The sequence below is a fragment of the Phaeobacter sp. genome (genome assembly GCF_022825805.1).
GTDB lineage: Bacteria > Pseudomonadota > Alphaproteobacteria > Rhodobacterales > Rhodobacteraceae > Phaeobacter.
Window position 1 is genome coordinate 1 of sequence record NZ_JAJDWC010000089.1, and the last position, 57,671, is coordinate 57,671.

Consider the following 57,671-nt stretch of genomic DNA (forward strand, 5'->3'; position numbering starts at 1 on the left):
CTCGCCAAACACACACCAAACAAACCAAAACAGCCAAACAAAACAACCTTATCCACAACCAACAACACATTACCCACAACCAAACAAAACGAGTCACTCAAAAATCAAAAAAACCGCGGCCATAAAAGCCGCGGTCAATAAAGGGCAGAACGAGCGGTGAGGTCAGGCGATACGTTCACGCAAAGCGAAGCCGCCAAGATCCTGTGCGCAACACTAGAAGTGTCACGATCACCGCGAGATATACCAACGGTTCGACCTGGAAGCCTTTTGCCACCATCACATAGTGGATCGCACCAAGCACCCCCGCTGGATAGGTAAGCCGATGCAGCTGTCGCCACTTGGGGCCCAGTCGGCGCACTGAGCGGTTATTGGAGGTAAGGGCCAGAGGTAACATCAAGACAAGAGCCACCATCCCGATGGTGATATAAGGTCGTTTTGCAATGTCCCCCAGGATCTGCCCCACAAGCTGAACATCCAGGACAAGCCAAACCAACAGATGGCAGGCCACATAGAAGAAGGACAACAGCCCGATCGACCGGCGAAACCGCAGCAGGTTCAGCCCTGCAAGACGACGCAAAGGTGAAATCGCAAGGGTCGCCACGAAGAGCTGCAGAGCCAGCTCCCCATATCGATGCTCGAGTGCCTTTACGGGGTCCACACCAAGGCTGCCCTGCAGTGCCTGGAAGAACAACCAGACCGCAGGCGCCATACCCGCAACGTAGACCAGCCAAATCGGCACTCTACGCAGGATCCCGTGCAACCCGTCCATCAAAAGAACTTCGCGAGATCCATACCCTCATACAGGGAGGCGACCTCATCAGCGTAGCCATTGAACATGGTAGTCGGCTGCCGACGGGCAAAGAGACCACCACCAATACGGCGCTCGCTGGCCTGACTCCAACGCGGATGAGATACATTGGGATTCACATTGCTGTAGAATCCGTATTCACGCGGATTGGCCACATTCCAGCTGGCGTGAGGTTCCTGATCGGTCAGCGTGATGCGCACCACCGATTTGATGGATTTGAAGCCATACTTCCACGGAACAACCAACCGCAGCGGTGCGCCATTCTGATTTGGGAGCGGTTTATCAAAGATACCTGTGGCCATGATCGTGAGCGGATGACGCGCCTCATCAAGACGCAGCCCCTCCCGGTAGGGCCAATCCAGAACGCGATAGGCCGTACCCGGCATCTCAGAGGGGCGGTAGAGCGTTTCAAAGGCCACGTATTTGGCCTCAGACTGAACCCCTGCCAGATCCAGCAGGTCGGCCAGTTCAAATCCCTGCCACGGGATGACCATGGACCAGGCTTCGACGCAACGGAATCTGTAGATGCGCTCTTCCAGCGTCATCGCCTCCAGGATCTGCTCCATCGAGTAGCTACCAGGGCGATCCACGAGACCGTCAATTTCTACACTCCAAGGCGAGGTGGTCATTTGCCCAGCGTAAGCCGCTGGGTCACCTTTGCCGGTACCGAATTCATAGAAGTTACAGTAGGTGGTCACCTCTTCCCAGGTGTTGGGTTCCAACTCTGCTGTTTCCGATGCGGCCGCGGCACTGCCAACTCCAGACAGGCCAAGACCAATCGCGCCGCCGAGCCCCGCCATGATCTGTCTGCGGTTCAGGAACGCCTCATAAGGGGTCGCATCCGCGCGGGTCAGGTCGTTTTTCCAGCGATTGGCCATCTGCGGCCTCCTTTTCATCTCTCGTCCTATCTGACGTAAGTCAGCCGGGGCGCTATGCCAAAACATATCGACTCACGTCTACGCGATATTATTGTAACGTTAGGCGCAAAAGTGATGAGGAACCCTAAACACCTCAGACGTTCCTTTGGTGCTGCCCGCTCCCACCGTTCCAATCGCCCCCGCCACTCGGACTGTGGGGCCAAAATGGCCCACAGCAAGCCCAGCGGCGGACGCGGGCTTGCTGCAAGAGTAGAAGTGTCAGCTCAGTGGACGACAGCATCCCCAGGCAGCGGCCGTTCAGTGGTGCCCAGCCTGTCGCCGATGATCAACCCATCCGCCCCGGCGCTGACGGGAATTGTATCGCCGTCCTTGATATCGCCAGACAGCAACATCTCCGCCAGTGGGTTTTGCAAAGCACGCTGAATGACCCGTTTCAAGGGGCGCGCACCAAACACCGGATCATAGCCCTCGTCCGCCAGCCAGGTTTTTGCACCATCCTCCAGCGCCAATTCGATCTTTCGGCCTGCGAGTCGCCGTTCAAGCCGTGCCAGCTGCAAAGTGACGATCCCATCCATATCCTTGCGGGCCAGTCGGTCGAAAATGATGGTCTCATCCAAACGATTGAGGAACTCAGGACGGAAATGGGCCCGAACCGCATCCATGACATCTCGTTTGGCGTCTGCAGCGTCCGCCCCATCTGGCAACTGGCTCAGCGCCTGCGCCCCCAGGTTGGAAGTCAGGATGATGAGGGTCTGTTTGAAATCCACAGTTCTGCCCTGGCCATCCGTCAACACACCGTCGTCCAGGACCTGCAACAATACATTGAACACATCTGGATGGGCTTTTTCGACCTCGTCAAACAGCACAACCTGATATGGCTTACGCCGCACCGCTTCGGTCAGCACCCCACCTTCATCGTAGCCAACGTATCCCGGAGGGGCCCCGATCAAGCGAGCGACCGCATGCTTTTCCATGAATTCAGACATATCAACACGCACCATGGCGCTGTCATCGTCAAAGAGAAATTCTGCCACCGCTTTGGTCAATTCGGTTTTGCCGACGCCGGTTGGGCCAAGGAAGAGGAACGACCCAAGTGGGCGGTTTTCATCATTGAGCCCAGCGCGGGCGCGCCGGACCGCATTTGACACTGCAGTCACCGCCGCCTCTTGGCCGATCACGCGCCCATGCAGGTCTGCCTCCATCCGAAGCAGCTTTTCGCGCTCTCCTTCGAGCATTTTGGATGTCGGAATACCTGTCCAGCGCTCTACCACGCCGGCGATCTGCTCGGGTCGCACGGCCTCTTCGACCATCAACCCATCCCTCTCAGACGCCTCGGCGTCGGCCAACTGTTTTTCAAGCCCTGGGATCACGCCATAAGACAGCTCCCCTGCCCGTGCCAGATTGCCCTCTCGCTTGGCCGCATCCAAATCAGCGCGTGCGCGATCCAGTTGTTCTTTCAACTCACGAGCAGACGCCAGTTTGTCACGCTCGGACTGCCATTGCGCGGTCATCTGAGCAGACTGTTCCTGCAGGCCCGACAGCTCGCGTTGCAGGGTCTCAAGACGATCCTTTGAGGCGGCATCATCCTCAAGCTTGAGCGCCTCTTCTTCGATCTGCATCTGCAGGATCTGGCGATCCAAAGCGTCCAGCTCTTCTGGTTTGCTGTCCACTTGCATCCGCAACCGCGCCGCAGCCTCATCGACCAGGTCAATCGCCTTATCTGGCAGGAAACGATCCGTGATGTACCGATGCGACAAGGTCGCGGCAGCAACCAAAGCGGCGTCCGCGATCCGTACACCGTGGTGCAATTCATATTTCTCTTTGATGCCGCGCAGAATGGAGACGGTGTCTTCGACGGTGGGCTCCGTGACCATCACAGGCTGGAAGCGTCGCGCCAGTGCCGCGTCTTTTTCGACATATTTGCGATACTCATCCAGCGTGGTGGCGCCAATGCAATGCAGTTCACCACGCGCCAAAGCTGGCTTGATCAGATTGGCGGCATCCATCGCACCATCAGATTTACCCGCGCCGACAAGGGTGTGCATCTCGTCAATAAACAGGATGATTTCACCGGCAGCTTCGGTGACTTCGGTCAAAACAGACTTCAGCCGCTCTTCAAACTCGCCACGGTATTTAGCCCCCGCGATCAGAGCCCCCATGTCCAGCGATAGAAGCTGTTTGTCTCGCAGGCTTTCTGGAACATCACCATTCACAATCCGCAGGGCCATTCCCTCGGCGATCGCGGTTTTACCGACCCCAGGTTCGCCAATCAGGACCGGATTGTTCTTGGTTCTACGGCTCAACACCTGCATGGCGCGGCGGATTTCTTCGTCGCGGCCAATAATTGGATCAATTTTGCCGTCGCGCACCGCCTCTGTCAGATCGCGCGCATATTTCCGGAGCGCATCATAGCCCTCTTCAACGGTCGCAGAATCCGCCTTGCGGCCTTTTCGAATGTCATTGATCGCTTCGTTCAGGGATTGCGCGGACACATTGCCAGCGGTCAGCGCGTCTTTGGCCCGAGATTTCACCAGGCAGAGCGCCATCAACACACGCTCAACCGGAACAAAACTGTCCCCTGCCTTTTCGGCGATTTTCACCGCCTCATCCAGCACCTTCGCAGTCTGACTGTCGAGATACACATCCGCAGAGGAGCCCTGCACTTTGGGCAGCTTGCCCAGCTCCAGGTCCAGCGCCATCGTAACCTGCGCCGGGGTTCCGCCTGCACGAGAAATGAGGTTGCTTGCCAATCCCTGCTCGTCGTCCAGCAAAGCTTTCAGCAGATGCTCTGGCATCAGACGCTGGTGCTCTTCGCGACGGGCGATCGTTTGCGCGGCCTGCATGAATCCACGGGCCCGCTCTGTGAACTTGCTCAAGTCCATCTTGCTCTCCTTATATAAGCTCCCTGCAATAAAACGCCCGCTTGGCGGCACGTCCCGGTCAGGGCCTTGCATCAAATGTGGGAGATCTTTGCGTCTCTTCAAGATCAGTCTGCCGCAAACATGTGACCAAATCCCTGACCTCGATCAAAGAAATGAGGGCAACCCTGTTCAGCGCGCGGCCGGGAAATTGGGCTTTTCACACAACGGTTCGGCGTTTAATCAGGCTCGAACGACGAAGACATGCCAGCCGAGAGGATTTTCAGATGACCCAGAATGCCGATGACCGCTTGATTGTCGCGATGGATGTTCCCAATGCCATTGCGGGTTTGAAGCTCGCCGAACAACTGGGGGACAGCGTGTCTTTCTACAAGATCGGGCTTGGCATGCTGACAGGTGGCGGGCTGGCCCTGGCCAATGAGCTGAAACAGGAACATGGCAAACGCATTTTTCTGGATATGAAGCTCTTTGACATTGGCGCCACTGTCGAGGCCGCAGTGCGTGGTCTGGCACAGTTTGATCTGGATTTTCTGACGGTCCATGGCGATCCGCATGTCGTGCGCGCAGCAAAAGAAGGCGCCGCTGGCAGCAATCTGAAAATTCTGGCGGTTACCGTTCTGACCTCGCTTGATCGCACTGACCTTGACGAAGCACTGATCAAGCCCGGCGATGTCGCGGATCTGGTACAAGAACGCGCAGGGCTGGCCCTGGCGGCTGGCGCCGATGGTGTCATCGCAAGCCCGCAGGAAGCGCACTCCATCCGCGCCCTGTCCGAAGCAACTGGCAAACTGATTGTGACCCCTGGCGTGCGCCCGGCAGGAGCCGCTCTTGGGGACCAAAAACGCGTCGCCACACCGGAAATGGCATTGAAAAACGGAGCCGATCACATTGTGGTCGGGCGCCCGATCTGGACCGCTGATTCACCGCGGGCTGCGGCGACGGACATCTTGGCATCCCTGCCAGCGTGAACCAAAAGGCCGTCTGCATCTGCCTTGGGTTGCTAAACAGTTGCAATACGGATGAGGTGTTTTGATACCGCTGGCTCTAGTTGCACAAAAAATACGCAGAAATAAAACTCTTGCCCGCCAGAAAGCAGGCAGGAGTTTTTTGTGTTCAGGACATGCGCAACTCCAATCGCAAGCGCCAGTTTTAACAGCAATTTTTGAAGATATTACCTATTTTGAACGCCCTTAACGACTGTGCCTCCAAAAGCACACAGCCCAAAGCAGAATGCCATCAATCACACCGGCAACTTTGCGAAACCACCAAGATATCGGACGATAGGGGTGAGACACTCCCCAGACGACCCTACTCTTCCTGAGGTTCGTCACCTTCCCCCGCTTTCAGCAGCGGGGGATTCTTTGTTGGCAACCTATCGATTGACATACCCACGTTCTGGCGGGGGCCCGGATAGGGAGATGTTGCAGCGGCCCGTCCGCGACACACACAGCCCGACAAGGCACGACAAACTCCCCCACCGTCCGGGATAATGAAGATGTGGAGACAAGGTCGCTGGCGAAGGCTAATGTGATCCCTCTCGCCCAGATGGCGATTCTGACGGCCCACCGATTTAACAGATTGTCCAATGTCTGACCCGGCAACAGATGCAGAGCCTTCTGCGCAAGTCACGGAAAAACCCCTGCAGATTCTCTGCCGGGACTGTCTCTCCTATGGGGTGTTGAAATCCGGGAAAACCACCGCCACCCCGCCAAAACGCTGCCCGAAGTGTAAGAGTTCGCGCATCAAAGCCCATCCAGAACTGTTTTCCTTGTCGATGGCGCATATGGACTGTGATGCATTTTACGCCAGCGTGGAAAAACGCGACAATCCCGATCTTGCGGACAAACCCGTGATTATCGGTGGCGGCCAGCGCGGCGTTGTTTCAACCGCTTGCTACGTTGCCCGTATTCGCGGCGTCAGATCTGCGATGCCAATGTTCCAAGCGCTCAAACTCTGCCCAGATGCAGTCGTCATCAAACCGCGGATGGATGCATATGCAGAGGTCAGCCGTCAGGTGCGCGCCATGATGGACGCGCTGACGCCGGACGTAGAGCCCCTGTCACTGGACGAGGCCTTCATGGACCTGTCCGGAACCCAACGCCTGCATGGCGCGCCGCCCGCCGTCATGCTGGCAGGTCTCGTCAAACGCATGAAAGATGAGTTGGGCATCACAGGCTCCATTGGTCTATCGCACAACAAATTCCTGGCAAAGGTTGCATCTGACCTCGACAAACCGAGGGGGTTCTCCGTGATCGGTGCAGCGGAAACTGCCGATTTCCTTCATGACAAACCCGTACGGCTGATTTGGGGCATCGGCCCATCCGCACAGACAGCGTTGGACAAGGCAGGGATTCGCACTTTTGCTGATCTGCTGCGGTGGGACCTGACCGAACTGAACAGCAGATTCGGTTCAATGGGCGACAGGCTATGGCATCTGGCGCGGGGAAAGGACCGTCGTAAGGTGTCCGCAAATGCCCCAGTCAAATCCATTTCAAAAGAAACAACCTTCAATGCAGACACATTAGATCCAGAGATCTTGGACGGCCACCTGTGGCGTCTGGCAGAACAAGTGTCAGATCGGGCCAAGGCAAAGCAGATGGCAGGCCGTGTGGTGACCTTGAAACTGAAACGGGCCAATCACACCAATCTGACAAGACGACAGTCACTGCGAGACCCAACGCAAATCGCCGATGCGATTTACCGCTGTGCAAGATCCTTGCTGGATCAGGTGCCAAAAACAGAAGGTCCCTACCGCTTGATTGGCTGCGGTATCTCAGATCTCGTTCCGGAAACGCAGGCCGATATCACCACTGATCTTCTCGACCCCCAAGCCGCACAACGCGCCAAAGCCGAGCGCGCAACGGATGCACTGCGCAAAAGATACGGAACCGGGGTGATCAAGAAGGGCCGATCACTGCGCTAGGCCTCGTTATTCGGCGGCCAAAGCCAATGGGTCCAAGCGCAGCTTTGCAATGTCGGCAACAACGTCCGAAAGGACAGTCTGCAACGACTCAAAATTCGCGTTTTTCCTGATCCGCACCTCATCCATGTAGAGGCTGCGATCAATTTCGACTTGGATCGCATGTTGGCCACGCGACGGGCGGCCATAGGCCTGAGTGATATAGGCGCCTGCAAACGGCGCATTTCTCGCGACACGCAACCCGGCATCAACAAACGCCTGCTCGACGCGATCCATAACGTCACTATGCGCCGCCGCTCCGAATCGATCACCCAAGACAACTTCGGGCAAACCCGCTGGCCGCCGACCGGAGGCAGCCAAGGCTTCGTGGGGCATAGAATGGCAATCAATCAAAACCGCCTGACCAAAGGCACTGGCTGCATCGTCCAGCACCTGCTGAAGTGCAGCATGATAAGGGCGCCAATAGGTTTCAATCCGGCGATTCGCCTCCGCTTGGCTGATTTTGCCACGATAAATGGCACGTCCATGCGCCACCACTCGCGGTACAACGCCAAGACCGGATGCCACACGGGGGTTTTGATTCCGCTTGGTGACCCCTTCGATCAAAGCAGGATCCAGTTCTTCGGTTGATCGATTCAGATCCAGATAAGCCCGTGGCGCAAGCGCTCTTAGGAGCGGCATACCGAAGCGCGGCGCTGCAGAGAACAGCTCATGCACGAAGGCATCTTCTGAGCTGCGCAGTTGCAGAGGATCCAGAACGGATCGCGCCAAGAATGCTGCTGAATAGGCAGAACCACTATGGGGGGAGGCAAAAACCACCCCTGCAGACAATTCCTGCGGCATCTCTAGTGAAAATACTGTATCAGACATACGGGTCCCAGCCGGTCATGTTCAATAAACAGCATAGTCTGGAAATTTCTATGGTCAAAAGCTCTTGCACCCCTCTCCGACTCCTTTTATAGACCCCTTCACTGGCGGCGATGACGCACCTCCGAACGCGGAGTTGGTATGAACCGCAGGTATTCATGGGCGATTAGCTCAGTGGTAGAGCACTTCGTTGACATCGAAGGGGTCACAAGTTCGAACCTTGTATCGCCCACCATGAATTCACTGTTTTGGTCTACGGATCGAGGCACCCGCAAACCCAGGCGCTGGTTCGCGCCGCAGAACAGGAGATAGGCCATGAAGGTCAAGAACTCGCTCCGCTCGCTCAAGAACCGGCACCGTGACTGCCGCGTTGTGCGTCGCAAGGGTCGTGTATACGTGATCAACAAGACTCAGCGTCGTTTTAAAGCACGCCAGGGCTGATACAGCATCACAAGCAGATCGTAAGAGACCGCATCATTAGATGCGGTCTTTTTGTTTGTGCGATTTTGTTTTGCCACATGGCACTGAAGAAACCGGGCAAAACGTTGCTCAATATTTTCTGATTGATTTTGTCGGTTTTAGTTTGCATCCTCAGTGAATTCCTATATCTGACAAAACTAGTTGGGTACGGTGCCTTTTGCGCTGCCCCCGCAAAAGTTCTGACAAGATGGGATCTACCATGCTGAAATCGACGACAATCCTTGCTGGCGCATTGACTGCTGCCATTGCAACCACTGCCGCCGCAGAGGGTGAGCTGAACCTCTACTCGTCCCGCCACTACGACACAGACGAGCGCCTTTACTCTGATTTTGAAGCCGCAACAGGCATCAAGATCAACCGTATCGAAGGCAAAGCTGACGAGCTGATCGCCCGCATGGAAGCAGAGGGTGCGAACTCCCCCGCCGACGTCCTGCTGACCGTCGACACTTCCCGTCTGGAGCGCGCAAAAGACGCAGGTGTGCTGCAGGGCATCGAAAGCGCAACCCTGGAAGAGCGCATCCCAGCAAACCTGCAGGACAGCGACAACCAGTGGTTCGGCTTCTCCCAGCGTGCGCGCATCATCTTTGTCGACAAAGACGAAGTGTCTAACCCACCCACCAACTATCTGGATCTGGCAAAGCCTGAGTACAAAGGTATGGTCTGCCACCGTTCTTCCAGCAATGTCTACTCCCAGACTCTGCTGTCTGCGATCATCGAAAACCACGGTGAAGAAGCGGCCCGCGACTGGGCAGCTGGCATGGTTGCGAACTTCGCTCGTGCTCCGCAGGGCGGTGACACCGATCAGCTGCGCGGCATCATTTCCGGCGAATGTGACATCTCGGTTGCGAACTCCTACTACTTTGCACGCGGCCTGCGCAAAGACGTCAAAGGCCTGACCGCAGACATCGATCAGATTCAGGTGATCTTCCCTGCGCAAGACGCGGAAGGTGCGCATATGAACCTCTCCGGTGGTGGTGTTGCAGCCCACGCACCGAACCGTGACAACGCGATCAAGTTCCTGGAGTATCTGGCGTCTGACCAGGCACAGGAATACTTCTCCGGTGGGAACGATGAATTCCCCGCAGTTGCAGGTGTTGCGAAATCCGCAAGCGTTTCCAAACTGGGCGACTTCACCGCGGATGACGTGGATCTGTCCAAAGTTGCGAAAAACGTGCCAACTGCACAGAAAATCTTCAACGACGTTGGTTGGGAATAATCCCACCTACACTGGTTAGAATTGCTGAGGCGCAGGCTTTGTCCTGCGCCTTTTGCGTTTCAGGCCAATGCGATCCTCGCGTGGTTTGATTTGTGGACGACCGTGAACCAAGTGCATATAGCTGTCCCCGAACCATCGGGGGGAAACCAAAATGCGCTGCCCTGTCACCATCGTTAGCGGGTATCTTGGCGCCGGAAAAACCACACTGATCAACCGGCTGCTGCAAGAAGATCACGGCCTGCGGCTGACCGTGTTGGTAAATGATTTCGGTCAGATCAATATCGACAACAAACTGCTGACAGACCAAGGCGCAGAAACCTACGCCTTGGACAATGGCTGCGTCTGTTGCTCACTCGGAGATGATCTTGCGCTATCACTGCACCAGATTCTGTCTTCGGATCCGACGCCTGATCATATCATTGTCGAAGCAAGCGGTGTGTCAGACCCCGCTGCAATTGCCGATATCGTTAGAAACGAGTCTCGGACCAGCTATGGCGGTATCGTCTGCGTCGTGGATGCGGTGAATTTCCCGGATCTCCTCGCGGACCCCATGCTCCGGGATCAGGTCTCTCAACAGGTTCAGGCGGCGGATCTTGTCCTGATCAGCAAGCGCTCGGACGCTACGGACGGCTCTGAACTGGGCTTTGAACATCTGACCCCCCGCAACGTAGCTGTGTTGGATGACGCACCAGTTGCGCCATTGATCTTCGACATCCTCCCGCTGCCAACCAGTGCTGGCACCGCAGCGGCGCATCCTGCGTACACAACTTGGCATCATGACAGCACAGCCATCGTGGATCGGCGCGCTTTGGGCGAGAAACTCGCCAGCAGACCCGATGGCATCTACCGCATGAAAGGATTCGTGCGGACCAATTCAGGCGCATATGAGCTGCATGTTGTTGGTCGTGAGGTGACAGCCAAACGATGTGATGCCGAGAAAACCACGCTCGTTGCACTGGGACCCGCAGAGAGAATCACGCGAGATGATATTGAAGCCTGGTGGCAGGCAGATCCGTAGATCTGCGCTAGCCCGATCGTCGCACCTGTCGGCAAATCAGCAAAACAGGCAAGAGCCCTGCCAGCATAATAACAAGTGAGGGCACAGCAGCGCCTTCCAGCCGCTCGTCCGACGCTAGCCTATAGGCCTGTACAGCCAAGGTGTCATAGTTGAACGGCCGCATGATGAGCGTTGCCGGAAGTTCCTTCATCACGTCCACAAACACAATCAGCAGGGCGGTCATCAGACTGGGCGTCAGGATCGGCAGATGCACACGTCGCAGCATACCGATTGGTCCCTGCCCCAAAGAGCGCGCCGCGGCATCCATATTGTGGTGCACGGTGGCCTGCCCACCTTCATGGGCCCCAAGAGCCGCAGCAAGGAAGCGGACCATATAAGCCATCACCAAGAGCCAGATTGAGCCCGTGACCAACAACCCTGTCTTGATCTCGAAGTTGGCACGCATCCAGGCATCAAGCGCATTGTCAAACGCAGCAAAGGGCACCATCAGCCCCACTGCGATCACACCACCCGGCACGGCATACCCTAGCCGCGCCACATAGCCCGCAAAGGCAGACGCGCGCCCGGGCCGCAGGCGCTGATGGAACCCAAGACAGACAGCAGCCCCAACCGTGAGCAGCGCCGCCGTTGTCGCAAGCGTTACCGAATTTTGCAAAAACCCGAGGTAGCGGCGGGTGAAAATATCCTGTTCGGATTCAAAACCCATGTCGACCAAGATCACGACCGGCAACAGAAAACCGAGCAGCACCGGCAGCGCGCATAGCGCAAAGGCCGCTGCCGATTTCCAGCCCCGCAGGTCCGTGGGCGGCATCTTGGCATGTTGTTTCCCGGCCTGGTGGTATCGTGCCTGCCCGCGGCTGATCCGCTCTGCCAAAGCCAGGGCCAGCGCAAATCCCAATAAACCCAAAGCCAACTGCGCAGCTGCGGCTCGATCCGCCATGGAGAACCAACTGGTGTAGATCCCAGTCGCAAAGGTCTGCACGCCGAAATAGCTCACCGTACCAAAATCAGCGATGGTCTCCATCACTGCCAACAGCATCCCAGAGGCAATAGCAGGTCGGGCCATTGGCAAGCTGACCCGCCAAAATGCCTGCAATGAGGTCTGGCCGAGCGCCCGCGCCGCCAGGAATGCGCCCGCGCTCTGCTGCACAAACGCCGCCCGTGCAAGCAAGTAGACGTAAGGGTACAAGACCAGAACCAGCATCAAAGCTGCACCACCAACTGATCGGATCTCCGGGAACCAATAATCCCGTGGCCCCCAGCCGGTGACATCGCGCAGCGTGGTTTGAACGATACCTGGGTGGTCAAGAATGAACGTATAAGCGTAGGCAAGCACATATGCCGGGAAAGCAAGCGGCAGAACCAAGACAACTTCGAGCCACCGCACACCCGGAAAGCGTGTCATGGTCACCAGCCAGGCTGCACCCACACCGACGCATCCGGTACCCGCCGCCACCAGCAAAACCAGAAAAAGCGTTGTCCCGGTGTAGCGCAGCAAAACGGTATCCACCAGATGCGCAACTGTGTCTGTGCCCCCCGTGACAGCCGCAATGGCCACAGCAAACATCGGCAACAAACACAACAGCGCAACCAGCCCAGACACGACCGCGAACAAGCTGCCAGAGTGTTTGCGCCCAAAACGAGACCCTGGCGCGCGCGGCACCAACGGGGGAAGCGGATCAGCCCGACCAGCCGCGTCTACTCCCGAGATTTCATTTGTTTTCGTCATCTGATCGCGCTCGCCGAGGTTCAGACATGTCATTCCGTCATTTTTGCCGAAATTGCCAGTCTAAAGCAGCGTGTCCAAAGCGGCCAACAGAGGGCAAAACCTGCAATTCCGGTCGGCCTAAGCTGCTTGCAGTCGCAAAAAAGCGCAACCGGTCAAATCGTCCGGTTGCGCCAGTCAGGGATCCCATCGGATCAACTTTTGAGGATCGTCAGTCGTAGCTGCGCTGATCCTCAATCACCAGCCCGTCCTTGGGCAGAGCACCGGGCGCGACAACTTCCACGCGCCCTTTCAATTTCAGAACTTCGATCACACTGCGCGAAAATGCGATTTCGTCGCCCTGTTGCGCTTCGATCTGCACCGTCATCGCATCCATTTCACCGTCCCGACTGGCGATGACGCGCGCCTTGACGATTTCATCATGCTTCTCAACCAGCGCGGCAACCTGTTCTGGCCGCACGAACATGCCCTTGATCTTGGTTGCCTGGTCAGCACGTCCCATCCATCCCTTGATCCGCATGTTGGTGCGCCCACAGGGGGATTGCCCCGGCAGCACCGCGGACAGATCACCAGTTGCAAATCGGATCAAAGGATAATCTGGGTTGAGCGTGGTGACCACGACCTCTCCGACCTCGCCTGGGGCAACAGGCGTGCCAGTCCCTGGCGTGACAATCTCGACGATCACTTGCTCGTCAACGATCATACCGTCCATGGCCGCACTTTCATATGCGATGCTACCCAGGTCCGCAGTCGCGTAAGACTGCAGACACGAAATGCCACGGTCTGCATATTCCTGACGCAGGGAGGGAAACAGCGCGCCGCCGCCGACCGCCGCTTTGGAGATGTTGAGTTCAACACCCATTTTGTCGGCCCGGTCCAAGATCACCTTGAGATAATCAGGCGTTCCGGCATAGGCCGTCACACCAACATCGCGGGCGGCAGTCACCTGAAGCTCGGTCTGGCCGGTTCCCGCGGGCAGCACCGCTGCGCCAACTGCGCGGGCCCCGTTTTCGAATATCATACCTGCCGGTGTCAGGTGGTAGCCAAAACAGTTTTGCACGATGTCTCCGGCACCAATGCCCACGGCATGCAGGAAACGCCCCATTCGCCACCAATCGTGATCGGTGCCACCGGGCTCATAGATGGGCCCTGGAGATTGGAACACATGCGCAAAACCATGGGCTGGTTTGACGGCAAACCCGCCGAATGGCGGCGCAACGGACTGTGCTTTGCTCAGATCGGATTTCCGCAGCACTGGCAGTGCCGCCAGCGCATCCGCAGAAGTAATCGTTGAGGCGTCCACCTCAGCCAGGGCCGCGCCATATCCGGGCGCCTGTTGAGCACGCGCAATCTGCGCAGGGAGCTGCGCCGCAAGATCAGACGCACGCGAATCTGCGCTGCGGGTTTCGAGTTCATCAAAGAAGGTCATGTCGCTCTCCTCGCCTCAGCTCAACCACCGCTTACGCCGACGATAAGACCGCACATCGCGGAAACTCTTGCGGCCTTCATCAGACATACCGAGATAGAATTCCTTCACATCCGGGTTCTCGCGCAGTTCCGCCGCCGGGCCGTCCATCACCACCCGCCCAGATTCCAGGATGTATCCATAGTGGGAGTAGCGCAGCGCAACATTCGTGTTCTGCTCCGCCAAAAGGAAGGTCACGCCTTCGTTTTCGTTGATCGATTTCACAATCTCGAAAATCTGCTCAACCAGCTGCGGCGCCAATCCCATTGAGGGTTCATCAAGCAGAATGGTCTCAGGACGGCTCATCAACGCCCGTCCCATGGCCAACATCTGCTGTTCCCCACCCGACGTGTATCCCGCCTGGCTCTTGCGCCGCTCTTTCAGGCGCGGAAAATAATTGTAGACCATCTCCAGATCCTGCTGGACCTTCGAGCTGGCATCGGTGCGGGTATACGCCCCTGTCAGGAGGTTTTCCTCAACTGTCAGGTGCTCAAAACAATGGCGTCCCTCCATTACCTGGATCACGCCCTTCTTCACCAGATCGGCCGGATCGAGATCCTGCACGCGTTGCCCGCGGTATTGGATGCTGCCTTTGGTGACCAGGCCACGTTCCGAGTGCAGCAAGTTTGAGATCGCTTTCAGCGTGGTGGTTTTACCAGCGCCGTTACCGCCAAGAAGAGCTGTAATGCCTCCCTTTGGCACCTTAAGGCTGACGCCCTTCAGAACGAGGATCACGTGATTATAAATCACTTCGATGTTGTTGACCTCAAGCAGGGAGTCTGCCTGCACATCAGGGGTTTGGGCTGTATCCAGCATCTGTTTCATCCTCACGCGGCCCATGCAGAGCCTGTCCTGCACCCGGGCTTTCTGTGGAACGGCACAAGTGCGCCGTTCCGCTTGATACATGCGGCGGTGCCGCGGCTCTGCGCTGCGGCCACAACAGCCGCAACACAGAGGTTCACATCAGCACCCTGGCTCGATGTTGTTTTCCGATGCGTAAGCCAGCGAGTCCGCTTCGATCAGCGGCTGGATGACCTCACGGTCGCTCGGTGCGAAATCGGAAATCAGCGTCCATTCCTTTGCCGATGCATCCCACTGCGTCATGCCAACCAGACCTGGACCGCCGTGATTTTCGCAAGACACGTTGAAGGCCGGGCCAAACAGAGGCATGCCCAAGGCCGACATACGTGCTTCTGGCATTTCCAGCGCTTCCATACCGTCCCGCATCATGGCAGGCGTGATTTCCGCAGTGCCATGCAGCTCCTGTGCGGTTTTCGCCGCTTCAACAGCCAGCATCGCCGCGTACATGCCGCGGTTATACAGAACGTTACCGATCTGATCGCCCGCGCCTGCTGCCAAGCCTTTGTCAACCACATGCGTCTGAATGTCGTCAAACACAGGGAAGTCACGACCCACACCGTGGAATGTCACAGCCTTATAGCCGTCGGCCTTTTCACCTGCGGGCATCACGTCATGCTCTGCGCCAGACCACCAGACACCGATGAACTTATCCATTGGGAACCGAATGTTGGCCGCTTCCTGCACCGCAACCTGGTTCATCACGCCCCAACCCCACATGATCACGAAATCCGGACGGTCACGACGGATCTGCAACCACTGGGATTTCTGCTCTTGACCAGGGTGGTCAACGGGAAGCGTCGACAGCGTGAACCCATGCTTTTTCGACAGCTCTTCCAGCGTGCGGATCGGCTCTTTGCCATAAGCAGAGTTGTGGAACAGCAGCGATACTTTCTTGCCACTCAGGTCCCCGTCATTGGCTTCCAGCAGGTAGTTGATGATGCCAGACGCGCCATCCCAGTAGTTTGCCGGATAGTTGAAGACGTTGCTGAACACCTCGCCGTTGGCCGCAGATGTCCGGCCATAGCCCATGGTGTGCAGCGGAATGCCGTCTGCAGTGACCTTGGGGATCAGCTGATAAGTGATGCCAGTGGAAAGCGGTTGATAGATCAGCGCGCCTTCACCTTTGGTGGATTCGTAGCACTCGACGCCTTTTTCGGTGTTGTAGCCAGTTTCGCATTCAACAACGCGGGCTTTGACCCCACCGATGCCGCCGTCACGCTCGTTCACCAGGGTGAAATAATCAGCATAGCCATCTGCAAACGGGATGCCCCCGGCTGCATAAGGGCCCGTACGATAGCTCAGCGACGGAAACACCAGGTCAGCCATCACTGGGCTTGCCGCCATAACAGCGCCGAGCGCCAAAGTGGTCATTTTCAGTTTCATCGGGTCTCATCCTCCCTTGAATTGTCCGATGGGATTACAGCCGGGATTGATCTTGTTATTTCCCCGCCAATTCGAGCAGCCACTGCCCGCCTAGTGCGGGAAGGGCCATAGTCTGAGTTTCTCTTTTGCAACGCGCCAAAGCTGGGCAATGCCGTGCGGTTCAGCAATCAGGAACACGATGATCAGAGCGCCAACGATCACCAGCTGGAAATGAGCAACAATGTCCGTGGGCCAACCCAACAGGTCAACGCCGACCACCTTCAGTACAACTGGCAGCAGTACCAAAAAGGCTGCGCCAGCAAAGGATCCAAAGATCGACCCCAAACCTCCGATGATCACCATGAAGAGCACAAGGAATGATTTGGTGATCCCGAAGGCCTCGCCAACTTCAACAGCGCCAAGGTAGACGGCGAAGAACAGCGCACCAGAGATCCCGATAAAGAAGCCGGAGACACCAAAGGCCGAGAGTTTCGCCTTCAGCGGGTTCACACCAATAATCTCCGCTGCAATATCCATGTCACGGATGGCCATCCAACTACGGCCAACGGTCCCGCGCGTCAGATTCCGGGCAACAATTGCGCAGACGGTCAGGAAAATCAGGCTGAACAGATAAGTCGCCCAGGCCGGTGCGTTTGGGCCGGTCACGATGACGCCGAACACGTCCCTTTCAGGGGCATTGATCTGGCCAGATGCCGAGTAATTGTAAAACCACGGCACACGGTTGAACAACCAGACCAGAAAGAACTGCGCAGCCAAGGTTGCGACCGCAAGGTAGAAGCCTTTGATGCGCAGGGATGGCAAGCCAAAGGCGACACAGACCAAGGCTGTGATACCCCCTGACAGCAGAACATGCACAAACATGCTGACTTCGGGAAAGGCTGTCATCAGCTTGTAGCAGGCGTAAGCCCCAACCGCCATGAAACCGCCCGTTCCCAGCGACACCTGACCACAATATCCGACCAGGATATTCAGCCCAATTGCGGCAATGGAGTAGATCAAGAACGGCAACAGGATGGCGTTTGCCCAGTAGTCGTTAACGAAGAATGGCACCACAAGGAACGCCACCGCCATGACCAGGAAATACCGGTAGCGATCAAACTTAATCGGGAAGGTCTGGCTGTCCTGTTGGTAGGAGACTTTATAGTCCCCCGCTTCACGATAGAACATGGATCAGATGCTCCCCTTTTGGCGCATACGACTGCGTTCGCATACGTTCAGTTGACTGTTTTTATTTGTAAATTCGGCCTGATTTGGCCGGCAATCTCTGGTCAAGATAACCCAACCTTGGATCGCGGTCGCGATGGGCGCAACCCGCGCATCAAAACGGCCTGATCGCTGCTCTAAGCCAGCTCCAAGCGGTGGCAGGCCGCCGACCAACGCCCCCCGTACATGCGTTGCTGCAGTGTTTGTGGTGCACATTCGGGTCACGCTGCACACCTCTCAGCGTTAACCAGTATGTTCGATTTCTGCATTTCGCCACAATTTGAAGACCGGTCTCTGCTATGCTGATCATGGGAAAAGTGAGTGGAAAAAATGAGTGCAATCTTGCAAGAGATCCGGCGGCTGGAGTCCGCCCGGGATCGGGGTGAGCTATCAGAGGCCGCATTCGACGAGGCCAAAGAGGAAATCCTCAATGCTGTCGAGGAAGCCACCGTCATATCGCAAAGCCGACCATCGGCAGAGCCGCAGGGCCAAACCGCATCGCCTGCGGACACAGCACAAAACGGCTGGTTTGGTCTGTTGGCTGTGGGTGCCGGGGTGACGCTTGCGCTGACATCGGTGGTTGGCCAGCTGATCGGTGATTTCACCTTGGCGCTGACGCTGATGGTCAGCATTTTGGCCGCCATCGTGTTTGCTGCCGCCCGCAAGCTGGAAGGCTGAACCCCGCCCACCGCTGCGTTTGACAGGCGCGTTGCCGACTGGAGAAGATCAGACACGTTCAATGATCTTCTCCCCAAACAGCCCTTGTGGTCGGAAGACCAGGAACAGCAGAGCCAACACATACGCGAACCAGTTTTCTGTCGCACCGCCAACCATCGGACCAATGAGGAACTCAAACAGTTTCTCGCCAACACCGATGATCAGCCCGCCGACAATTGCGCCAGGGATGGAGGTGAAGCCGCCCAACATCAAAACAGGCAAAGCTTTCAAGGCAATCAGTGACAGCGAGAACTGCACGCCGGATTTGGTGCCCCACATGATGCCAGCAACCAGCGCCACGAAACCGGCAACGGACCAGACCAGCACCCAGATGAAGCTGAGCGAGATACCAACGGACAACGCAGCCTGGTGATCGTCGGCCACAGCGCGCATTGCTCGGCCTTGCTTGGTGTATTGGGCGAATGCCACCAGTCCTGCGACCAATAGAGCGGCGATGATCGTCGCAACGATATCGAGGTTGTCGATAAAGAAACCGTAGTCAAAAATCTGGAAAGTGGTTTCATCGATCCACAGATTGATGCCCTGCGGCAGCCCAACATCAAGGGTCTTGATCTCGGACCCCCACATCAGGTCGGCCACACCTTCAAGCAGATATGCCAGGCCGATTGTAGCCATGAACAAAATGATGGGTTCTTGGCCGACAAGATGGCGCATTACGAAATGCTGAACCATCCAGGCCAGCAAAACCATCACGCCAATGGTCAAAACAATCGCGACAAACGACGGCACCGTCCAGCCGAAATGGGTCACATGCCCGCCAAAGATCGCGTTGATCAAATGGGCAAACGGCACCTGACCGTTCATGATGCCCACCAAGGTCATCGCCGCAAACAGGGCCATCACACCTTGGGCGTAATTGAAGATACCAGACGCTTTATAGATGAGAACAAATCCAAGCGCGACAAGGGCATAGAGGACGCCGGCCATCAGGCCATTCAGCGTCACTTCCATCGCAAAAACCAATTGTTCAGGCACGCTGCTGTCCTCCCTCAGAGGCATACAACTGCCTCGCATTCATCATGGTCTTGTTTTGCTCAATCATGGCTGACCCCCAAATAGGCGTCGATCACCGCTTGGTTGTTGCGCACCTCGTCCGGTGTGCCGTCTCCGATCTTTTTGCCATAGTCCATCACGACGACCCGGTCGGACAGATCCATGACCACGCCCATATCATGCTCGATCAGGGCGATGGTGGTGCCGAACTCGTCGTTGGCGTCCAGAATGAAGCGGGACATGTCCTCTTTTTCTTCGACGTTCATCCCCGCCATGGGCTCGTCCAGAAGAAGAAGTTTGGGTTCCGCCGCCAACGCTCGTGCAAGCTCCACCCGCTTTTTCAAACCATAGGGCAGACGTGCAACCGGCGTCTTACGGATCGCCTGGATTTCGAGGAAGTCGATGATCCGCTCAACAACCTCTCGGTTTTCGGTTTCTTCAGCTTCTGCCCGGCCACGCCACAGAGCCTGCTGAAAAATGTTGGTTTTCATATAGTTCAGGCGGCCCGTCATGACGTTGTCGAGCACGCTCATACCGTCAAACAATGCAATGTTCTGGAAGGTCCGGGCAATTCCCTGCCGCGCCACTTCGTATGGGCGCATGGCTGGGCGTTTGGAACCGCGGAACCACACATCACCTTCCTGCGGAACATAAAAGCCAGAGATGACGTTCAACATTGACGATTTGCCAGCGCCGTTGGGGCCGATGATGGCGCGGATTTCGCCTTCGCGGATATCGAACGAAATATCCTTGATCGCGACCACGCCACCAAACCGCAGCGTGATGTTTTTCATTTCCATGACCACGCCACCAATGGTGCGGCCGTCTTCTGTGACGGAGCTGTCGTCCATATCTTTCATGACACCGCGCCTTTCGCAGTCTTGATGGTACCTTGCAGGCCGTTGTGGTGGGTGCTGCTGCCCATCAGCGGGCAGAATTCAACGGAGTAGATCATTCTGCCGCCACCGCCTGCATGCGCACCGGGACAACATCGGCATCGATAATATCCAACGTGGCGCTGATCTCGCCTTTGCGGCCGTCTTCATAGGTGACTTCGGTGCTGGTCGAAATCTGGGTCGACCCATCATAGAGCGCGTTGATGATATCGGCGTATTTGTCTTCGACGATCACACGGCGCACTTTGCGGGTGCGCGTCATTTCACCGTCATCTGCATCCAGTTCTTTGTGCAAAACAACAAACCGATGCACCTGGCAGCCTGACAACATCCGGTCTTCGGCCACTGATGCGTTCACCGTTTGCACATGCTCTTTGATCGATTGCAGAACTTTGGGATGCCCTGCCAATTCCTGATAGGACGCGTAGGCAATGTTGTTGCGTTCAGCCCAGTTGCCAACGGCTGTCAGATCAATGTTAATGAAGGCAACACAACGATCCCGTTCATTTCCAAACAGGACAGCTTCCAAAATGTCAGGATAAAACTTCAGTTTGTTCTCGACATATTTGGGGGCAAACATGGCGCCATCCGCGAGCTTGCCAACGTCTTTGGCCCGGTCGATGATCCGCAAATGCCCGCTGTCATCTTCAAAGAAACCCGCGTCGCCTGTAGCCACCCAGCCTTCTGGATCCTTGGTCGACGCCGTGGATTCCGGGTTGTTGTAATACTCAACGAAAGTGCCAGGTGAGCGGTAATGGATCTCCCCCCGGTCGTCGATTTTGATCTCGACATCCGGTGCTGGCACACCAACGGTGTCGGCGCGAACTTCCCCGTCAGGCTGAACTGTGATGAAAACAGTCGCTTCCGTTTGGCCGTAGAGCTGTTTCAAATTGATGCCAAGCGAGCGGTAAAAATCGAAAATCTCCGGGCCGATCGCTTCGCCAGCCGTGTACCCCACACGAATACGACCATAGCCCAACGTGTCTTTCAGCGGCCCATAAACCAGAAAATCACCAAGCTTGTATTTCAACCGGTCCATCAGACCGACGGGCTTACCGTCCAGCAGACGACCACCCACCTTTTTGGCATGCGCCAGGAAGTGATGGAACATCTTGCGCTTCAATGAACCAGCATCTTCCATCCGGATCATCACGCTGGTCAACTGACCTTCAAAAACACGCGGGGGCGCAAAGAAATAGGTGGGGCCAATTTCCCGCAGGTCGGTCATCATTGTGTCTGCGCTTTCTGGGCAGTTGACGCAGAACCCGCACCAGTAGGCTTGACCGATGGAGAAGATGAAATCGCCGACCCAAGCCATTGGCAGATAGGATAGGATGTTTTCCCCCACTGTGAGCTTGTCGAAATCAGCAGAGTTCTTTGCGCTCTCGATGACGTTTCTATTTGAAAGCACAACCCCCTTGGGCTTGCCCGTCGTGCCAGAGGTATAGAGCATGACGCATGTGCTGTCGTAGGTCAGCTTGGCTTTGCGCGCCTGCAAATCTGGCGTCCATTCGTCTCGTGCCGCGCGTCCCTGATCCTGCACATGAGAATACTGGTGCAATGTGTGATAATCATATTTCCGCATCCCACGCGGGTCGAGGTAAATCACCTGTTCCAGATTGGGCAGCTGATCCTGAACTTCGATGACCTTGTCGACCTGCTCCTGGTCGCCAACGATCACAAACCGGGCACCACAATGGCCCAGCACATAAGACATCTCTTCGGCCACAGCATCCTGATACAATGGCACCGGAACAGCGCCCACGGATTGCGCAGCGACCATGGACCAGTAGAGGTAAGGCCGGTTGCGGCCAATGATGGCAATGAAGTCACCTTCATTCACACCGAGATTGATCAACCCGAGCGCGAGCGCTTCAATCTCCTGCTGGACCTGAGACCACGTCCAGCACTGCCAAATGCCGAATTCTTTCTCGCGGTAGGCTTCGCGATCGCCGAACTGCGCCGCATTCCGCTCAAGTAAAGCCGGCAGAGATACCATCTCTGCGGCGCTCGACTGCGTCTGAGCCACTGTCATTCTCCTCCCCTTTCTGGACAATATGTCCAGACTGACCGCTGGTCGCGATTCTGATCCCATTAGGGATGCGCTCATGCTAGTGCGTCAACTTTTTCCTGATGTTTTCTCAAATCTTACAAATTGTAACAGCCGTGCCAGGCCGCAAATTTTGTAATTTAAGAGCTGTGGATAGGCCTAATTTCCTTTGCCGCATTCCCGCAGAATGTTAGCCATACGGCGGGAGGAAATATGGACCGATCAGAAAAACAACGCGCCGCGATGACCATCGCCGGGCTTAATCTGATTGCCCAGGCCATGTCGATCTATGACAGCGACCTGCGGCTTGCGGCCTGCAACCACCGATTTCAGGAGATGTTCGACCTGCCGGACCATCTCATCACACCTGGCGCACGATTTGATGAAACCATCCGGCATATCGCCACAAGCGGCGAGTATGGCGAGATCGACGACATTGAGATGTTTGTGCAGCAACGGGTCGATCAGGCATTGGACTTTGTCCCCCACTACCTGGAACGCGAACGCGGCAATGGTCAGATGATCTCCATCGAAGGCGCACCATTGCCTCAAGGGGGATGGGTGACCGTTTATACCGACATCACACGCACAAAACGGGTGGAGCAGTTGTTGCGGACCCGGTCCGAGGAAATGTCGGATCAGTTGATCGCCCATACCGAAGAGCTGTCGGCCACAAACCGGGAGCTGGCCGCAACCATCACCGCCCTCGAAGAAGCCAAACGACAGCTAACCGAAATCGAAGCCCGCACCCGCCTCACGACCGAGATGATGCCTGCGCACATCGCGCATGTGGATGCTGATGGGTACTATACCTACACCAACCGTCGGCTCAGCTCGATCTTTCCGAACCGCCCGTCGGAGATCCTCGGCACCCATATCGCAGACGCATTGGGATCAGCGGCTTACGATAAAATCGCACCACATCTGATGGCCGCTTATAAGGGTGGCAGCCCGGTCTTTGAATTCACCGAAGATCACGACAGCCGTCGCATCCGTGTCGCCTTTACCCCCGACAACACAGGGGGGGTGTTCATTCTGTCGATGGACATCACCGAAGAAACGCAAGCCCGCGTCGCCATGCAACAAGCCCGCCGCCGCGAAATGGCCGCCCAGATGACAAGCGGTCTGGCGCATGATTTCTCCAACCTTTTGACCATCATTTTGGGCATGCAAGGTAAACTGGCCAAGACCGACCTGCCTGCGGACTCTGCCAATCTTGTTCAGGCGACGCTCTCCGCTGCGCGCCGGGGTGGAAGATTGCTCAACCGGATTGCGGAAATGACTGGCCAGCGCAGCCTAAGGCCAAGGGCGGTCAATCTTCATGGGCTGCTCCAGGAACTGCAAGTGCTGGCGAGCCCCTCCCTGCCCCAAGGCATGGGGCTGAGCATTGTCGACAACACCCCCAAGGCCAATCTTTTGCTGGACCCCGGCAAGCTGCAAGACGCGCTGTTGAATTTGATCCTGAATGCGCGGGACGCCTGTGGCAATCACGGACAAATCACGGTCGCCGCCCATGTTGTCGGGCAGACCTGGCTGGAGGTTGCCGTTACTGACACCGGGCCCGGCTTTTCGAAAACCGCGCTCAAAAATGCGCTCAACCCGTTTTTCACCACGAAAGGCAGCGAAGGCTCGGGACTGGGATTGCCGATGGTCTACGACATGACCAAATCCGCAGGTGGCGACATGCGGCTCAAGAACACAGTTTCGGGCGCATCCGTCACCCTGCGCATTCCCTTTCGTTTGGCCCCAAACGCAGCCGGCGGCATCGCATTGCTGGTCGAAGACAGCGAAGAGCTGCGGGCGACGTTTCGCGACATGCTCATCGATATTGGCTATTCCGTGGTCGAAGCCACAAGCGTTGATGAGGCATGCGCATTGGCCGCGGACATTGGCGAAATCTCTTTGGTGTTGTCAGACATCAAGCTGCAGGGACCGGGAACCGGCATTGACCTTGCAGAGCGGCTGATGGGGAGTGGATTGCCCTGTATCCTCATGACATCTCTGCCAACAAACGATCCTCTTTTTCGCACGGCGTTGAAGCAGTTTCCCGTCCTGCAAAAACCGTTCACAACCCATCAGCTCTCCGCGCTGATAAATCCGGAATCTGCTGCATGAGCCAACCGCTAATCACAATCCTTGATGACGAACCGGAAATTCGTCAGATCCTTACCGAAACTCTTGAGGACGCAGGTTTTCGCACCCAGAGTTTTGCGCGGGCGCGCGAATTTGAAGCCTCGCTGAAACGCGTAACGCCCGATGTCTGTCTGGTGGATCTGTCCCTGCCGGATACCGATGGTTTGGCACTTGTTCATCGTCTCGCGCTCGAACAGGGGGCTGCCGTCATCATCGTATCAGGCCGTGCGCAGGTGCAGGATCGCGTGACTGGGCTGGAATTGGGGGCGGATGACTATATCACCAAACCTTTCGATCCTGCCGAAGTGGTGGCCCGCGTACGCGCTCGCCTGCGTGGCGGCCCGAGAGCGACAACCTCGACCGGAGGAAACAGTGCCCAGTTTTCAGGGTGGGTCGCACATTTCGACCGCTACGTGCTCGAAGATGAAGACGGAGAAGAAACCCCCTTTTCGCATGCAGAGGGTGAGGTGCTGCGGCTTTTCCTCGAAAGCCCCAAGCGGCTGATCTCCCGTGCTCAGATGCAAGAAAGCCTCGGCGGCGGTGCCGGTGAGAGCTTTGACCGCGCGATGGATGTCAGGATTTCCCGTCTAAGAACAAAAATGCGCGAAGACCCAAAGAACCCACGTTTGATCAAAACGATCTATGGCGCCGGCTACATATTCCTGGGGGATGTGGAGTGGAGATAGGGCCCGTTTCTATGACCTAAACGACTATAGTCGGTGGACGCATCAATATCTGCTGGATATGATTCGCGTATGTCCACCTGCTTGCTCTATCGCCAATCTCCTACCCGAGCGCCGCGGTACTACCGCATCGAACTCGCCATGAACCTGTTTGCAGAGGTTTCGGTGATGCGTGAATGGGGCGTCGCCGGACGGAACGGGCAAAGCAGCATCAGCATCTATGGCAACCTGCGCGATGCCTCGATTGCTGCGGACAGCCATCGAAACAGAATGATCAAACGCGGCTATTCCAGGGCCTGATCGTTGCGGCCGCGTTCGCGTCAGGACACCGCGCGATCCGTTTTCCGAATTTTCAAGAAATCTGCCCCTGCAACAGCGCGATTAACGCCTAGGGGCATACCTCCAATCGTTGGCTTCGCATAAATTGGATCCAAAAAATGCCAGAGGCACTTTCAACCGGCGTGAAGCTTGCTTAAGACTTCAAGCGTCGAAGAGGAAAACGAATGAGCCATATCACATTGATCCGACACGGGCAGGCCAACTCCACGGCTCGGGATGAGGAAAGTTACGACCAACTCAGCGATCTGGGCCACCAGCAAGCCCATTGGTTGGGCGAACACCTACGTGCCAGCAAAGCATTCTACCCGAGGGTCTACAGTGGAACATTGCGCCGACATCTGGAAACTGCCGAGGGCATGGGGCTGAGCAATGTCATTCAGGACGCCCGGCTCAATGAAATGGAATACTTCAACCTCGCAGCCGCGATGAAAGAGCAATATGGGCTCGCGATCCCAACCGAGCGCGAAGGTTTTGTTGACCACCTACCAAAAGTCTTTGCCGCCTGGCAGGCCGGGGACATCGCCAATCCGCCAGAAACCTGGGAGACCTTTGCAAGCCGCACGCAATCCGTTCTGGCTGACATCGCCGCAGGTGACGGCCCGGCAATCGTGGTGACATCCGGCGGCTGGATCGCCATGACAATGGGGCAACTCATGGCCCTAACCGCCGAAGCGACTGCCCGATTGGCACTGGCCATCATGAACAGCTCAATGCACCGGCTGCATCCGATCGGCCCACAGCTGAGCCCAGTTTTGTTCAACGCGGTTCCACACTTGGAACGGCCCGAACGCCAGTTCGCTCAGACCCATCTGTAACTCATCACGTCCAACACTCACTCGTTCCCAAAGGGGCATCACATGCAGCTTTACTACGCGCCGAAAACCATATCCGTCGCCGTCGCCATAGCGCTTGAAGAGGCCGGGCAAACCTACGAAGCAATCGGCATTGATTTCGCAGCCAAAGAACAGACCGGAGCGGCCTATGGGCAAATCAACCCAAAGGGCCGTGTGCCAGCGCTTGTTGTCGATGGGGGTATCCTGACGGAAACCGGCGCTCTGTTGGAATATGTCGCTGACATCGCCCCACAGGCCCAGCTCAGACCCGATGATCCAATCCTTCAGGCGCGTATGCGGGAGGTGATGTTCTATCTGGCATCAACCATGCATGTGAACCACGCCCACAAACTCCGGGGATCACGGTGGGCGAGTGATCGCTCCAGCTGGAAAGACATGCAAAAGATGGTGCCCCAAACAATGGCCGCCTCTTGCGAGTACATCAGCCAATATGGGTTGCGCGGCCCGTTCGTCCTCGGCGAGCAGATCAGCCTGGCGGATCCATATCTCTATGTTGTGTGCACTTGGCTCGAAGGTGATGGCGTTGATCTGTCTGACTTCCCAAAAATCGCCGCCTTCATGACAGCCATGGAGCAGCAGCACTCGGTTCAGGCCGTGACCGAAAAAGGCATGCTGTGAGGACTTCAAAATGACACATCTATGGGTTCGGGCCGAACAACGCCCCAATGAAGAACGGGTCGGGCTGACGCCTGAGGGCGCAAAAACATTGCTTGATGCAGGCATCAAGGTCACCATCGAAAACAGTTCTGCCAGAGCCATCCCGATGCACGGCTACATCGACGCTGGCTGTGAGATCGCAGAAGAAAATTCATGGCCCGACGCACCAGAGGATGCCATCATCTTTGGGCTGAAAGAGCTACCCGAAGACGGCACCGCCCTGCCCCATCGCCACATCATGTTCGGCCACGCCTTCAAAGGGCAGCACTCCGGAAAGGCCCTGCTGAAACGTTTCGCGGCAGGTGGTGGTACGCTCTACGACCTTGAATACCTTGTTGATGATCAGGGCCGTCGCGTCGCTGCCTTTGGGTATTGGGCTGGCTACGCCGGGGCCGCCGTCACGCTCAAGACATGGGCAGCACAACAGCGCGGCACGCTCTGCGGACCTGTTGGTGTCTACGGCGGCAAAGATGCCTTGCTCGCGGAACTCGGCTCAGAATTGGACGCGTTGAAAAAGGACCGGCCAACCGCGATCGTTATCGGCGCATTGGGCCGTGTCGGCACGGGTGCGGCAGATCTATGCGAAGCGATGGGCGTTCCGGTGACGAAATGGGATATGACCGAAACCCAACGCGGCGCACCGTTTCCCGAAATTCTGGCGCACGATCTGTTCCTTAACTGTATTTTTGCCCGTCCGGGCACACCAGTTTTTGTCCCTCAGGAGGCCCTGACTGCGGACCGCACACTCAGCGCGATTGGTGATGTCGCCTGCGATCCTGACAGCGATTACAATCCCGTGCCGATCTATGATCGCGCCACCGATTGGCAAGCCCCCGCCTTGCGCGTTGCGGATGCGCCGGTGTTGGATGTGATGGCAATCGACAATCTGCCATCGATGTTGCCTGTCGAGAGCTCGCAGGACTATGCCGCACAACTTTTGCCTTCCTTGTTGACGCTTGGCGATCTCACAACTGGGGTTTGGGGTCGGGCAGAAGCCACTTTCAAAGAAAACATGCGCGATTGAAAACCGCTAGGGCGGTCGCTTCAACCGCAGCCGCAAAAAGAAAAAGGGAGAGAGAAACATGACAATTCACTGGTGCGGGACCGGTTTGTCCGCAATTCCCGGATTGCGCCGCCTGCTGGATCTTGGCCATGATGTGGCCGTGTGGAACAGAACACCTGAAAAAGCGCGCGAGGCGGTTGGTGATCTGACCAACAACATCCACACATTCAGTATTGCGAACCTTGGCCAGATGCTCAGCCCGAAAGACGTGGTCGTTTCCATGTTGCCGGGCGATTGGCATGTCGAACTTGCCGAGCTTGCCATCGCACAAGGCGCCCATTTCGTGTCTTCCTCCTATATCGCCCCAGATATGCGTGCGCTGGATGAGAAGGCAAAAGCTGCAGGTGTCTGCCTGATCAACGAAGTTGGCCTGGACCCCGGTATTGACCACCTGATGGCCCATGCCCTCGTTGCCGACTATGTGGGCTCGAGCGAATTTGACGCGGACAATGAGCTGAGCTTCATTTCCTACTGTGGCGGTATCCCGAAAACCCCAAATCCGTTCCGCTACAAATTCAGCTGGTCACCGCTCGGCGTGTTGAAAGCCCTACGCTCCCCATCGAAATCCATCCGCGATTTCAAAGAGCGCAATGTGGCCCACCCTTGGGATGCGATTTCAAAATATGAAGCTCCGCTGCCAACACCCGAGAGCTTTGAAGTCTACCCAAACCGCGACTCGCTTCCCTTCATGGCGCAGTATGAGTTTGCTGAGAACTGGAAGGTAAAGGAGTTCGTCCGCGGCACCTTGCGGCTCACAGGGTGGTCTGACGCGTGGTCAGATGTCTTCAAAGAAGTCGAAACCCTCGAAGGTGAGTCCGGCGAGGCGCGGCTGAAGGAAATGTCGGACACGTTCTGGGTAGAAAACGCCTATGACGAAGGAGAGCCGGATCGCGTGGTGCTCTGCGTCGGTCTCAAGGCGGAAAAGGCCGACAGCACCATCTGGCACAAGACCTATGTTATGGACGCATGGGGAGACGACCGCGGAACCGCGATGGCGCGATTGGTTTCCTATCCTGTGTCCTTTGCCATCGAAGCCGCGATGAACGGGAAATTTGCACCCGGTGTTCATGCCGCCCCCAAGGATATGTCTCTTGTCGACAAATGGATGGGCGACATTGGGCAGCTGGCACAACATTTGGACATCGTCGACCACACCGCCTAACGCGGTGTCTGCCGCTTAGGACATTTGTCACTGAGGCGTCCGGACCACCGGGCGTCTTTTCAGGTTTGGGGCCGCAAGCGCAGCATTTTTAGCGCCCCATCACATCCTGTTCAGCAGCTTGCACATCAAGCCCTAGGGCCTCCAACCCGCTTTCCAGATTGTCGGCAAGATGCGGAGTGCCAATCAGGTAGTCCGCTGTCGGAATTGTTGCCTCTTCCTTGGCAGTCTGGATGGCGTCTCGCAGCTCTTCAACTTCGAAACTGCCACGGCCGACCCACATAATCGCGACCAACTCCGCTTGTTGATCTTCGCTCATCCGGTCGACAAACGCTCGAAGCTCGGCCTCTGCCCGTTCCAGCTCTCTGGCCATCAACGCGACCTGAGCGACTTTCCGAACACTGATTTCCAGCATGGTTCCACTCCTTCCGTTCGCCAGACAAGTATAGCAAAAACAGGATCTCACTGCATGTCATTGATCTGGGACAAAGGCATAGTCTTCACAGTGGATCCCGTCCCTGCCACGCTCCAATGCAACCAGGGTCTCCGCGTCGGCACCGATCGCAGGCGTTGACACCTGGCGCAGTCAGCCGTCGTGATCCAGAACGGCGACCTGGCGCGGTTCCGTTTCAACCGGCTCCGGCGCCTCAAGCTCCGCCCCTTTTGCAACCACACCCATGGTTTCAAACTTTCGAGCTGACGGCAGAACACGTGTTTCCAAAGATCCAACCACTTTGTTGTAGTTGTTCACAGATGACGACAGCGACCGCCCAACAGCCGCCAGATTTCTGGCAAACACCGACAGACGGTCATGCAGTTCTTTGGCGGCTTTTTGGACGGCCACGGCATTTTCGGCCATTTTCTCCTGCTGCCAGCCATAGGCAACCGATTTGACCAACGCCATCAACGTGGTCGGCGAGGCAATCAAGACACGGTTGTCAAAAGCATACTCAATCAGCCCAGGATCCACCTCTGCGGCGGCGGAGACAAAGGTCTCTCCGGGAATGAACATGACGACGAAGTCAGGCGTGCTGTCCAAAGCATCCTGATAAGACTTCGATGCCAGTTGCTTCACATGGGTGCGCACGTGGTGCGCATGTCGCTGCAAGGCCGCATGTTGCAGATCCGGTGTTTCCGCTTCGATAGAGTCCAAATAGGCCTCAAGCGGTGTTTTGGCATCTACCACGATGCTCTTGCCGCCAGGAATGCGCACAATGGCATCCGGCCGTTTCAACCCCTCGTCAGACGCAAAAGATCGCTCCAACTGAAAATCGACATGTTCTGCCATACCCGCCATTTCGAACACTTGGCGGAGTTGCATTTCACCCCATCTGCCGCGCGTTTTTGGTGCGCGCAGCGCTTGCACCAGCTTGCGGGTCTCTCCACCCAGCGCAGCCTGGCCGTCTGCGAGATGTTTCACCTGCTCTTTGATGGCACCATAGGCTTCATTGCGGGCCTGCTCGATCTCTTTGATCCGGTCTCCGAATTGGCCCAACTTCTGATCCAGCGGTTTGACCAAATTCTCGATGGCCGTCTGCCGTTTGGTCAGCTCGTTTTCTGCGGCCTTGCTATGGGCCTGAAACCGCTCGCTGACCAAGCCCAAAAACGCCTCGCTGTTCTGTTTCAAAACGCCAGAGGCCAAAGTCCCAAATTTATGCTCCATCTGCTGGCTTGCATACTGCAGTTCCTCAAGCCGTGCCGCATGTTCTGCGCGCAGAGCCTGAATCTGGGCCTCTGCCTGATATCGCGCGCTGCGCTCGTTCTCGCTGGTCCGACGGAGAGTCGCCAACTCATCCGAGAGCTCGGGGAGACGCGCAGCCTCCGACTGCAGGACAGCGGCATGGCTGCGCAGGTCGCTGTATCGGGTCTCACTGCGGCGCAACCGGGACTGAGACTGCCACAGCAAAGCCGCCAAAACGACCACCAGGCCCGCCAAAGCAAAGACCACCCATTGCGTCTGGTCAACTAGCACTGCTCATCCTCCCTATTTTGGGGGCTTTTGTTTTCAGCTGCGCCCGAAAAGGCGTTCAATATCAGAGAGCTTCAGCTCTACATAGGTTGGCCGTCCGTGGTTGCATTGACCGGAATGGGGCGTGGCTTCCATTTCGCGCAGCAACGCGTTCATTTCCTCTCCGCGCATCCAGCGGCCCGACCGGATCGATCCATGGCAAGCAACCCGACTGAGAATGGCTTCGATCTTTGCCTGAACAAGATGGGTTTCACCCTGGTCGTCCAACTCATCCAAGATGTCTTTCACCAACGCCTCTGCATTGACCGTGCCGAGGATTGCGGGCGTTTCACGAACCGCAATGGCGCCGCCACCAAAGGCTTCGATCCCAAGCCCGAACTGATTCAATTGCTCTGCAACGGCCAATATGCGGGCACAGTCATTTTCGCTCAGTTCGATGATTTCAGGGATGAGCAAAGCCTGCGCAGCCACTCCGGTTTCAGCCATCTGACGTTTCAATTTTTCGTAGACAAGCCGTTCATGCGCAGCATGTTGGTCAACAATCACCATCCCATCTTGGGTTTGCGCAATGATATAGTTTTCATGCACCTGGCCCCGTGCCGCCCCAAGCGGCAAGGCCTCAGGTTGTGGATCGGCCGGCAGATCTGAAACACGCGCATCGTTAGCGGTTGGACCGTAGGATGTTGGACTGCCGGCTGTGTGACTGTCGTGTTGCGAGGGCGCCGACGGATCGATCACCCGCCCGCTATATGAGGCTCCAAGCTCAGCAAAGCCGCTAGGCGCCGAATCCAGACCATGCTCGGAAAAGGGCGCTTGCGCCGCATAGGACATGTTGCGTGACGCGGCAGATGGGCGATCCATCTGGTAGATCCGTGGAGTTGCCTCCTGGCCCGTCGGTTCTGGTCGCATCGCCCCCAACGTGGCACCCGCAACCGTCGAAGACGCGCGGTGGCCCGCCTCGGCCAAAGCGTGACGCAGGCTGGAGACAATCAAACCGCGTGCAATGCCAGGATCACGAAACCGCACTTCGGATTTTGCGGGATGGACATTCACATCAACAAAGGTGGGATCACAATCGATGAACAACGCCGCCGCCGGGTGGCGATCCCGGCTCAAAAAGTCAAAATAGGCTGCCCGCAGCGCTCCGGTCAGCATTTTATCCTTAACCGGTCTGGTGTTCACAAACAGATATTGCGCGACGGCTGCCCCTCGGGAGTAGGTCGGCAGCGCCGCATAGCCGTACAGCCTGACGTCCTCGCGTTGGGCGTCAATCCGCAACGCGTTTTCCGCAAAATCCCGACCCAGAATAGACGCCAAACGCCCGTGCAACGCATCAAACAGGTCGCCGTTCATAGGATCCGCACGAAAGGTAACACGCCCCTCACCACCGCCTGAGACGTCGCGCAGAGTGAACCCAATCGACGGCTCCGCCATGGCCAGGCGTTTTACCACATCGCCAATTGCCTGGCTCTCCGCCCGGTCACTGCGCATGAACTTCAGTCGCGCAGGCGTCGCAAAAAACAAATCCCGCAGTTCGATAACGGTCCCCTGACGAATGGCCGCTGGTTTCACCGCACTCATCTGACCACCGGAGACATCGATCTGCGCCGCATCATGACCAGCCGCCCGGCTCTTGATGCTCAGCCGTCCGACAGCGCCGAGACTGGGCAGAGCTTCACCCCGAAAACCGAAGGTATGGATGTTCAACAGATCCGAACCATCAATTTTGGACGTTGCATGGCGAGACAAGGCCAGCGGCAGATCATCGGGACGCATGCCACATCCATCGTCGACAACGCGGATCAGCGTTTTGCCGCCATCCGCGATATCAATGGAAATCCGTGTGGCGCCGGCATCAACAGCATTCTCCACGAGTTCCTTGACCGCCGAAGCAGGCCGTTCAACAACCTCACCCGCCGCAATCCGGTTGATTGCGCTGTCGTCAAGTTGACGAATAACGGGAGAGGTCTTTTCGCGGATTTTGGGGTCTGCTTGTGCCATGAAACAAGATTTAGCATGGGTCCAGAGTGATGCGCCAGCCGCAATACAAGGACCATATCAACCCGTGAGCCGGCAAAATCTACGCGCTCACACTCCCGCTGGGGAGCCCGCACGGTGTCGACAGGGCCCAAAAACCGCTGCAATGGCCAACAACACGCCCGACACTGTCGCAATCATGCCCGCCGCGCTGACGGCATCCGCCGCACCCACCCAAAGCGGCCCGTAGCCTGCAAGAACATAGCCAAAAATCGCGGACACAATGGCGAAAGCAACGCTCCAAAGGACCTGCCCTTCCAAACGGTTCGTCATCATCCTGGCCGCGGCAGGGGGACAGATGAACATCGCGATGACAATGATGGAACCCACGGCATCAAACGCTGCAACCGCGGCGATGGCAGACACCACCACGAGCGCCAGGCCCAGCATGGTCGTGCGCACCCCAAGAGTTCGGGCAAAACTCTCATCAAAGGTAGAAATCATGAGCGGTCGCCAGAACACACCAATGAACAGCAGAACCCCAACCAGCGTGAATGCCATGCGCGGCAGTTCTGGTGGCAAATGCCGCAGGGCATCGACGTCCAGTAGGGACTGCCACCCTACGGCATCAAGCCAGATCAGGCTTTCAAGATTGCCATAAAGCGCGTGTTCCACGTCCAAATGGACGCTGGAGGTATCTGTTTGCTCCAACAGCAAAACGCCACCTGCAAACATCGTGGTGAACACAACTCCCATTGCAGCGCCCGGTTCAATCCGGCCCAGACGTCGGATCAACTCGATCAACACAACCGCAACCAGGGCTGCCGCTGCAGCACCCAGCATCATGGGCCACGCCGCGATCAAACCTGTGAACAAAAACGCCACGACAATGCCGGGCAGCACCACATGGCTGATCGCATCCCCGATCAAGGCCTGCCGCCGCAGCAACAAAAAGTTCCCGGGCAGCGCGCAGGCCACAGCGGCGCAGATCCCAATCAACAAGGGTGTCAGCGACAGCGGAACAAACTCTTCGCCCATCATGCCAGCACCTCTCTTGGCGTGCCAATACGGCGATCCAGATCCCGAATTTGATCGTCCGTCAACACAGTTTCGATTTCACGCAAACCATCGTAGAGCGCTGCAGTGGCCTCCAGGCTTTGGTCTGCCCTCACAAGTGCCCAGCGGTGTTCATCTCGCAGTGCTTTTGCCGCCCGCGCGACCCCGGTTTCCGTTGCCACCCCATCCGCGCGCAACAGACCATGCCGTCGCAACAACCGCAGCGTAAGCGGTTCATAAATTACCTGCCCCTGGGCCAACGCCAACAACCCCTGGCGCAAGTGCACCTGCCGCTGAAACCTGACATGACGCATCACTGCGGCCAAAACACCACGGTTTGGTGCAAACAGTAAGGACAGAGCAAAGAGAGCAAAGCTCACCAGCACAATGATCGGACCAGTCGGTAGATTGGGAGCAGAGGCTGATAGAGCCGCGCCGATAAAGGCCGCGAGCGCGCCTGCGATGCCTGCAAACACAACGACAAGGTCCGATCGCTCGGTCCAGAAACGTGCCGTGACCGGCGGAATGATCAGCAGCGCAACAATGAGGATCAATCCCACAACTTTCAGCCCGACCACAGTAACGGCCATCACGAGCGCCATCATCAGCATGTCGATCTGCGATACGGAGATCCCACGCGCGGATGCATATTCCGGATCAAACGCCACAAGCGTCATGGGACGTCGCATAAGAAGAATCACAAGTAACGTCGCTGCGCCACCCGCCGCAATGATCAGCGCATCATTCCACAACATGCCCGCGGTCGAGCCAAGCAAGAACCCCTCCAGGCCAGCTTGACGACCAACGCCCAGGCTTTGAATAACGGTGAGGATCACAACGCCAAAGCCGAAAAAAACCGACAAGACCGCACCGATTGCAGCATCCTCAGCCAATCTGGTGTTGCGGGTCAGCCAGTTGAGACACCACAATCCGATCCCGGCAGAGACTGCAGATCCGATCAGCAACCCAATGAGATTCCGGCCATCGCCACCAAATGCAACCATGATCAAGAACGCCACGCCCACACCCGGAAGGGTCGCATGACTGATCGCATCACTGACCAAAGCGCGTTTGCGCAGAAACAGGAACGTCCCGGTGATTCCAGCCGAGGCCCCAAGCAACGTGGCCCCGATGGCAACGAGGGACGCGTTGTAACCAAGCTGCAGAAGCAGCGCATCCAGCAACATCTTAGGTAGCTCCGACCTGCGAGGTATGAAGTGCCGCAGCCGCGCCCAACTGGTCCACTTGTGCAGTTGCCAATCGCCCGCCATAGGCTGCTTGCAAGGTTTCAGCCGTGAACGCCGTCTGCACCGGGCCTTCCGCAATCTTGCGGGTGTTGATCAAAAACACATTGTCAAAGTAGTCCGCGACCGTTGCAAGATCATGATGCACCACCACAACGGTCTTGCCCTCTTCGCGCAGCTGCTTGAGCACCGAAATGATCGCCTTTTCCGTTGCGGCATCGACGCCAGCAAAGGGTTCGTCCAACACATACAGATCTGCCCCTTGCGCCAAAGCGCGAGCGAGAAAGACCCTTTGTTGCTGGCCGCCGGACAATTGCCCGATCTGCCGGGTTGCGAAGTCGGCCATCCCAACCCGCTCCAGGCATGTCCGTGCCGCTGCACGGTGGGCGCCAGTGATGCGCTTCAGCAAGCCGAGCTCCCGGTAAAGCCCCATCATCACCACATCGATAACGCGGGTCGGAAAATCCCAGTCCACGCTGGCCCGTTGCGGGACGTAGGCAATACGGCCACGCTGCGTCTCCAGCGCGGCACCAAAGACATTCACCCGCCCCGATAGCGCCGGTACAATACCAAGAGCGGCCTTGAGCATGGTGGATTTGCCCGCACCGTTCGGGCCGACAATGGCAGTCATTTTGCCCGCTTCGACAGTCATATCGACGGAGAATACCGCGGGCTTATCCCCGTAGCTGACCGTCAGGCCACGAATGGTCAGCGGCGCGTTGGCAATGCGGGCTGCGTCAGCCTCCTGCTCGGGAGAGATGCCATTTTCGCGCGCCAGAACGACAGTCATACCAATGCCCTCTCACAAACCAGCAGCGGAGAGGCGGCCGGACATACCCTTGGTTGGCACCTCCGCGCCAAGCGCGCCGGCAATGGTGGTGATATTGTGGTCCAGCATGCCAACATACGTCCCCTCATAGGTGCCTTCCTCCCCCATCGCGTCGGAGAACAGTTCACCACCGATGCGCACCTCATGGCCCTGCGCAGCTGCACCCTCGATCAATGCACGTACCGATCGATCAGAAACAGAGCTTTCGACAAAAACAGCAGAGACCTGGCGCTCAACAAGCATGTCCACAAGCGTGCTAATCCGGTTCAATCCCGCCTCAGACTGTGTCGATATCCCTTGGATGCCCATGACCTCGAACCCGTATTCACCGCCGAAATACCCGAAGGCGTCATGCGCCGTGACCAACACACGGTTGCTGGCCGGGACCTGGGTCAACACCTCTTCCCCATAGCTGATAAGCTGATCCAGCTCTGCCATATGGGCGGCTGCGTTGGCAGCAAACACATCTGCCTGTTCGGGGCGCACATCAGAGAGCGCTTTTTGCACCTCAGCAACCACGTCCTTCCACAAGGCAGGTGTCATCCACACGTGCGGGTCGAATTTGTCTGCATATTCATCATGCCCCAAGAGCCGATCTTTGGAGAGCCCTTCAGCGACTGCAACAACAGTCCGCTTGCGCGCGAGATCATGGAAAAACTCTTCCATCTGCGCCTCCAGATAAAGGCCGTGCCACAGGACCAGATCAGCCCGTGTCATTGCCACGATGTCTGATCTGGTTTGACGATAGGCGTGAGGATCAACGCCAGGGCCCATCAACGCCTTAACCTCAACAGTGTCCCCGCCCACTTGGCGCGCGGCGTCAGCGATCATCCCAGTGGTGGCCACCACTTTCAGTTTTGCCTCGGCGGTCGCCGCCGCTGGAAGGGTCAGAATTGAGAAAGCCACCAGTGCGACAACCTTAAAATGCCGCCCAACACACTTCAAAAGCGCTGCGATATTATTGGCGTTCAACCACATGGAGACCATCCTCTTACTTAAAATCTGACCTCAATAAGAGCGCTCCACGGTCAGCTGTCAATGAAATTGCGACTTATTCGCAAAAAGAATTGCAAATCAGTCGCAATTGCATGAATTTTTTGTCCAAACAGTCAAAAATTTACCCGCTCAGCCCTGCCTTCGCTTGCCAACCTGGAACCGTCGTGCGATTTTCGCACCAAATTCCAACAAGGATTCCCGGCATGGAAAGCCAAATTGCAGAGCACACCGCGCAACTGCCGCAGGTGGGCGAACCTCGTAATCCCGGCATGGCGCTGGATCTGGACTGGGCGCTCGGCGTCGAGGCCAACACCTCCGCGATCGAGCGCCGGTGCAGCACATTGTCCGGCCGCCGTAGCGTAAAGAAAGACTATCAGGCTGCCTGGCTGCTGAAGGCCATCACGCTGATCGACCTGACAACGCTGTCTGGCGACGACACCGCCGGTCGCGTCCGTCGGCTATGTGCCAAGGCGCGCCAACCGGTGCGTGCAGACATTCTGCAGGCCCTGGACATGGGGCCTATCACCACCGGCGCTGTCTGTGTTTATCATGACATGATCGAAACGGCCGTTTCGTCGTTGAACGGCAGCGGCATCCCAGTTGCCGCTGTTTCCACGGGGTTCCCAGGTGGCCTGTCACCATTTCACCTCCGACTGGCAGAAATCGAAGAGAGCGTGAAGGCCGGGGCCAAGGAGATTGATATCGTGATTTCTCGCCGCCACGTGCTGTCCGGAAATTGGCAGGCGCTTTACGACGAAATGAAGGCCTTCCGCGCGGCTTGTGGTGATGCACATGTCAAGGCGATCCTGGCAACCGGCGAATTGGGCACCCTGCGCAATGTCGCGCGCGCATCTTTGATCTGTATGATGGCAGGTGCAGACTTCATCAAGACATCCACCGGCAAAGAAAGCATCAACGCCACCCTGCCCGTCAGCTTGGTGATGATCCGTGCCATTCGCGACTATCACGACCGCACAGGCTACCGTGTCGGCTACAAACCCGCAGGCGGGATCTCCAAGGCGAAGGATGCTCTGGTGTATCTGTCGCTGATGAAAGAAGAGCTGGGGGATCGCTGGCTGCAGCCCGATCTGTTCCGCTTTGGGGCGTCCTCTCTTCTGGGCGACATCGAACGCCAGCTCGAACACCACGTGACAGGCGCCTATTCCGCCGGGTACCGTCACGCCATGGCCTAAAGAACGGAGAGGCAGATGCCATCTGAATGGGTCGTCAGTGCGATCTTTCTCAGTCTCTGGATCGTTGCATTCCAGTGGCGGCGATGGCGTCTGCGTCTTGAAGCATCCGAATTGCCGGAGGCGACGCGTGATCTGCTGGGGCCAGCGCCCTATTTCACGCCGCCCCCGCGCGATCACCTCACACCCGAGCTGATTCAGTTCGCCCGGTTTCACCGCAAAAGCCGCTTGCCGGGGCTGATCCTGCTCTTCCTTTATCTGACAGTCTTTGTCCTGTCGTTCCCAACCGGACAGTAATCGCGATGACCGTAAAAGAGATCTTTGAAACGATGGACTATGGCCCCGCCCCCGAAAGTGCCGCCGACGCTCTGGCCTGGCTGGTCGACCAAGGAGCGCGCTTTGGCCATTTCATCAACGGCGAGTTTACCTCTCCGACCGATGGCTTCGACAGCAAGAACCCTGCAACAGGCGAAACGCTGGCCTCGGTGAGCCAAGCCACACAGGCTGATATCGACGCTGCAGTCTCCGCGGCGCGCAAGGCCCAGGGTAAATGGGCCGCTTTGGGCGGCGCAGGGCGTGCCCGCTATATCTATGCCATCGCCCGGCTGATGCAAAAGCACGCGCGTTTGTTTGCGGTGTTGGAAACCATGGACAACGGTAAACCGATCCGCGAAAGCCGCGACATCGATGTGCCGCTGGCCCAACGGCATTTCTACTATCATGCAGGCATGGCCCAGTTGATGGAAAGCGAACTGCCGGACCGCGAGGCACTGGGTGTTTGCGGGCAGATCATCCCCTGGAACTTCCCACTGCTGATGTTGGCCTGGAAGGTCGCCCCCGCCATTGCGATGGGCAATACAGTGGTGTTGAAACCCGCTGAATACACCTCTCTGACGGCTCTGCTGTTTGCCGATATCTGTCGCCAGGCGGGGCTGCCCAAAGGTGTCGTGAACATCGTCACCGGGGATGGCGCGGTTGGCGAGATGATCGTGAACGCAGAGGTCGACAAGATCGCGTTCACCGGATCCACCGCGGTTGGTCGAAAAATTCGCGAAGCCACAGCAGGCAGTGGAAAAGCACTGACCTTGGAACTCGGCGGGAAGTCTCCCTACATCGTTTTCGATGACGCCGATATGGACAGCGCAATCGAAGGCCTCGTGGACGCCATCTGGTTCAATCAGGGGCAAGTCTGCTGCGCCGGGTCCCGCCTGTTGGTGCAGGAAGGTATCGCTGATCGTTTCCACAAGAAACTGCGCGCCCGCATGGATAAACTGCGCGTTGGCAACCCGTTGGACAAATGCATCGATGTGGGTGCGATTGTGGACCCCGTTCAGTTGAACACGATCAGTCAAATGGTGGCCGCAAACGCGGCAGGCACCATGCATCAAGCGCGCGTTTCCATGCCTGAAACGGGCTGTTTCTATCCGCCAACACTTGTTGAAGGGCTCGCCCCCTCCGATCCATTGATGCAAGAAGAGATCTTTGGCCCGGTGTTGGTTTCGACCACGTTCCGCACCCCTGCGGAGGCCGTCGAACTGGCGAACAACACCCGCTATGGTCTTGCGGCAACCTTATGGACCGAAAACGTCAACCTGGCATTGGACATCGCACCCAAATTGGTCGCCGGTGTCGTTTGGGTCAACGCAACCAATCTGTTTGACGCAGCCGCAGGTTTTGGCGGCACCCGCGAAAGCGGCTTTGGCCGGGAAGGTGGCTGGGAAGGCCTCACCGCCTACACCAAACCCAAAGGCAAAGAAAAACCGCTGGAGAAAATCACCGGTTTCGCGGGCGAAGGAGCACCCGTTGATGCGGTTGATCGCACTGCGAAGCTATACATCGGTGGAAAACAGGCCCGCCCTGACGGTGGATACTCCAAAGCGATCTATGGCAAGTCCGGTGCCTTGCTTGGCCATGTCGGCCTTGGCAACCGTAAGGATGTCCGCAACGCCGTCGAGGCAGCAGCCAACGCGAAATCCTGGTCCAAAACGACCGGGCATCTGCGTGCTCAGATCCTCTACTACATTGGCGAAAACCTCTCCGCACGCGCCACAGAATTTGCCGAGCGGATTGACGCAATGACTGGCAAGAAATCTGGTGCTGCCGAGGTTGAAGCCTCGATCCAACGCCTGTTCACGGCGGCAGCCTGGGCCGACAAATATGATGGTCAAGCGCACGGAGTACCGATCCGCGGTGTCGCCTTGGCGATGAAAGAGGCGGTTGGCGTGATCGGCGCACTCTGTGCTGATGAGGCACCGTTGCTGGGTTTGGTGTCTGCGATGGCCCCTGCTATCGCAATGGGCAACCGTGTGGTGCTCGCCGCCTCCGAAGCTTATCCGCTGGCCGCAACTGATTTCTACCAGGTTCTGGAAACGTCGGACGTTCCAGCTGGGGTCGTGAACATCCTGACGGGCACCCACACAGAGCTGGCTGCGCCGATGGCATCGCATATGAACCTCGACGCCGTGTGGAGCTTCTCCTCCTCGGATCTGTCTGCCGAGATTGAAAAGGCGTCTGCGGGCAATCTCAAGCGGACCTGGGTCAACGACCGTGTGGCCACGGACTGGTCCACCGATCAGACCCGCCGCTTCCTGGAAGCCGCAACAGAGATCAAGACCATCTGGATCCCCTACGGCGAGTAAGCGCCTGCAGAGCAGGCGAAATAAAAAGGGCGCGACCGGGAATGGTTGCGCCCTTTTCTTTTGATAATCTCTAACAAGGACCAGGTAGTCGGTCAGTCAGTTGGTGGATTGCAGACCTTCTGGTCGGCCAACGATGACAAAATGCAAATTGTCCGGCAGCAGTATTTCTGCAGCGACGCGGTTCACATCTTCCAATGTCACAGCGTTCACCTTGTCGTTCCGTGTCTCGACATAATCGATTGGAAGGTCGTCCATCTGCATGCCCGCAAGGATAGAGGCGATGCGGCTGTTGCCGTCAAATCGCAAGGGATACGCCCCCGTCAGATAGGTTTTTGCATCAGCGAGCTCTTCGGCCGACACGCCGTTTGCGGCCAGTTTCGCCCATTCGGTTTGGATCACTTCGACCGTTTCAGCCATTTTGCTGTTATCGGAAGCAACCGACCCCATGTAGACCGCTGCAAGATCCCGCGGCACGAGATAGCTGTAGATCCCGTAGGTCAGCCCCCTCTTTTCTCTCACTTCGGTCATAAGGCGGCTGTTGAAGGATCCACCGCCCAAAATCTGATTAAGCAGAAAAGCTGCAAAATACCGCGGATCATCCAGATCAATGCCGACATGCCCAAACAAGGCAACAGATTGCGGCGTGTCATAATCGATGATCGTTATTCCCCCATCGATCGTGACCTCAGCCCGCTCTGGAATAGCGCCACCCTCTTTCGGCAGATCCCCAAGGAGCGTATCAAGCAACGCACCCAGCTCCTCTGCGGTGATGTCACCGACCGCGCCGACAAACAACCGATCAGCGGCCAGCGCTGCCTCATGCGCATCAAACATATCCTGCCGCGTCAGGGCAGATACCGTTTCGATGCTACCCTCGCCATTGGACCCGTATGGGTGATCGCCATAAGCGATCTGAGAGAACTGGCGCCCCGCGATTTCGTTTGGGTCCTTCTCATCGGATCTAAGGCCCGCGAGCACCTGCGCCCGAACGCGGTCTAACGCGTCCTGGTCAAACCGCGGCTCATGAATTGTCTTGCGCAGAAGATCCACTGCAGCGTCGCGGTTTTCAGTCAAAAACTGCGCAGAAATCGATACCGTGTCGCGGTTTGCATCGTAAGAAAAACCAGCCGCGAGACTTTCAAGTTCACGCGCGAATTCCTGTGCGGACAGGTCCCCGGCACCTTCTTCGAGCAGACCGGTCATCAGGTAGGTCGCACCGCGTTTCTCTGCCTGATCCAGCGAAGTGCCCCCGCGGAACCGCAACTCCAACGCTGCAAAAGGAATGCTGTGGTCTTCCACCAGCCAAGCGACGATCCCACCCGGCGACACCACTTCCTTTATCTTGATCTCGGCCCAGGCGGGCAAAGCCAGCAAACAGAAACTGAACGCAGCGCAAATGACGCGAAACGGGCTCATTGGCTCACCTCTTCTTCCTTCATCATCCAGCCTGTCACCGACACTTCCGGGCGCAGGCTTTTCTTCGCGGCTGCGATGATTTCATCTGCCGTCACCGATTGCAGGATACGGGGCCAGGCCTGCACATCTTCTACGGTCAAACCGGATGTCAGCGCCCGACCATACCGGTTTGCGATCCCATCAACATTGTCACGGGCATAAATCTCAGATGCGCGCAGTTGCAGTTTGAGCCGTTCCAGCTGCTGCTCATCAACACCTTCTTCGATAAAACGCACCAAGGTTTCATCCAATGCGGCCTCCGCCGCCTCGAGCGAGACATCCGCGCCGGGGACAACAAGGAAGTTGAAGGTAGTGTCGTCCAATGAAACACCGGAATAAAATGCGCCGGTGTAAACCGCGAGCTGTTGATCGAACTGCAACGCGTTGGTGAGGAATGAGGTGCTGCCACCTCCCAGCAATTCAGCCAGCAGATACAAGGCAGCCGCTTCTTCCTGCGCGCCACTCTGGCGAGAGGGAACAAGGTAAGAGCGCTGCACATAGGGCTGCGCCACCCTCGGATCCTTGAAGGTCAGCCGCCGCGCGGCAGATTGGGGCGGCTCCTGCGTCCGCTCTCGCACCGGAAGGTTCACGTTGGCAGGAATTTTGCCGTAATGCTCCTCTGCCAGGGCGCGCACATTGTCAGGGGTCACATCGCCAGACACCACCAAAATGGCGTTGTTTGGTGCATAATACGTGTCATAGAATGACAGCGCATCCTCCATGCTCAGCTCTTCCATTTCGTGACGCCAGCCGATAATCGGTTGACCGTATCGGTGGTTCAGAAACTGCGCTGCATTGAGTTGTTCGCGGAACAAGGCGCGAGGTTCGCTGTCGGTCCGCTGGTTGCGTTCCTCCAGGATCACCTCGCGTTCGGTTTCAATATCACGAGGCGTCAGCCGGATGTTCACCATCCGGTCGCTTTCCATCTCCATCATTAGACCAAGACGATCCGCAGCCACCCTCTGGAAATACGCCGTGTAGTCATAGCTGGTAAATGCATTATCGCGTCCGCCATTGGCCGCAACCGTGGCGGATAATTCACCCGATTCGAGGTTATCTGTCGCCTTGAACAGCAGATGTTCGAGGAAATGTGCCACCCCGGATTCACCAATCGGCTCATCCGCAGAGCCTGCCCGATACCAAACCATATGCTGCACCACCGGGGCACGATGATCTTCGATCACCACAACTTGCATCCCGTTTTCCAACTGAAACGTGGTGACCAAGTCGGATGCAACAAGCTGGACCTGACCGGTATCCGCCATCGCGGGTCTGACAAAACTGCCGATACCCGATGACACCCCGGTCTGCTGAAGCATTGACTGCGTGGCCATGGTCACGGCGATAACAGCCGCTGCACGGGTGATCCGATGGATCATATGGCGTTCTCCTCTTTCAAAACAGACCACAGACTGCCGTGAACTGTCTTGTTCGGTTGGGATCGTTGATCTTTTCATCTTCCACAGCGCTGGCCCGGTCATAGCGAACACGCACCGGCGCTGTGACGTCCGATGCCCACAAGGTAGGCGCGGTATTGTGGTTTTTCAAATGAAGCTGACTGCGAGATATCTCAAGATAAATGGCTTTATCGTGATCGACTCGTTCTGATCGCTGCAGCCGTTCCCGGCGAAGTCGCTTATTCTGCGGGTGGTGCTGACGGCTGCTCGAACCCTGCGCCGCTAAAAATGGCGCTAACCTCATTGGGGCGGATCGCTTCACGCTTGTAGGCTTCCTGATACCGATCCACAGGGAAGAGCTTGAACCGCGCGGTCCGATTTTCACGCTTGCGCTTTTTGGCGTCCAACGCAGCCAGGTCTTCACGTACGGTTGCCTCAACACCATAGCGGCTTGCCGCGGTCACCAGCGCACCATCGCTGGTTGGGATACCAGCCCCAGCTTCCAGCGCGGCGGGTCGCCCACCAAGAGCCGCGACAGCCTCACCTTTGGGATTGCGGTCGGTCAGATTGGCTTGGCCAGGTGTCGGTACAGGCAGCGTTTCATAGTTGGTCGGCTCAGCCAGAGGTTTGGCAGGCAGGATCAGAAACTCATCAGGACCGGTGCCAGCCGGACGCAGATCGCGCAAGCCTGTTTGACCACAGGCGGACAACGCGACACCAGCAACCATAACCATCACACCAAAATGGACCCGCATGACCCGATACTCCCGCCTGTTCGCTTGTGTGTTTAGCCGATTTACCTGCCAAGGTCACGCAGGGTTTTTCTGGCGGCCGTCGAACCAGATCAGACCCGCTGCGCCAGCAAAGATAAACACATCCGCCACGTTGAAAACAAAAGGATTGTTGATGCCGCAACACGATGTGTTGAGAAAATCCAGAACATAACCGAAGACCACCCGATCCAGCACATTGCCCAGCGCCCCTCCGATCACAAAACCGGCTGAGATCTGCATGGCGCGGGCATCCCGCGGCAACCGCAGGATCCACACAGTCAGACCAACGCAAATGGCCAGCGAAACCGCAATCAACACCCAACGGGTTGTGTCGGTCCCACCTCCGAACAGGCCAAAATTGATGCCGGTGTTTTCGCCATAGCGAAACCGCAACAGCGGCGGTAACACATCAATCGAAAACCGATTGGCGAGATCCATAATCTGGATCACCCAGATCTTTGTGATCTGATCAGCCAAAAACGCGAAAATTGCTGACCAGATCAGTGCTTTTGCCCGCATATACTCGCTCCTCTGGTCTATGCTCCGTGACCCGCGCCCAAAGGGCGCAGGACCACGGGAATAGAACCATATCAGTGCCGGAAGTGGCGCATACCGGTGAACACCATGGCGAGCCCTTTTTCATTGGCTGCCTTGATCACCTCGTCATCGCGCATCGAACCACCCGGCTGGATCACACAGGCGCCACCGGCTGCTGCCGCTTCGAGCAAACCATCTGCAAACGGGAAAAATGCATCGGACGCCACTGCGCAGCCTTTGGCAAGGCTTTCTTCGAGCCCCAATTCAGTCGCCATGCGACCAGCTTTTGCGGCGGCAACATTGGCGCTGTCCAAACGGCTCATCTGCCCAGCGCCAACACCCACAGTCGCACTGTCCTTCACATAGACGATGGCATTGGATTTAACGTGTTTGGCCACCTTCCAAGCAAACAGAAGGTCCTGCATCTGCGCCTCGGATGGCGCCTTTTCCGTGACAACCTTTAGGTCCTCGATGCCGACATAACCGACATCTTTGTCTTGTACCAAAACCCCACCAGCAACCTGTTTATAGGCAACGATTGGCTTGCGCGGATCGGGCAAACCGTCTGTCAACAACAAGCGCAGGTTCTTCTTCGCCGCGAAGATTTCTTTCGCCTCATCTGAGGCACCCGGCGCAATCACCACTTCGGTGAAAATCTCAACGATCTTCTGCGCAGTGGCCGCATCCAGCGGCTGGTTCAACGCAACAATGCCACCAAAGGCCGAGGTGCGATCACAGTCGAAGGCTTTTTGGTAGGCTTCGACCAGCGTTTCCCCCTGGGCCACACCGCAGGGGTTGGCGTGTTTGATGATCGCCACGGCGGCGCTGTCTTTCGGATCAAACTCCGCAACAAGCTCATAGGCGGCATCAGTGTCGTTGATGTTGTTGTACGACAGTTCTTTGCCCTGCAATTGCACCGCCGTCGCCACGCCGGGACGGTTGGTACCATCGGTATAGAACGCCGCTTCCTGATGGCTGTTCTCGCCGTAACGCAACGTCTGCTTCAACTCGCCTGCAAAAGCGCGACGGCGTGGAGTCTTCTCTTCAATCGCCGTCGCCATCCAGTTCGACACCGCTGCGTCATAGGCTGCCGTGCGCGCGTATGCAATCTGCGACAGACGCTGACGGAAGGCATAAGAGGTCTGGCCGTTGTTCGCGTCCAGTTCCGCCAAGAGCGCGTCATAGTCCTGCACGTCGGTTACCACATTCACGAACGCATGGTTCTTTGAAGCCGCGCGGATCATGGCTGGGCCGCCGATATCGATGTTTTCGATCATCTCGTCATAATCGGCACCTCGCGCAAGAGCCGCTTCAAACGGATAGAGATTGACCACAAGAAGATCGATTGCGCTGATGTTGTGATCGTTCATCGCCGCGACATGGGTGTCATTGTCCCGCAGCGCCAGCAGACCGCCATGCACCATAGGATGCAAGGTCTTGACGCGGCCGTCCATCATTTCTGGAAAGCCGGTCACTTCAGAGACGTCTTTGACGGCCATGCCTGCATCCCGCAGCGCTTTGGCGGACCCGCCAGTAGACAACAATTCCACGCCCCGCTCTGTCAGTGCTTTGCCCAACTCGATGAGCCCGGTTTTATCTGAAACAGAAAGCAACGCGCGGCGTATTGGATGGAGATCGGTCATAGTGGAGCAGGTCCTTTTCAGGCTCAGTCGAAGGATGCGGGGTCGTCCCGGTTCAGGTCACGTACGGCAACGGCAGTTTCCTGCGCTTTGCTTAGCGTCCACCTGACACGCGAGGCATACTCCATCGCCCGCCCGGAAAGAACGATTTGTTTTGCCGGACGCGGTTTCAAGCGGTTCTTTTCAAGGTAGACGCTGGGTTCAAGCTTCAGTTCGCAGGTCCCATCATGACGGAACACCCAGATTTCCCCGCTCTTGAGCGCCATGGATACCGCGGAGCCGCCCAAGTCAAGAGCTGCGTCCACATCGGGGTGCAAATGAAGCCGGATATCAAACCCGATGCCGCCCAAGGATTGGGCATCCATCGCCTTGTCAAACCGACGTTTGCTGCGGGGGTCGATCGCCAGAAGCATTTCTTCACCGGTCAGTGTACGCCCATCGATCTCCAGATCGAGCGAGCGCGCGTGGGTCAGTCCGAAATGCCGTTCGTATCCGTTATGACCACCTTGGAACCGATATCCACTTTCAAGATCTTCGATCTCCAATGGCACCTTATCCGGGGCCTCAATCAGGGTTTCATGGCCGTTGCTGCGATCCGGTGTCGACAGTCTCGCACTGGAATGCCCGCCAATACACAGCGTTGAATGCGACGGGGTCGCGCGGCCCGCGCGTCGCCACTCCACGCCAAATGTCTCGCCTGAACCGCAATTGACGATTAGGGGCCGCCTGCCAGACGTGAGTTCAAACGCCAATGTCGATGCATGGGCATTCCAAGATGCCCGCCCCAGTGGCGGCAGCGAGGCATCAATGATGACAGAGGTCCTGCGCGCAGACAGTCGTGCATAACCCATAGCCAACCCATCGGCATGTCTGGCCGTCACATGGCTTGCCGCCAGCGCATGGTCCAGCCGCCCTTCCAATCCACGTCCCCCGCCATGAAACCGGGCCAGCCCACCATCACTGTGCCGTAGCGTCCGCAGAGTTGGTGCAATCCGTTCGATCGCCTCTGTCTGCGCAGCAGGCACACCACGACCGACATCCTGCAAAGCTGCAGAAGCCCAAGTCAGCAAGGTAAAGACATCCAGCAGCTCTTCCGGATTTCGGGTGGGCAACCCGCCCTGCGCATCAATCTGGCGCCCGCATTCGTCCGCCAGAGCTTTGAGCGCGACATCGACGTGATTTTCATGCCCTTTGAGCGCGAGCCCCGCATAGATCAGGCCGGTCAGCGCCTCGAACCGTGGCAAGCCAGGCGATGCGCCTTGCCAGCGTTTCGACAGGAACCATGTCTGGCGCGACAACGCCCGAAAGAACGCCTCAGATTGGACGGAGGTGCGGCCTGACAACAAAAACAAAGCGTGGTTGATCCAGCGGATGACGCGACGACCGGTCAGATCCGGCGACCACCCGGGCCCTCGGCCGCGCCCATAGGCATCAATCCAACCCCACACCCAGAGCTGGGCCTTCTCACGCGCACGAAAATCACCAACCGAGGCAAGATCATCCAGCCAGGCAAAACCATGACGCTCGGCATCAAAGGCGACATCTGGCGCTGCCACATCCCAAAGCGCGGTTGTGGGCGATTCGACCAGATATCCTGCAAACAACAGATTGCCGGCCACAAGCTGCCGGCCTCTCGCAAAGCTGCCAATTGTTCTTGGCTCTGGTTGTGACACAAATTCGGTCGCCCCAGGCTGGCGCCGCGAGCGGCGAGCGTAGTAGCGATTCAGCAGCCGGGTGCCCCGGCGCGCCATTCCGTCATATCTGGACATACTCTTTTGCCTCACGCCATTCATATCATTTGGGCGTTTTGGAAAAAGCATAGCGGCGCATTTGCGCCAAGTCACCGATTATACTGCGCTCTGGCCTGGATGATGGCAGCAACGCGCCGAGCGCATTGGCGCAAACACCGTGGGATCAAGCGGCCTTGATCAATTCAGCCATATAGAAGCCATCCATGCCACCAAGATCAGGCCAATAATCGGGCCGAAGCCGCAGCCCGCCCTCTTCGGTGATCCAATCAGCTTCGATTCCCGGCAAGGACTTCACACCATTCCCGACCTGCATGTCCGCAAACATCTCGAGCGCGTCTTCGACTTGGCATTCCCCTTCATCGGGCAACAGCGAACAGGTGCAGTAGATTAAGCGCCCACCTGGCTTCACCAGCGTCCAGGCGTGGGCCATCATTTGCGCCTGCAAATCGATCAAGGCACCAAATCCGCTGCCGTCTTTGGCGTGCGGCAAATCAGGGTGTCGGCGTATTGTTCCGGTCGCCGAGCACGGCGCATCCAAAAGCACGGCATCGAATTGCCCGGTCTGCTCAAGCGCATCACCAACAACAACCTGCGCCTGAAGGCCGGTACGTTGCAGGTTTTGCTCCAAACGCGCCAGACGTGCTGCAGATTGATCGACTGCTGTAACATTTGCTCCTGCAGCTGCCATCTGCATGGTCTTGCCGCCAGGGGCCGCGCACAGATCCAGAACCGCCTCGCCGGGTTGCGCGGCCAGCAGTTTGGCGGGCAGGGCCGCCGCCGCATCCTGCACCCACCAGTCGCCTTCTGCGAATCCCGGCAGGCTGGACACTTGACCAAAGGATGTGAGCCGCACAGACCCGGTCGGCAATTCTACCGCCTGCAAGGCGGACAGATCCGCGCCCGGCTTTGACGTCAGATCCAGTGGCGCACCAGCTGCATGTGCAGCTTCGATACCCAGCATGGCAGGCGCACCCCAAGCCTGGGAAAGCGGCCCGCGCAACCATTTCGGCAATCGCGGCGTGCGCAGCTTTGCCCATTCTGCCGCGCCCTGGTCGGCCACCTTGCGCAGAACAGCGTTCACCAAGCCTTTCAGCTTGCCATGCCGACGATGGCCAGAGGTGATATCCACCATGTCATTCACAACGCCATGAGCGGCTCCACCCAAACACAGTTCAACAGTGCCCACGCGCAGAGTGTTTTGAACCGTGAGCGGCTTTGCTTTTTTCAGATAGCGTTGCAGCACACGGTCTGCCCGTTCCAGATTGCGAAGTGTATCTGCCGCCAAGCGTTGTGCCCGCGCGCGATCTTCGGGGCTGAGTTTTTCCAACGCTCCTGCAGCATAGCACTCCGCAAGCAGACGCCCCTCTCCCAAGACTTGGTCGAGCAAGTAGATGGCACTGCGGCGGGCATGGCGTCCATTGGACATGAGCGTCTCCTGATCCGGTAAGACCGGCAGACGGGTTGTCGCCGCCGGACGCGGGCGTATATCATGGATTACAGCTAAAGGAACCCGGCATGAGCGATAGCACAGAAACATCCCAGGACGATCTTCCCCCCGCAGCACAGCGCGCGCTGGCAGAAGCCGCAGAACGCCGCAAAGCACGAGATGCGGAACAAGCCGCGCTGCCAAAAGAGCTCGGTGGCCGCGATGGCCTTGATCCGTCCCGCTACGGTGATTGGGAAAAGAAAGGCATCGCGATCGATTTTTGAGGGATCGCTGATGCCTTCGACCTTGTTACATTCAGTCTTACGACAGGCCCCCTTGCAACAAGGCCCTCTGACACTCAGCTTCACCTAATCTCGCAAAAAAGGCGAACTTTCTGCTCGGACTACAGACCGAGGACGTCCACCATATCATATTGCCCCGGCTCGCGTGAAAGCCCCCACATTGCGGCTTTGAGCGCGCCGCGCGCAAAAATTGCGCGGTCTGTTGCCAGGTGGCGCAAGACAATACGTTCGCCCTGACCTGCAAACAGAACGTCATGTTCGCCCACGATGTCTCCGCCTCGAATGGCGCTGAAGCCGATATCACCGCGCTTGCGGGCACCGGTTATTCCGTCCCGACCACTGTCCGAGACATCAGCCAGCGCCACACCCCGGCCTTCTGCAGCAGCTTCACCAAGCATGAGAGCGGTGCCCGATGGCGCGTCGACTTTGTGGTGATGGTGCGCTTCGATCACTTCGATATCGAAGTCCTCATCCAGCGCCGCCGCTACCTTTTTGGTCAACTGAACAAGCAGATTGACGCCCAGGCTCATATTGCCTGCGCGCACCTGCACCGAATGGCGGGCGGCGGGTTCAAGTCTTGCGATTTGCGCATCGGTCATCCCGGTCGTGCCGATAACATGGACAGCACGCGCCTGCGCGGCCAGTTCTGCAAATGCAATCGTTGCCTCAGGCCCGGTGAAGTCGATCACCGCCTGCGCCTTCGAAAACGCCTCAAGAGCATCGTCGGTGACCACAACGCCCGCTGCACTCCCGCCCATAGCGACGCCGACATCCTGACCAACCCAATCGTGGCCTTCCCGCTCAACCGCGCCGACGAGGCGCACTGCTGGATGCTCCAGAATTGTCTGGATCAACATTTGCCCCATCCGTCCGGATGCGCCTGTCACGACAATGCCTGGGGTGTCAGTTTTTGTCTCTGCCATCAGATCAGCCCTTGCTTACGGTCTGAGATCTCCGGCCCTCAGGACCGGTTCTCTTTGCTGGAATCCTCCTACCGCTTTGCGCCACGCTTGGCAAAGGCCCGCTTTCATCATACATCGGAATTATGGCTAAGAACAAACTTCACGAGGGCGCAGGCCCCTCACAGCGTCAGCTGCGCGTCGGCGAATTGGTACGCCGCGCTCTTTCGGAGATTTTTGCGCGCGGGGATCTGCATGACCCTGATCTGAACCGTATGTCGATCACCGTGGGTGAGGTGCGGGTGACATCGGATCTGAGAATTGCAACCGCCTATGTCCTGCCCCTCGGCGGCAAGGGCAAAGACGAAACCCTGAAACTGATGGCCCGCAACAAGGGTGAGCTGCGTCGTATCATCGGCAAGAAACTGGGATTGAAGTTCACTCCAGAGCTGCGGTTCCAGTTGGATGAAACATTTGATCGGATGGACGATACCAGACGTATGCTGTCCCAGGACGCGGTGCGCCGCGATACGGACCAGTGATCCTGCGGGCGATGTTTGCGGGTCTTCTGACCGCTTGGGCCACGGCCGCGGCGGCAGTGGACTGCAAAGACATCGCCTATGAGGGAAACCGCTACACGGTCTGTGAAGCTGATTTGGCAACGGATGATCTGCGCTTGTTCCTTCGCGATAGTGCTGGGGAGGTTTACGGACATTTTTCCAGGCTAGAAGAAGATCTGCGCCAACAGGGACTTGAGCTGCGCTTTGCCACAAATGCGGGCATGTATCACGCAGACCGGTCGCCGGTGGGCCTCTATCGTGAGACCGACAAGGACGAAATGCGCCTGATCACAAATCCTGGGCCTGGCAATTTTGGCCTGCTGCCAAATGGTGTTTTCTGCATCTCGGAAAACAAGGCCCAGGTCATCGAAACGCTAGCGTTTCAATCCACGTCGCCCGACTGCCAATATGCCACACAGTCAGGGCCGATGCTGGTGATTGATGGGGCCTTGCATCCGCGGTTCTTACCAGAGTCCACATCATTTTTTGTGCGAAACGGTGTAGGAACCAGCGCAGACGGCCAACGCGCCGTCTTTGTTATTTCCAGAAACGCGGTGAGCTTCCATCAATTTGGCAGCTTGTTTCGAGACAAGCTGATGCTTCCGAACGCGCTGTATTTTGACGGGAATATTTCTCGTCTGCACGCACCTGACATTGACCGCAGCGATGCCGGGTTCCGCATGGGTCCCATCGTTGGCATCGTGGCCCCGCTTGATCACGGCTCAGACACCACCAATTGAGGTGTGCGCTTAAGCGGCGAGCAGAGCCGCAACACATTGACAGGATCTTTCGACTCGGTTACCCGCCGGCCTCTCACACATAAGGATGCATCGGGGTACAGGATGGGACGCAAGCGCAAGGGTCGCGATATTTCGGGTTGGTTGGTTGTCGACAAACCTGCAGGCCTCACGTCCACGGCTGTCGTCAACAAAGTGCGTTGGGCATTTGATGCCAAAAAGGCAGGCCACGCCGGCACACTTGATCCCGAAGCCACGGGTGTCCTGGCTGTTGCGCTTGGCGAGGCAACAAAGACCGTCCCCTATATCACTGATGCGCTGAAAGCCTATACGTTCACCGTGCGCCTGGGCCAGGCCACCAATACGGATGACGCAGAAGGCGAAGTCATCGCAGAAAGCGACCTCCGCCCAAGCGATGAGGACATCAAAACCGCGTTGCTGCCGTTTCTCGGCGAAATTCAACAGGTCCCGCCAAAATTCTCTGCCGTCAAAATTGACGGTCAGCGCGCCTACAAACTGGCGCGCGACGGAGAAGAGGTTGAACTGGCCGCACGCCCCCTTTGGGTAGAAGAGCTTGTGTTGGTCGACCGACCGGATGACGACCACATCGTTCTCGAGATGACATGCGGGAAGGGTGGATATGTCCGCTCCATCGCACGGGATCTGGGCGAGGCTCTGGGCTGCCATGGCCATGTGAAATGCCTCCGGCGGATTTGGTCCGGTCCTTTCGAAGCCGAAGACGGTATCGGGCTGGACGTTTTGGACAGCCTCGCCAAATCCACTGAGCTTGATGCCTATTTGCGCCCGCTGGAAGATGGGCTGGCGGACTTGCCAGAGCTGATCTGCACGGCTGAGGGCGCCAGCAAACTGCGCAACGGCAACCCTGGCATGGTCCTGGCCTCTGACGTGGAATACGGGGACGCCGCCTGGGCCTCGTTCGAGGGCAAGGCTGTCGCCGTCGGGCAATACCGATCTGGCCAGCTGCACCCCAGCCGAGTTTTCGTTGCGTGATGTGGTTTCGGATTGACAGGTCGCTGTCGATCCTGCACCGGCTGACGGTATGATCACTCGCACCCACACCAAAGGTGATGCACCATCAACCGCCGTCTATTCCGACTGTGGCCAGTACCGGTACAGCCTGACCCGGATTTGGGACAATACGGGCAAAACAGTCATGTTCGTCATGTTGAACCCCTCGACAGCGACTGAAGTGCAAAATGATCCCACCATCGAACGGTGTGAACGGCGCGCCCGTGCGCTTGGCTTTGGTGGATTTAGAGCGACCAATATCTTTGCCTTCCGCGCCACCGATCCGCGCGACATGCGCGCTGCAAAGGATCCGGAGGGGCCCGACAATGGCGCCATTTTGATTGATGGGCTCGATTGGGCGGATATGGTGATCTGCGCCTGGGGCACCCATGGAGCCTATCGCGACCAGGGTCCAAAAACGGAGCAGAGATTCCGCCAAACGGACAAGCAGTTGTTTCATCTGGGGCTGAGCAAAGCTGGCCACCCCAAACACCCCCTGTATATCCGGTACAGCCAACAACCGCAGCTCTGGCTGCCTGCTGCCCAATCCACTTAGGCCCTGTCTGAACAGTCATCATTTGATAACCAATGTTCATGCTTTGTTTTGATTGCAACTTTGGCGTGTGACATATTGTTAGCCTGTATGGTTGTGAGGTGCCGCAATGTTGATGCTGGCTGCACTGCTTGGCGCTGCCGTGGTTGGCAGTGTCATTTTGGTCGATGACGACGCTGACAACGATCAGCCCGACGGCGCAGAAGGCGACGCCGTCACGCCTTCCTCTTCCTCCGTGGGCGAAACCGATATCGCGCCTCTGGACAACCTGCTGCAATCTGGTGAGGAGACCTCCGATTTCATGGCCGGCAGCGATGGTGATGACACACTCGCCGGATTGGGCGGCAACGACCAACTGAACGGATACGGCGGCGATGACCTGCTCCGCGGCGGACAGGATGTTGACCAACTCTTTGGTGGGGCCGGTGATGACACGCTATCGGGCGGGTCCGACAGCGATCAATTGCATGGCAATGACGGGTCTGATCTGCTGCGGGGCGATGGTGGAGACGACACGCTATATGGCCATTTTGGTGATGATCTGCTGCAGGGCGGCGATGGGGCAGATGTGCTTCATGGGGGCGCGGGACAGGATGACCTAACAGGTGGCGCGCAAGGTGATGCGTTGCACGGCAACGATGGCAACGATCACTTAACCGGCGGACAGGGAGAGGACACTCTGTTCGGGGGCAGCGGAGACGACAAGCTACATGGCGATGATGGGGTTGGTGAGGTCGACTTTTTAAATGGCGGGGACGGCGCGGATACTCTGCTTGCAGGGGAAGGCGACATTCTAACCGGGGGCGACGGGGCAGATACCTTTGTCTTGCCCAATTTGTCTGTGACATCGCAACTGGCCCAAATTCCAGCAGACACCACCAGTCCTGCAACCATTGAGGTGACCGATTTTACCCGCGGCAGTGATCAATTGGTTCTTGTCCTTGACGATATGCCCGACGTTGACGGTGCCACCGAAAAACCCGCGGTCGAGATTTCTACAACCGAAGGAAACAGCTCTGCGCATTTGGTGACGATAGACGGGCTGCCTATTGTGCGGATCACCGGCCCGGATGACCTGCTGCCAGATGACATTCGCCTGATCGGGCCAGAGGAGGCACGTAGCCTCGGCCTTCTCACCTGACCGGTTGTCTACTGTTTCCCATCCTACGCGGCCCTTGAGTTTTCTTTTGCCATTTCGGCAGAATCTCCCTATACGCAGCCTCTGTCTTGTTCTGTTGTGGTCAGTTTGGCCTTGGGCAGACCTATGACACCTCCATGGGCCTGTGCTGGACGACATCCCGGCCTGCGCCATCCACTCTAGACACTTAAGGAGACCCCGATGTCGATCACTGCTGAAGAAAAAGCACGCCTGATGAAAGAATTCGCGACCAAAGAGGGCGATACCGGTTCCCCGGAAGTCCAGGTTGCGATCCTGACCTCGCGCATCAACACCCTGACCGAGCACTTCAAAACCCACAAGAAAGACAATCACGGTCGCCGTGGTCTTCTGAAGATGGTTGCTCAGCGTCGTAAGCTGTTGGACTACACCAAAGCCAAAGACGTCGCTCGCTATCAGGACCTGATCAAGCGTCTGGGCATCCGTCGCTAATTTTGTGACATTGCCAGAATTTGAAACGCCCGCATGTTGGATGCGGGCGTTTTTCGTTTTTGGTCTTCGCGATTTATGCGGCGCTGCTGGTCGCCATTTCGCCCATCGGTTGGTCCACCTCATCCAAGGACAAACCGAGCTGGACAAAGATGTCCAGTTTCCGCGCAGCAAAAGACTGCGCCCGCGCCTGAAGAACCGCCAAATTTTCCTCTGCCGTTTCAAGCGTGCGACCGTCTTGCTCCATACGCTGCCCCTGAGGCGCCAGGATTTGCCACACAAAGGCGGCCCAGGCAGCGGGTGTTTCGTGCCCCTCATGACGCGCGAGCAGGAACAGCTGCTCCAGCCGGTTCACCTCAATGCCGCCACCCGTAACCGGAGAGGCAAGAAAGCGCAGTTGATCAAGCTCTTCCGCGCGGTTGCAAACCGCCAGATTGAACCGACGACAGGCTTCCCGAGCTCTATGCGCTTTGTCCGCAGGTAAACAAGGCGCGATAGACTTTGCACCGATCAAGATAGAAATCATCTTTGTGATTTGGGCCCAGGTCATATGTCCGAAAACGCCATTTGCCATCAACTCGTGGAGCGTTGCCGGTCCACCGGCAAGAGCTTTTAGGAACGCATCATATTCCATGTCGCTCATGTCGATGGCCGTCCCCCGCCATTCAGGCTTGATCGGACCATGGGTGTATCGGCGGGTCAATGTGAACGCGGTTTTGAACCACCCGGCGACAGCGCCACGCTCGGTCTGCGGCGCTTTGCCTCGGATAAACAAATCCGTGCGAAACTGCTCCGCGTGCATCAGATCTCCGATCACCTCTCGCCGGATCGGATCAGGCTCTTTGCTCAAAACCGCCAACTGAGCTTCGGTGAAGCAAAGATCTTCGAAATTGTCGATGATGTTGGAAGAGCCCACAAAATCCAATTTGGCACCTGCCATTTTTGCGGCCAGGTCTGAAAAATGAAACGGGGTCCAATCGCGGTTGAAGAATTCATGCGCCAGATATTGACGAGACATCGTCCGCATACTGCGCAGCCGCGTTGCTTCATGCGGGTTCTGCGTGAAAAAATGGGCCCCGGCCTCTCGCAGGGTTTCCGCATATTCGAGCGCATCGTCGATACGCTGTTCCAGAGGTCCACTCCCATTTGCCGCATGGTCGGTCAGAAGCTGTCGCAGCGGCATTGCCCCGGCCCAACCGGGCTGGCTGTTGTAACTGACATAAACTAAACCACCTGGTTTCAGCCTTTGAGAGATAAAATTGACGATGTGGTTCTGGTTCTCCTCCGACACCCAGCTCATCACCCCGTGCAGTGTGATAATATCGAACATCTCCGGCAGGCCGGCAGCATCGCCAAAATCGTCAAAAGAACGTTCATAAAACGTGACATTCGGGAGATCCGCCTCTTTGGCCAGCAGGCGGGCACCGGCGATATGCGACGGATTAAAATCCATAGCATGCACATCGATATGCGGATTGGAGGCGGCAACAATGTTGGCTGTAAACCCATGCCCGCAACCCAGCTCACAATATGTCAGCTGCGCTTCATCCAATCCGTGGCGCTGGCCCTGGGCAAGCGTTGCCAAAGCCATACGGGTGGGGGTCATGTCGTGGAAAAAATCGGATGTGTAGTCTAGTTCGGCGACATAGCCGCTGGTCCAATCGTTCATTTAGCACCTTCTGCTGCAACTGACGGGTTCTGCCCGTTTCGCCAGCACAATTGCGAAAACTACTGACGATCAGGTTAACAACGCCGCGGTGTTTGCCGTCACAATCAAGACCCCGCAAACCGCTGTGCCGTCTGGCTGGACCACGCGTCTTCCCCTTTCAATCTGTGG

Annotated in this window: 51 protein-coding genes and 1 tRNA gene; 24 read left to right on the top strand and 28 right to left on the bottom strand. The window is 57.3% G+C overall.

Annotated elements, in window-relative coordinates:
• Positions 1-175 precede the first annotated feature (175 nt).
• The 3 genes from msrQ to clpB form a co-directional block, all read right to left on the bottom strand.
• Positions 176-769 (bottom strand): protein-methionine-sulfoxide reductase heme-binding subunit MsrQ, encoded by a 594-nt coding sequence (msrQ, locus tag Q0C28_RS09900; RefSeq protein WP_293575285.1) that lies wholly within the window; start codon positions 767-769, stop codon positions 176-178.
• Complete coding sequence (msrP, locus tag Q0C28_RS09905; protein ID WP_293575287.1) at positions 769-1,686, bottom strand: protein-methionine-sulfoxide reductase catalytic subunit MsrP; 918 nt, start codon at positions 1,684-1,686, stop codon at positions 769-771. The genes msrQ and msrP overlap by 1 nt, the downstream gene beginning before the upstream one ends.
• 263 nt (positions 1,687-1,949) lie before the next feature.
• Complete coding sequence (gene clpB / locus Q0C28_RS09910) at positions 1,950-4,568, bottom strand: ATP-dependent chaperone ClpB (protein WP_293575288.1); 2,619 nt, start codon at positions 4,566-4,568, stop codon at positions 1,950-1,952.
• Positions 4,569-4,831: 263 nt separating this feature from the next.
• Between clpB and pyrF the strand changes: the two genes are divergently transcribed.
• Both pyrF and Q0C28_RS09920 read left to right on the top strand, forming a co-directional pair.
• Positions 4,832-5,533: an orotidine-5'-phosphate decarboxylase gene (gene pyrF / locus Q0C28_RS09915; RefSeq protein WP_293575289.1), complete on the top strand. Its 702-nt coding sequence runs from the start codon at positions 4,832-4,834 to the stop codon at positions 5,531-5,533.
• Between the two features lie 617 nt (positions 5,534-6,150).
• A complete protein-coding gene (locus Q0C28_RS09920) occupies positions 6,151-7,488 on the top strand; it encodes a DNA polymerase IV (protein ID WP_293575290.1) in 1,338 nt (445 codons plus the stop codon).
• A gap of 6 nt (positions 7,489-7,494) precedes the next feature.
• On the opposite strand, the gene Q0C28_RS09925 is transcribed toward Q0C28_RS09920, so the two are convergent.
• Positions 7,495-8,355, bottom strand: a complete 861-nt coding sequence (locus tag Q0C28_RS09925) for an N-formylglutamate amidohydrolase (RefSeq protein WP_293575292.1) — start codon at positions 8,353-8,355, stop codon at positions 7,495-7,497.
• A 157-nt stretch (positions 8,356-8,512) separates the two neighbouring features.
• On the opposite strand from Q0C28_RS09925, the gene Q0C28_RS09930 reads away from it, so the two are divergent.
• The 4 genes from Q0C28_RS09930 to Q0C28_RS09945 all read left to right on the top strand — a co-directional run bounded on the left by Q0C28_RS09930 (position 8,513) and on the right by Q0C28_RS09945 (position 11,066).
• Positions 8,513-8,587: transfer RNA gene (locus Q0C28_RS09930), tRNA-Val, on the top strand.
• A gap of 80 nt (positions 8,588-8,667) precedes the next feature.
• On the top strand, positions 8,668-8,793 hold the full coding sequence (ykgO, locus tag Q0C28_RS09935) for a type B 50S ribosomal protein L36 (protein ID WP_008562923.1): 126 nt from the start codon (positions 8,668-8,670) through the stop codon (positions 8,791-8,793).
• 238 nt (positions 8,794-9,031) lie between these two features.
• Positions 9,032-10,048 carry an extracellular solute-binding protein gene (locus Q0C28_RS09940; RefSeq protein ID WP_293575430.1) on the top strand — a complete coding sequence of 339 codons (1,017 nt, stop codon included), beginning with the start codon at positions 9,032-9,034 and terminating at the stop codon, positions 10,046-10,048.
• Between the two features lie 151 nt (positions 10,049-10,199).
• Complete coding sequence (locus Q0C28_RS09945; protein ID WP_293575293.1) at positions 10,200-11,066, top strand: GTP-binding protein; 867 nt, start codon at positions 10,200-10,202, stop codon at positions 11,064-11,066.
• 7 nt (positions 11,067-11,073) lie between these two features.
• Here the strand turns inward: Q0C28_RS09945 and Q0C28_RS09950 are convergent, their stop codons facing one another.
• From Q0C28_RS09950 to Q0C28_RS09970, 5 genes are all read right to left on the bottom strand, one after another.
• Positions 11,074-12,633: an iron ABC transporter permease gene (locus tag Q0C28_RS09950; protein WP_293575432.1), complete on the bottom strand. Its 1,560-nt coding sequence runs from the start codon at positions 12,631-12,633 to the stop codon at positions 11,074-11,076.
• Positions 12,634-13,003: 370 nt separating this feature from the next.
• Positions 13,004-14,221, bottom strand: a complete 1,218-nt coding sequence (locus Q0C28_RS09955) for a phenylacetate--CoA ligase family protein (RefSeq protein WP_293575295.1) — start codon at positions 14,219-14,221, stop codon at positions 13,004-13,006.
• Between the two features lie 15 nt (positions 14,222-14,236).
• Positions 14,237-15,073, bottom strand: a complete 837-nt coding sequence (locus Q0C28_RS09960) for an ABC transporter ATP-binding protein (RefSeq protein WP_293575297.1) — start codon at positions 15,071-15,073, stop codon at positions 14,237-14,239.
• Positions 15,074-15,220: 147 nt separating this feature from the next.
• Positions 15,221-16,501, bottom strand: coding sequence for an ABC transporter substrate-binding protein (locus Q0C28_RS09965; RefSeq protein WP_293575298.1), 1,281 nt, complete (start codon positions 16,499-16,501; stop codon positions 15,221-15,223).
• A 90-nt stretch (positions 16,502-16,591) separates the two neighbouring features.
• Entirely contained in the window at positions 16,592-17,668 is a 1,077-nt protein-coding gene (locus tag Q0C28_RS09970) for a branched-chain amino acid ABC transporter permease (protein ID WP_293575300.1), read from the bottom strand.
• 366 nt (positions 17,669-18,034) lie between these two features.
• Here Q0C28_RS09970 and Q0C28_RS09975 point away from each other — a divergent pair, with 366 nt between their 5' ends.
• Positions 18,035-18,382 carry an SHOCT domain-containing protein gene (locus Q0C28_RS09975; protein ID WP_293575301.1) on the top strand — a complete coding sequence of 116 codons (348 nt, stop codon included), beginning with the start codon at positions 18,035-18,037 and terminating at the stop codon, positions 18,380-18,382.
• A gap of 48 nt (positions 18,383-18,430) precedes the next feature.
• On the opposite strand, the gene Q0C28_RS09980 is transcribed toward Q0C28_RS09975, so the two are convergent.
• The 3 genes from Q0C28_RS09980 to Q0C28_RS09990 all read right to left on the bottom strand — a co-directional run bounded on the left by Q0C28_RS09980 (position 18,431) and on the right by Q0C28_RS09990 (position 22,330).
• On the bottom strand, positions 18,431-19,417 hold the full coding sequence (locus Q0C28_RS09980; RefSeq protein ID WP_293575303.1) for a branched-chain amino acid ABC transporter permease: 987 nt from the start codon (positions 19,415-19,417) through the stop codon (positions 18,431-18,433).
• A gap of 59 nt (positions 19,418-19,476) precedes the next feature.
• Entirely contained in the window at positions 19,477-20,295 is an 819-nt protein-coding gene (locus tag Q0C28_RS09985) for an ABC transporter ATP-binding protein (protein WP_293575305.1), read from the bottom strand.
• Positions 20,296-20,386: 91 nt separating this feature from the next.
• Positions 20,387-22,330, bottom strand: coding sequence for an AMP-binding protein (locus Q0C28_RS09990; protein ID WP_293575434.1), 1,944 nt, complete (start codon positions 22,328-22,330; stop codon positions 20,387-20,389).
• 264 nt (positions 22,331-22,594) lie between these two features.
• On the opposite strand from Q0C28_RS09990, the gene Q0C28_RS09995 reads away from it, so the two are divergent.
• From Q0C28_RS09995 to Q0C28_RS10025, 7 genes are all read left to right on the top strand, one after another.
• On the top strand, positions 22,595-24,496 hold the full coding sequence (locus tag Q0C28_RS09995; RefSeq protein WP_293575307.1) for a PAS-domain containing protein: 1,902 nt from the start codon (positions 22,595-22,597) through the stop codon (positions 24,494-24,496).
• Positions 24,493-25,200 (top strand): response regulator transcription factor, encoded by a 708-nt coding sequence (locus tag Q0C28_RS10000; RefSeq protein ID WP_293575308.1) that lies wholly within the window; start codon positions 24,493-24,495, stop codon positions 25,198-25,200. The genes Q0C28_RS09995 and Q0C28_RS10000 overlap by 4 nt, the downstream gene beginning before the upstream one ends.
• A gap of 69 nt (positions 25,201-25,269) precedes the next feature.
• Positions 25,270-25,497, top strand: coding sequence for a WGR domain-containing protein (locus Q0C28_RS10005; protein WP_293575310.1), 228 nt, complete (start codon positions 25,270-25,272; stop codon positions 25,495-25,497).
• Positions 25,498-25,700: 203 nt separating this feature from the next.
• Positions 25,701-26,351 carry a histidine phosphatase family protein gene (locus Q0C28_RS10010; protein ID WP_293575311.1) on the top strand — a complete coding sequence of 217 codons (651 nt, stop codon included), beginning with the start codon at positions 25,701-25,703 and terminating at the stop codon, positions 26,349-26,351.
• Between the two features lie 42 nt (positions 26,352-26,393).
• On the top strand, positions 26,394-27,008 hold the full coding sequence (locus Q0C28_RS10015) for a glutathione S-transferase family protein (protein WP_293575312.1): 615 nt from the start codon (positions 26,394-26,396) through the stop codon (positions 27,006-27,008).
• A 10-nt stretch (positions 27,009-27,018) separates the two neighbouring features.
• The gene (locus Q0C28_RS10020) at positions 27,019-28,071 is read left to right on the top strand and encodes a saccharopine dehydrogenase (protein ID WP_293575314.1); all 1,053 of its coding nucleotides are present in this window, start codon (positions 27,019-27,021) and stop codon (positions 28,069-28,071) included.
• Positions 28,072-28,129: 58 nt separating this feature from the next.
• Positions 28,130-29,272, top strand: a complete 1,143-nt coding sequence (locus tag Q0C28_RS10025) for a saccharopine dehydrogenase family protein (protein ID WP_293575316.1) — start codon at positions 28,130-28,132, stop codon at positions 29,270-29,272.
• Positions 29,273-29,360: 88 nt separating this feature from the next.
• On the opposite strand, the gene Q0C28_RS10030 is transcribed toward Q0C28_RS10025, so the two are convergent.
• The 7 genes from Q0C28_RS10030 to Q0C28_RS10060 all read right to left on the bottom strand — a co-directional run bounded on the left by Q0C28_RS10030 (position 29,361) and on the right by Q0C28_RS10060 (position 37,322).
• A complete protein-coding gene (locus Q0C28_RS10030; RefSeq protein WP_293575317.1) occupies positions 29,361-29,684 on the bottom strand; it encodes a DUF3775 domain-containing protein in 324 nt (107 codons plus the stop codon).
• A gap of 171 nt (positions 29,685-29,855) precedes the next feature.
• Complete coding sequence (gene rmuC / locus Q0C28_RS10035) at positions 29,856-31,241, bottom strand: DNA recombination protein RmuC (RefSeq protein ID WP_293575318.1); 1,386 nt, start codon at positions 31,239-31,241, stop codon at positions 29,856-29,858.
• 33 nt (positions 31,242-31,274) lie between these two features.
• Positions 31,275-33,239 (bottom strand): DNA mismatch repair endonuclease MutL, encoded by a 1,965-nt coding sequence (gene mutL / locus Q0C28_RS10040; protein ID WP_293575319.1) that lies wholly within the window; start codon positions 33,237-33,239, stop codon positions 31,275-31,277.
• 87 nt (positions 33,240-33,326) lie between these two features.
• Positions 33,327-34,256, bottom strand: coding sequence for a metal ABC transporter permease (locus Q0C28_RS10045; RefSeq protein ID WP_293575320.1), 930 nt, complete (start codon positions 34,254-34,256; stop codon positions 33,327-33,329).
• Complete coding sequence (locus Q0C28_RS10050) at positions 34,253-35,458, bottom strand: metal ABC transporter permease (protein ID WP_293575322.1); 1,206 nt, start codon at positions 35,456-35,458, stop codon at positions 34,253-34,255. The genes Q0C28_RS10045 and Q0C28_RS10050 overlap by 4 nt, the downstream gene beginning before the upstream one ends.
• A gap of 1 nt (position 35,459) precedes the next feature.
• The gene (locus Q0C28_RS10055) at positions 35,460-36,305 is read right to left on the bottom strand and encodes a metal ABC transporter ATP-binding protein (RefSeq protein ID WP_293575324.1); all 846 of its coding nucleotides are present in this window, start codon (positions 36,303-36,305) and stop codon (positions 35,460-35,462) included.
• A 12-nt stretch (positions 36,306-36,317) separates the two neighbouring features.
• Positions 36,318-37,322 carry a zinc ABC transporter substrate-binding protein gene (locus Q0C28_RS10060; RefSeq protein WP_293575326.1) on the bottom strand — a complete coding sequence of 335 codons (1,005 nt, stop codon included), beginning with the start codon at positions 37,320-37,322 and terminating at the stop codon, positions 36,318-36,320.
• 221 nt (positions 37,323-37,543) lie between these two features.
• On the opposite strand from Q0C28_RS10060, the gene deoC reads away from it, so the two are divergent.
• Genes deoC through Q0C28_RS10075 form a run of 3 tightly spaced genes read left to right on the top strand, consistent with a single transcriptional unit; the run spans position 37,544 to position 41,169 of the window.
• The gene (deoC, locus tag Q0C28_RS10065) at positions 37,544-38,533 is read left to right on the top strand and encodes a deoxyribose-phosphate aldolase (RefSeq protein ID WP_293575327.1); all 990 of its coding nucleotides are present in this window, start codon (positions 37,544-37,546) and stop codon (positions 38,531-38,533) included.
• Positions 38,534-38,548: 15 nt separating this feature from the next.
• The gene (locus Q0C28_RS10070) at positions 38,549-38,827 is read left to right on the top strand and encodes a hypothetical protein (RefSeq protein ID WP_293575329.1); all 279 of its coding nucleotides are present in this window, start codon (positions 38,549-38,551) and stop codon (positions 38,825-38,827) included.
• A 5-nt stretch (positions 38,828-38,832) separates the two neighbouring features.
• Positions 38,833-41,169, top strand: coding sequence for an aldehyde dehydrogenase family protein (locus Q0C28_RS10075; protein WP_293575331.1), 2,337 nt, complete (start codon positions 38,833-38,835; stop codon positions 41,167-41,169).
• Between the two features lie 96 nt (positions 41,170-41,265).
• Here the strand turns inward: Q0C28_RS10075 and Q0C28_RS10080 are convergent, their stop codons facing one another.
• The 7 genes from Q0C28_RS10080 to Q0C28_RS10110 form a co-directional block, all read right to left on the bottom strand.
• A complete protein-coding gene (locus Q0C28_RS10080; RefSeq protein ID WP_293575333.1) occupies positions 41,266-42,585 on the bottom strand; it encodes a pitrilysin family protein in 1,320 nt (439 codons plus the stop codon).
• Entirely contained in the window at positions 42,582-43,889 is a 1,308-nt protein-coding gene (locus Q0C28_RS10085) for a pitrilysin family protein (protein ID WP_293575436.1), read from the bottom strand. Before Q0C28_RS10085 ends, Q0C28_RS10080 begins: the two co-directional genes overlap by 4 nt.
• Positions 43,890-44,260: 371 nt before the next feature.
• Positions 44,261-44,776 carry a DUF3035 domain-containing protein gene (locus tag Q0C28_RS10090; protein ID WP_293575335.1) on the bottom strand — a complete coding sequence of 172 codons (516 nt, stop codon included), beginning with the start codon at positions 44,774-44,776 and terminating at the stop codon, positions 44,261-44,263.
• A gap of 54 nt (positions 44,777-44,830) precedes the next feature.
• Positions 44,831-45,313 (bottom strand): signal peptidase II, encoded by a 483-nt coding sequence (lspA, locus tag Q0C28_RS10095; RefSeq protein WP_293575337.1) that lies wholly within the window; start codon positions 45,311-45,313, stop codon positions 44,831-44,833.
• Positions 45,314-45,384: 71 nt separating this feature from the next.
• Positions 45,385-46,974: a bifunctional phosphoribosylaminoimidazolecarboxamide formyltransferase/IMP cyclohydrolase gene (gene purH / locus Q0C28_RS10100; protein ID WP_293575339.1), complete on the bottom strand. Its 1,590-nt coding sequence runs from the start codon at positions 46,972-46,974 to the stop codon at positions 45,385-45,387.
• Positions 46,975-46,997: 23 nt separating this feature from the next.
• A complete protein-coding gene (locus tag Q0C28_RS10105; protein WP_293575341.1) occupies positions 46,998-48,740 on the bottom strand; it encodes a heparinase II/III family protein in 1,743 nt (580 codons plus the stop codon).
• A gap of 145 nt (positions 48,741-48,885) precedes the next feature.
• Positions 48,886-50,148, bottom strand: coding sequence for a transcription antitermination factor NusB (locus Q0C28_RS10110; RefSeq protein ID WP_293575343.1), 1,263 nt, complete (start codon positions 50,146-50,148; stop codon positions 48,886-48,888).
• Between the two features lie 89 nt (positions 50,149-50,237).
• Here Q0C28_RS10110 and Q0C28_RS10115 point away from each other — a divergent pair, with 89 nt between their 5' ends.
• Positions 50,238-50,432 carry a DUF1674 domain-containing protein gene (locus tag Q0C28_RS10115; RefSeq protein WP_293575345.1) on the top strand — a complete coding sequence of 65 codons (195 nt, stop codon included), beginning with the start codon at positions 50,238-50,240 and terminating at the stop codon, positions 50,430-50,432.
• A gap of 119 nt (positions 50,433-50,551) precedes the next feature.
• Here Q0C28_RS10115 and dapB read toward each other — a convergent pair whose 3' ends face one another.
• Positions 50,552-51,373 carry a 4-hydroxy-tetrahydrodipicolinate reductase gene (dapB, locus tag Q0C28_RS10120; protein ID WP_293575347.1) on the bottom strand — a complete coding sequence of 274 codons (822 nt, stop codon included), beginning with the start codon at positions 51,371-51,373 and terminating at the stop codon, positions 50,552-50,554.
• 122 nt (positions 51,374-51,495) lie between these two features.
• Here dapB and rbfA point away from each other — a divergent pair, with 122 nt between their 5' ends.
• The 6 genes from rbfA (at position 51,496) to rpsO (ending at position 55,837) form a co-directional block, all read left to right on the top strand.
• Positions 51,496-51,891 (top strand): 30S ribosome-binding factor RbfA, encoded by a 396-nt coding sequence (gene rbfA, locus Q0C28_RS10125; protein ID WP_293575349.1) that lies wholly within the window; start codon positions 51,496-51,498, stop codon positions 51,889-51,891.
• 11 nt (positions 51,892-51,902) lie between these two features.
• The gene (locus Q0C28_RS10130) at positions 51,903-52,649 is read left to right on the top strand and encodes a phosphodiester glycosidase family protein (protein WP_293575350.1); all 747 of its coding nucleotides are present in this window, start codon (positions 51,903-51,905) and stop codon (positions 52,647-52,649) included.
• A 102-nt stretch (positions 52,650-52,751) separates the two neighbouring features.
• The gene (gene truB / locus Q0C28_RS10135) at positions 52,752-53,657 is read left to right on the top strand and encodes a tRNA pseudouridine(55) synthase TruB (RefSeq protein ID WP_293575352.1); all 906 of its coding nucleotides are present in this window, start codon (positions 52,752-52,754) and stop codon (positions 53,655-53,657) included.
• 49 nt (positions 53,658-53,706) lie between these two features.
• Complete coding sequence (locus Q0C28_RS10140) at positions 53,707-54,231, top strand: DUF1643 domain-containing protein (RefSeq protein ID WP_293575354.1); 525 nt, start codon at positions 53,707-53,709, stop codon at positions 54,229-54,231.
• A gap of 106 nt (positions 54,232-54,337) precedes the next feature.
• Positions 54,338-55,369 (top strand): calcium-binding protein, encoded by a 1,032-nt coding sequence (locus Q0C28_RS10145; RefSeq protein WP_293575356.1) that lies wholly within the window; start codon positions 54,338-54,340, stop codon positions 55,367-55,369.
• A 198-nt stretch (positions 55,370-55,567) separates the two neighbouring features.
• Positions 55,568-55,837: a 30S ribosomal protein S15 gene (gene rpsO / locus Q0C28_RS10150; RefSeq protein ID WP_008561536.1), complete on the top strand. Its 270-nt coding sequence runs from the start codon at positions 55,568-55,570 to the stop codon at positions 55,835-55,837.
• Positions 55,838-55,910: 73 nt separating this feature from the next.
• Here rpsO and Q0C28_RS10155 read toward each other — a convergent pair whose 3' ends face one another.
• Positions 55,911-57,503, bottom strand: coding sequence for a methyltransferase regulatory domain-containing protein (locus tag Q0C28_RS10155; protein WP_293575362.1), 1,593 nt, complete (start codon positions 57,501-57,503; stop codon positions 55,911-55,913).
• Positions 57,504-57,671: the final 168 nt, after the last annotated feature.

Excerpts from the sequence above, each read along its gene's own strand:
- msrQ (WP_293575285.1), bottom strand. The coding sequence starts at position 769 with ATGGACGGGTTGCACGGGATCCTGCGTAGAGTGCCGATTTGGCTGGTC.
- msrP (WP_293575287.1), bottom strand. The coding sequence starts at position 1,686 with ATGGCCAATCGCTGGAAAAACGACCTGACCCGCGCGGATGCGACCCCT.
- clpB (WP_293575288.1), bottom strand. The coding sequence starts at position 4,568 with ATGGACTTGAGCAAGTTCACAGAGCGGGCCCGTGGATTCATGCAGGCC.
- pyrF (WP_293575289.1), top strand. The coding sequence starts at position 4,832 with ATGACCCAGAATGCCGATGACCGCTTGATTGTCGCGATGGATGTTCCC.
- Q0C28_RS09920 (WP_293575290.1), top strand. The coding sequence starts at position 6,151 with ATGTCTGACCCGGCAACAGATGCAGAGCCTTCTGCGCAAGTCACGGAA.
- Q0C28_RS09925 (WP_293575292.1), bottom strand. The coding sequence starts at position 8,355 with ATGTCTGATACAGTATTTTCACTAGAGATGCCGCAGGAATTGTCTGCA.
- ykgO (WP_008562923.1), top strand. The coding sequence starts at position 8,668 with ATGAAGGTCAAGAACTCGCTCCGCTCGCTCAAGAACCGGCACCGTGAC.
- Q0C28_RS09940 (WP_293575430.1), top strand. The coding sequence starts at position 9,032 with ATGCTGAAATCGACGACAATCCTTGCTGGCGCATTGACTGCTGCCATT.
- Q0C28_RS09945 (WP_293575293.1), top strand. The coding sequence starts at position 10,200 with ATGCGCTGCCCTGTCACCATCGTTAGCGGGTATCTTGGCGCCGGAAAA.
- Q0C28_RS09950 (WP_293575432.1), bottom strand. The coding sequence starts at position 12,633 with ATGTTTGCTGTGGCCATTGCGGCTGTCACGGGGGGCACAGACACAGTT.
- Q0C28_RS09955 (WP_293575295.1), bottom strand. The coding sequence starts at position 14,221 with ATGACCTTCTTTGATGAACTCGAAACCCGCAGCGCAGATTCGCGTGCG.
- Q0C28_RS09960 (WP_293575297.1), bottom strand. The coding sequence starts at position 15,073 with ATGCTGGATACAGCCCAAACCCCTGATGTGCAGGCAGACTCCCTGCTT.
- Q0C28_RS09965 (WP_293575298.1), bottom strand. The coding sequence starts at position 16,501 with ATGAAACTGAAAATGACCACTTTGGCGCTCGGCGCTGTTATGGCGGCA.
- Q0C28_RS09970 (WP_293575300.1), bottom strand. The coding sequence starts at position 17,668 with ATGTTCTATCGTGAAGCGGGGGACTATAAAGTCTCCTACCAACAGGAC.
- Q0C28_RS09975 (WP_293575301.1), top strand. The coding sequence starts at position 18,035 with ATGAGTGCAATCTTGCAAGAGATCCGGCGGCTGGAGTCCGCCCGGGAT.
- Q0C28_RS09985 (WP_293575305.1), bottom strand. The coding sequence starts at position 20,295 with ATGAAAGATATGGACGACAGCTCCGTCACAGAAGACGGCCGCACCATT.
- Q0C28_RS09990 (WP_293575434.1), bottom strand. The coding sequence starts at position 22,330 with ATGGTATCTCTGCCGGCTTTACTTGAGCGGAATGCGGCGCAGTTCGGC.
- Q0C28_RS09995 (WP_293575307.1), top strand. The coding sequence starts at position 22,595 with ATGGACCGATCAGAAAAACAACGCGCCGCGATGACCATCGCCGGGCTT.
- Q0C28_RS10000 (WP_293575308.1), top strand. The coding sequence starts at position 24,493 with ATGAGCCAACCGCTAATCACAATCCTTGATGACGAACCGGAAATTCGT.
- Q0C28_RS10005 (WP_293575310.1), top strand. The coding sequence starts at position 25,270 with ATGTCCACCTGCTTGCTCTATCGCCAATCTCCTACCCGAGCGCCGCGG.
- Q0C28_RS10010 (WP_293575311.1), top strand. The coding sequence starts at position 25,701 with ATGAGCCATATCACATTGATCCGACACGGGCAGGCCAACTCCACGGCT.
- Q0C28_RS10015 (WP_293575312.1), top strand. The coding sequence starts at position 26,394 with ATGCAGCTTTACTACGCGCCGAAAACCATATCCGTCGCCGTCGCCATA.
- Q0C28_RS10020 (WP_293575314.1), top strand. The coding sequence starts at position 27,019 with ATGACACATCTATGGGTTCGGGCCGAACAACGCCCCAATGAAGAACGG.
- Q0C28_RS10025 (WP_293575316.1), top strand. The coding sequence starts at position 28,130 with ATGACAATTCACTGGTGCGGGACCGGTTTGTCCGCAATTCCCGGATTG.
- Q0C28_RS10030 (WP_293575317.1), bottom strand. The coding sequence starts at position 29,684 with ATGCTGGAAATCAGTGTTCGGAAAGTCGCTCAGGTCGCGTTGATGGCC.
- mutL (WP_293575319.1), bottom strand. The coding sequence starts at position 33,239 with ATGGCACAAGCAGACCCCAAAATCCGCGAAAAGACCTCTCCCGTTATT.
- Q0C28_RS10045 (WP_293575320.1), bottom strand. The coding sequence starts at position 34,256 with ATGATGGGCGAAGAGTTTGTTCCGCTGTCGCTGACACCCTTGTTGATT.
- Q0C28_RS10050 (WP_293575322.1), bottom strand. The coding sequence starts at position 35,458 with ATGTTGCTGGATGCGCTGCTTCTGCAGCTTGGTTACAACGCGTCCCTC.
- Q0C28_RS10055 (WP_293575324.1), bottom strand. The coding sequence starts at position 36,305 with ATGACTGTCGTTCTGGCGCGCGAAAATGGCATCTCTCCCGAGCAGGAG.
- Q0C28_RS10060 (WP_293575326.1), bottom strand. The coding sequence starts at position 37,322 with ATGTGGTTGAACGCCAATAATATCGCAGCGCTTTTGAAGTGTGTTGGG.
- deoC (WP_293575327.1), top strand. The coding sequence starts at position 37,544 with ATGGAAAGCCAAATTGCAGAGCACACCGCGCAACTGCCGCAGGTGGGC.
- Q0C28_RS10070 (WP_293575329.1), top strand. The coding sequence starts at position 38,549 with ATGCCATCTGAATGGGTCGTCAGTGCGATCTTTCTCAGTCTCTGGATC.
- Q0C28_RS10075 (WP_293575331.1), top strand. The coding sequence starts at position 38,833 with ATGACCGTAAAAGAGATCTTTGAAACGATGGACTATGGCCCCGCCCCC.
- Q0C28_RS10080 (WP_293575333.1), bottom strand. The coding sequence starts at position 42,585 with ATGAGCCCGTTTCGCGTCATTTGCGCTGCGTTCAGTTTCTGTTTGCTG.
- Q0C28_RS10085 (WP_293575436.1), bottom strand. The coding sequence starts at position 43,889 with ATGGCGGATACCGGTCAGGTCCAGCTTGTTGCATCCGACTTGGTCACC.
- Q0C28_RS10090 (WP_293575335.1), bottom strand. The coding sequence starts at position 44,776 with ATGCGGGTCCATTTTGGTGTGATGGTTATGGTTGCTGGTGTCGCGTTG.
- lspA (WP_293575337.1), bottom strand. The coding sequence starts at position 45,313 with ATGCGGGCAAAAGCACTGATCTGGTCAGCAATTTTCGCGTTTTTGGCT.
- purH (WP_293575339.1), bottom strand. The coding sequence starts at position 46,974 with ATGACCGATCTCCATCCAATACGCCGCGCGTTGCTTTCTGTTTCAGAT.
- Q0C28_RS10105 (WP_293575341.1), bottom strand. The coding sequence starts at position 48,740 with ATGTCCAGATATGACGGAATGGCGCGCCGGGGCACCCGGCTGCTGAAT.
- Q0C28_RS10110 (WP_293575343.1), bottom strand. The coding sequence starts at position 50,148 with ATGTCCAATGGACGCCATGCCCGCCGCAGTGCCATCTACTTGCTCGAC.
- Q0C28_RS10115 (WP_293575345.1), top strand. The coding sequence starts at position 50,238 with ATGAGCGATAGCACAGAAACATCCCAGGACGATCTTCCCCCCGCAGCA.
- dapB (WP_293575347.1), bottom strand. The coding sequence starts at position 51,373 with ATGGCAGAGACAAAAACTGACACCCCAGGCATTGTCGTGACAGGCGCA.
- rbfA (WP_293575349.1), top strand. The coding sequence starts at position 51,496 with ATGGCTAAGAACAAACTTCACGAGGGCGCAGGCCCCTCACAGCGTCAG.
- Q0C28_RS10130 (WP_293575350.1), top strand. The coding sequence starts at position 51,903 with ATGTTTGCGGGTCTTCTGACCGCTTGGGCCACGGCCGCGGCGGCAGTG.
- truB (WP_293575352.1), top strand. The coding sequence starts at position 52,752 with ATGGGACGCAAGCGCAAGGGTCGCGATATTTCGGGTTGGTTGGTTGTC.
- Q0C28_RS10140 (WP_293575354.1), top strand. The coding sequence starts at position 53,707 with ATGATCACTCGCACCCACACCAAAGGTGATGCACCATCAACCGCCGTC.
- Q0C28_RS10145 (WP_293575356.1), top strand. The coding sequence starts at position 54,338 with ATGTTGATGCTGGCTGCACTGCTTGGCGCTGCCGTGGTTGGCAGTGTC.
- rpsO (WP_008561536.1), top strand. The coding sequence starts at position 55,568 with ATGTCGATCACTGCTGAAGAAAAAGCACGCCTGATGAAAGAATTCGCG.
- Q0C28_RS10155 (WP_293575362.1), bottom strand. The coding sequence starts at position 57,503 with ATGAACGATTGGACCAGCGGCTATGTCGCCGAACTAGACTACACATCC.